Source organism: Actinoallomurus soli (assembly GCF_024055715.1).
GTDB lineage: Bacteria > Actinomycetota > Actinomycetes > Streptosporangiales > Streptosporangiaceae > Actinoallomurus > Actinoallomurus soli.
This window is the reverse complement of sequence record NZ_JAMXMV010000003.1, coordinates 1-55,937: the sequence shown is the minus strand read 5'-3', so window position 1 is coordinate 55,937 and position 55,937 is coordinate 1. Positions and strand designations below refer to the sequence as shown.

Genomic DNA, 55,937 nt, shown 5'->3' with positions numbered 1-55,937 from the left:
GTCGCCGAACCCGGGCACCTCGTACGCTCCGCCCGCCCCGGTCGACTACGGGCATTCACCCGGCGACATCCCGGTGCCGCCGAACGCCTTGAGCAATGCGCCGAACCCCCGGGCCAAGGCCGTCCTGGACTACGCGCTCAAACAACTCGGCGATCCTTACGTCTACGGCGCGGCGGGCCCGAACGCCTTCGACTGCTCGGGCCTGACCTCCCAGGCCTACCACGCCGCCGGGATCGACATCCCCCGGACCGCCGACCGCCAGTGGGCGGCCGGTCCCCGCATCCCCGACGGCCAGGAGCAGCCCGGCGACCTCGTCTACTTCCACATGGGCAGCACCGGCCCCGGTCACGTGGGCATCGTGCTCGACCCGGCGAAGGGCACCATGATCGTGGCGCCGCACACCGGGGACCACGTCAAGATCGAGAGCTACAAGAACTATCCGGGCGGATACGTCGGCTTCACCCGCCCGGGCGTGCGCTGACGCCGCCTCTGTAGGAGACGGAACAGCGCGACCCCGGCGATCAGTAAGAGCAGGCCGCCGGCCAGCAGGGGCCACGGGTCCAGCAGCCCCTCGGTGCAGGCGCTCCCGCCGTCGGCCGAGACGGTGCAGTGGGTGCCGGGGCCCTGCCGGTTGAGGTACGTGAGCAGGAACAGCGGCAGGCTCGCACTGGAGACCAGGCCGGGCAGGCCCCGCTGGGTGTCCCGGCGCGTGGCCAGCGCGACGGTGCCCACCATGGTGACGGGCAGGATGAAGATCCCTATCGACAGGATGCTCAGGAGGCCGAGGAGGTAGCAGGCCCCGATCAGGAGCCAGCCGGCGAACATCAGCCGGTCGCGCGTGTTGCCGGTCATGTCTTCTTCTTTCGTCGGAAGATGTCGAGCACGGAGGCGACCTTCCCGGCGCGGTCGAACAGGGACAGGGCGGGCTCGCGTTCCCCTTCGAGGTTGGCGAGCATTTCCAGCCCCAGGTACAGGGCCACGACCGCGTGGGCGAGTTCCTCAGGCGGGAGCAGTCGCGCGGCCGGGGAGCCTGCGAGCGCGTCCCGGATGCTGTCGGCGGCGAACGCGCGCCAGGGGCGGATGCGGGCGGCGACCTCGGGGCCGAGCCCGGGGGTGAACTGCGCGGCGGCGATCATCTCGACGAGCACGGTCACGTGCCCGTGGTCCAGGTCCTCGTCGAACACCGCCCTGGCGGCCCGGACCAGGTCAGCGAGGTTCTCGGACTCCTCCACCATCGCCTGATAACGCTCGTGGCGGGCCCGGCTGACGGCGTCCAGCGCGGCCAGGTGCAGCTTGGCCACGGAACCGAAGTGGTAAAAGATCAGCGCCTGGTTGCAGCCCGCACGCTGGGCGATCTCCCGCGCACTGGCCCCGGCGAAACCCCGCTCCCGCAGCGCCGCGACGGCCCCTTCCACCAGCGCCGCGCGCGTCTCTGCCGAGCTGGGACTCCCGGACGGCCCGACAGACCGCCTTCCACCGGCTCTGGCCATGCCACTCCCCAACCCATTGAGCGCTCGATTTGAGCAACTGCTCAAAAGGTACGGACTGCCGGATCTAGTGGCAAGAGGCCGGGCCCCGCGACAACGGTTCCGACGGCTCTCCGGGCACGCTCCTGGCCACCACCGCCACGTTCGTCGTCGCCGGTGGCCATCGCCTATGCACCACGGGCGATGCCTTCGCCGAGCATCCGGTACGACCTCGCGCGGCCCCGCGAGGAGATAACGGGCACTCTCCGCAACGCGGCACGCGGGGGTGCCTGTCGTCTTCCAGCGCCGTCTACTCAGGGGAGAATTTGTCTCCTCTGAGCAGACGGCACGAGAAACGACGCCCCACCTGGCGGGCGGACCGTTCTGCCCGACCGGTGCCGGCCGTACCGTTCCCTCGCGCGGCGCAGTCACAGATCGACCAGCACATGATTCGCCGGAAACGCCCTACCTAGGTCGAGCGGCTAAGGCGGCGCTCCGCTCCCGAAGGGCTCGGTCGGCGCTCGTCGCCCGGCGGCTGGAGCGCCGCTCCGTGCCCGGAGAGGCTCACCGGGCACTTCGCGCTTGGAGGGCCCCAGGCGGCGCTTCGCGTCCGGAGAAGCTCAGCTGGGCGCACCGCGTCCAGAGCGGGTCAGGCGGTGCTCCACGTCCGGCCGGTGAGCTTCTCGAACAGCTCGATGTAGCGGGCTCGGGTCGCGGCGACGATGTCGTCCGGGATCGGCGGGCCGGGCGGGGTGCGGTCCCAGTCGGTGATCGTCGCCGACCAGTCGCGGACGAACTGCTTGTCCAGGGAGTGCTGAGGGCGGCCCGGCTCCCACTCGTCCGCCGGCCAGAACCGGGAGGAGTCGGACGTCAGCACCTCGTCGGCCAGCACCAGCGTGCCGTCCGGCGCGCGGCCGAACTCCAGCTTCGTGTCGGCGATGATGATGCCGCGCTCGGCGGCCACGTCGGCCCCGCGCCGGTAGATCTCCAGGGTCGCGTCGCGGAGCCGCTCGGCGGTCTCCGCGCCGATCTCCCGGGCGACCTCGTCGTACGTGATGAACTCGTCGTGCCCGGACGTCGCCTTCGTGGTGGGCGTGAACACCGGCTCCGGTAGCCGCGACGCCTCGACGAGCCCCGACGGGAGCGGCACTCCGGACACCGTCCCCTGCTTCTGGTACTCCTTCAGGCCCAGGCCGACCAGGTAGCCGCGGGCGATGAACTCGACCGGCAGCATCTCCAGCCGGCGGCAGCGGATCGCCCGCCCGGCCCACTCCTCCGGGACGTCGTCGGCGGAGATCACGTGGTTGGGCATGACGTCCGCGAGCCGCTCGAACCACCACAGCGACAGCTGCGTCAGGATCTTCCCCTTGTCGGGGATGGGCGTCGGGAGCACGACGTCGTACACGCTCACCCGGTCGGTAGCGACGAGGATCAGGTCGTCGCCGTCCGCGTACACGTCGCGGACCTTGCCCGAATGCACCAGCTCCATGTGCTCTCACAATCTCACCCGCGGCCCCGCTCGGGCCGACTCACCCGCTAATCAGAACGTATCGGTTCAGCAGGCGATCGGCCCGGGCGGGGAGGCGGCGACGCCCGTCTCCTGTCGGGTGGGCCGCCGGACGCGGCGGCGCCCGGCCGCCGCACCGGACGCGCCGATGCTCGGCTGCTGCGCTGGATGGCGCCGATCGCGGGGACGACCGTCTCCCGCGCTGGGGCATGCCGTCGCGGCGACGTCCGGTTTCTCCGGCGGGTCAGGCCGCGTGGCCGCCGTCGATCGCGAGTGCGGCGCCGGTGACGTAGCCGGCCTCGTCGCCGGCGAGGTAGGCGACCATGCCGGCGATCTCATCGGGGCTGCCGAAACGGCCGACGGCGGTGAGCGCCCGCTGGCCCTCGGCGAACGGGCCGTCCGAGGGGTTCATGTCGGTGTCGACCGCGCCACAGTGCAGCGCGTTCACCGTGATGCCGCGCCCGCCGAGGTCGCGGGCCAGGCCCTTGGTGAGGCCGACCAGCGCCGACTTGCTCATGGCGTACACGCTCATCCCCGGCCCGGGCACGTGCGCGCTCAGGCCGCTGCCGATGCTGATGATCCGGCCGCCGTCGCCGAGGTGCCGGGCCGCCGCCTGTGAGGCGAGGAACACCCCCCGGACGTTCACGGCGAGCGCCTGGTCGACCTGGTCCAGCGAGAGGTCCTCCAGGGGGCCGATCACCCCGATTCCCGCGTTGTTCACCAGGACGTCGAGGCGGCCGAGCTCGGCCGCGACCCGGTCCACGGCCGCCACGACCGCCTGCGGGTCCGCGGCGTCCGCCTGCACGGCCATGCCGCGCCGGCCCGTGGCCTCGATCTTCGTCACGACCTGCTGGGCCTGCTCGCCGGAGTGGACATAGGTGATCGCGACGTCGGCGCCCTCCTGAGCGAGGCGGTAGGCGACCGCCGCGCCGATGCCGCGGCTGCCGCCGGTGACCAGCGCGACCTTGCCGGTGAGATGAGACATGATGATCCTCTTTCTGTTCCTGGTGAGTGGGGGAGCCGACGTCATGCCGTGACGCCGGTGGACACGGCCGTCCGCAGGGTTGCGCCGATCGCGGCGGTGTCCCAGTAGAAGGGCCGGATCTCCGCGATGAGGAGATCGCGAACGGTGAACACCTGGAGCACCGTGGTCTCGATCGACCGGCCGGTGTCGCGTGCGGTCAGGCGGCCGTGGTTGGAGACGATCGCGGTGTCGCCGTCCGTCCACTGCCGCCGTTCGAGGAACTCGAGCGACCGCCAGGCCCGGCTCATCGCGGCCATGAAGCGCTCCATGCCGTCGTGGCCGCGCCACACGCCGCCGTAGGGCAGCGTCGGAGCCTGGTGCATCACGACCTCGGGGTGGAGATGCGCGGCCATGCCGCCGAAGTCGGCGACGCCCGGGCCGCCCGCGGAGATGTAGTCGGCCTCCGCCGCGAAGAACTCGTCGAGCACGGTGCGGACGTCGCCGGGAGCGCTCATCGGGATCCGGCCCCTTCCTTGTCGCGTCAGCGCTCGCGCACCCCCGTGGTGCACCGTTGTGCGCTGTCGCACCAAGAACCCCGGTCGGCCGGGATCGGTTGCGCCGTCGACCCGCGGAGGCGCGCCCGAAGCCCGGTGTAGGGGCGCTGACCGGTGGCGATACGTCGGGAAGACCCTGGTCCGGTGGCTCCTTCCCCGAGCGTTCTGCTCAACTCCGGTCCGGAACGTCCACCTGCGCGTAAGACCGCGCGTCAGCCGTCGGTTCGGAGGCGGTGGTCCAGGGCGGTGTGGCGGCGTCCGGCGCCCGCCGTGCGGACGGCGGCGGCCAGGGCCCGGGGGGACCCGGCCAGCACGACGAGCTTCTTGGCGCGGGTGACGGCGGTGTACAGCAGGTTCCGCTGCAGCATCATCCAGGAACCGGTCGTGAGCGGGATGACCACGGCCGGATACTCGCTGCCCTGCGAGCGGTGGATCGTCACGGCGTACGCGTGGGCGAGCTCGTCCAGCTCGCCGAAGTCGTAGTCGACGCTCTCGTCCTCGTCGGTCAGCACGGTCAGCGTCTGCTCCTCCAGGGACAGGCCGGTCACCACGCCCACGGTGCCGTTGAACACCCCGGCGTCGCCCTTGTCGTAGTTGTTCCGCAGCTGGGTGACCTTGTCGCCGACGCGGAACACCCGCCCGCCGTACCTCCGCTCGGGGCGTCCGTCGTGGTGCGGCGTGAGGGCCTCCTGAAGCAGGATGTTGAGGTTGCCCGCGCCGGCCGGGCCGCGGTGCATCGGCGCGAGGACCTGCACATCACGGCGCGGGTCGAGCCCGAACCTGCGCGGGATCCGCTGCGCCACGATGTCCACGGTGAGCTCCGCGGTCGCCTCGGCCTCCTCGCACGGGAACAGGAAGAAGTCCGGGAAGCCGCGCGTCTGCGGGTGCTGTCCCGCGTTGATCCGGTGCGCGTTCACCACGATCCCGGACTGCTGCGCCTGCCGGAAGATCTTGGTGAGGCGTACGCGGGGGATCGCGTCGGCGGCGAGGAGATCGCGCAGCACCTCTCCGGCGCCCACGGACGGGAGCTGGTCGACGTCCCCGACGAGCAGGAGGTGCGCCCCGCGCGGGATCGCCTTGACCAGCTTGTTCGCGAGGATCACGTCGATCATGGAGGACTCGTCGACGACGACCAGGTCGGCGTCGAGCGGGTTGTCGCGGTCGAACTTCGGGTCCCCGCCGGGCTGCAACTGCAGCAGCCGGTGCACGGTCGCCGCCTCGTGACCGGTCAGCTCGGCCAGCCGCTTGGCCGCCCGCCCCGTGGGCGCGACCAGCACGACCTTCGCCCGCTTGGCCCGTGCCAGCTCGACGACGGACCGTACGGTGAAGCTCTTCCCGCAGCCGGGGCCACCGGTGAGCACGGCGACCTTCTCGGTCAGCGCCAGGCGTACGGCGTCCTCCTGCTCGGGCGCTAGGGGGGTCCCGGTCCGCTGCCGCAGCCAGCCGAGCGCCTTGTCCCAGTCGACGTCGTGGAACCCGGGCAGCCGGTCCGTGCCGGCGCGCAGCAGTTCGAGCAGCCCCGTGGCGAGGGAGCGTTCGGCGCGCTGGAAGGGCGGCAGGTAGACCGCCGGAATGTCACCGTTCTCGACCGTGACCCGCTCGCGGATGACCTCTTCGGCCGCGACCGCCTCCTCCAGGCACGGGCGGACCAGCTCGCGCGGCACCTCCAGGATCTTGGTCGCCTCGGTGACGAGGTTGGGTTCGGGTAGGTAACAGTGCCCGTTGTCGGCCGCCTGGGACAGCGTGTACGCCAGGCCCGCCTTGATCCGCTCCGGGCTGTCGTGCGGGATGCCGACCGCCTGCGCGATCGTGTCGGCGGTCTTGAACCCGATGCCCCACACGTCCGCGGCCAGGCGGTACGGCTCCTTCCGTACGACCGAGATCGACTCGTCCCCGTACTGCTTGTAGATCCGTACGGCCAGGGACGTCGACACGCCGTGCCCCTGCAGGAAGACCATCACCTCCTTGATGGCCTTCTGCTCCTCCCACGCGGCGGCGATGCGTCCCGACCGCTTCGGCCCCAGGCCGTACACCTCGACCAGGCGCTCGGGCTCCTCCTCGATCACCCGCAGGATGTCGGTGCCGAAGTGCTCGACCATCCGGTCCGCCATCACCGGCCCGATCCCCTTGATCAGGCCGGACCCGAGGTACTTGCGGATGCCCTGCACGGTCGCGGGCAGCACGGTCGTGTACGAGACCGCCTCGAACTGCCGGCCGTACTTCGGATGCGAGGTCCACCGCCCCGTCAGCCGCAGGCTCTCCCCGACCTGCGCGCCCAGCAGCGGTCCCACGACCGTGAGCAGGTCCGCGCCGGTACGGGGTGTTTCACCCCCGTGGCTACGCCCCGCCGCCCCCGATGGGGCGACCCGCGCGACGGTGTACCCGGTCTCCTCGCTGGCGAAGGTGATCCGCTCGAGCACGGCCTCCAGCACCCGGGTCCCCGGAGGCGCCGCCTGTGCGTCCGTCACCCGGTCATACTGCCCCAGATCAACGACAGATCAGGCGGTCTCCCCACACGATCAATGAGGATCGAACTACGCTGAGTTTCGCAACCAGGTGGGAGAGGACGCACAGTGTCGCTATCGTTCACGGAGAGTCACGGTCATTGGACCGTTGACGCTCTCCGCCGACTGCCGGAGGACGAGCTCCACCGGTACGAAATAGACGATGGTGTCCTGATCGTGAGCCCCCGCCCAGCATCCCCCCATCAGGTGGCGTCCCTGCAGCTCGCCATGGCCCTGCACGGTCCCGCAAGAGCCACCGGTCTGGCGGTGGTTCAGGAGGTCGAGGTCGTCACGCATCGGCGGGACGACTGGCTGAAGGTGCCGGACCTGGTCGTGGTGAGCCTCGACGCCCTGCAGTCCGAGCCGCAGGAGTACGAGGCGGCCGACGTGATGCTGGCTGTGGAGATCAGTGGGAACAGGCAGAGCCGCAACCGCGACTTCGGCGAAAAGCTCGAGGCCTATGCCGAGGCGGGCATTCCGCACTACTGGATCGCCGAGCTCTCCCCCAGCCCGAGGCTGACCGTCTTCGAGTTGGCCGACGCCGGAGCGTATCGAGAGGTCGTCGTGTCGGAGGGGCCGGTGAAGCTGACGCAGCCGTTCGCCGTGGAGGTGGACCCGGCCCGGTTCCGGGACTAGTAGGGGCGCCGGCCGCGAGCCCGGCCGGCTCGGGGCGGGGGCTGCTCGACTCTCGAGCCGGAGCGCATAGGCTCGGCGTGTGAACCGTGCTCCTCGATGGCTGTTGCCGACCGTTCTGGCCGCGCTGGTTTTCGCCGTCGTGCTGGGCACGCTGCTCCATTGAGGCGGCCGCGCCGGGGCGGGTTCCCCGGTGGATCGACGCGGGCCGGGGGCGTGCCGTCACGTACGCTCGCCGCCTTCCTCGCCGTGGGCGGGCCGCTCGTGTGGGCCGCGCCCGCGCGGGCCGACGCGCGGGCGGTCGCCGAGGGCGCCGAGCAGCTGTGCACGATCGACGATCCGCGCATCGACGAGTCCAGCGGGCTGGCCGCGAGCCGCCGCCATCCGGGCATCGTCTACACCTTCAACGACTCGGGCGGCACGCCGCGGCTGTTCGCGCTCGGCACGGACGACTGCCGGGTCCGGGCGGCGATCACGCTCGGCGGGGCGCGCAACCGTGACTGGGAGGCGATGGCGATCGGCGGGGACGGCGCCCTGTACGTCGGCGACATCGGCGACAACCTCAAGGACCAGCCGTACTCCACCGTCTACCGCATCCCGGAGCCGAGGACGATCCGCACGCAGACGGTGCGGGCCACCGCGTACCGGATCAAGTTCGAGGACGGGCCGCACAACGCCGAGACCCTGCTGATCGACCCGCGGACGAACCGGCTCTACGTCGCGAGCAAGGAGTTCGGCGGGTCGCTGTACGAGGGGCCGAAGAGGCTCAGCGCGAGCGGCTACAACGTCATGCACCACGTCGGTGACGCCCCGTTGTACGCGACCGACGGGGCGTACGCCCCCGACGGGCGGACATTCGTCATCCGCGGCTACTGGGACGCCGAGATCTACACCGCCCCCGGCAAGGAGCTGACCGGGGTGAAGGTCCCGGACCAGAAGCTCGGCGAGGGGATCACCTACACCGCCGACGGCAGGTCGCTGCTGTTCAGTTCCGAGGGTGTACGGCAGCCGCTGTGGCGGGAACCGGTGCCCAAGGAGGCGCTGCCGAAGCCGACGCCGAGGCCGAAGGGGCGTGCGACGTCCACGAGCGGGTCCGGCGGCGGAATGAAGACGGGCCACCGGACGCTGGGACTGGTGGTCGTCGGGGCGCTCGCCCTGGCCGGTGTTGTGGTGTTCGCTCGCAGACGAGCGTCATGACGAATGGGACGGTGACGTGTCACGATCTCTACTCGTGGACCTCGAGCTGATCGGCCTTCGGGCCCCCGTGCGGCGGTCGCGTCCTGTCGCCCCCGGCCCGTTCGCGCTGTTGTCCCTGCTGGTCGCCCTGTTGCCGATCTCGAACCCCGCCGTGTGGACGGGCGCCATCGTCGCCTGCAACGCGATGCCGTGGCTGCTGGGCCTGCGGGCGCGCCGTACCGGCGTCTGGCGGCTGTCCGCCGCGGGCCTCGAACGCCTCGCGGCCGACGGCTCGGTGGCCGAGGCGTACGAACGTGACCGGATCGAGGAGTTCACGGTCACGGCGGACGACGGGGTCCTGACGGTCTTCCACAAGTTCGGCTCGACCACGGCCGGCACCCTCACGGACATGGGCTTCGACCCGCTGACGTTCTACATGACGGCCCGCAGGCTCGGCATCACCACGCACGTCATCGACGGCGACCGTTCGGTGTTCGACGAGGGCGACCTGCCGTCGGAGGAGGACGCGCCGCGCGCGCTCGGCCGCCGCGCCGAGCAGCGCCTGCGCGACCAGGAGGCGACGCTGCTGGCCGTCGCGCACGAGCCGCACCCGGCCGTCCAGACCACGCCCGCCACGCTCGGCAACACGGTCACGGGCCGGCGCCGGGCGGTGGCGCTCGGGTTCCTCCTCGCGCTGCTGGCCCTGACGATGATCGCCCGGATCGCCCTCGAAGGCACGCCGGGCCTCGGCGACCGGGTCATGGGCGGCCTGTGGGCGGTCGTCGGCGCGGTCGCGGTGCTGGGAGCCCGCCGTCGGCGGCTGACGAGTGCCCCGCTGTCCTGGTCGATCACGCCGACGGAGCTGCGCGTCCGGCACGCCACGGTCGCCGAGTGGCGGGTCCGCGCCGACCACGTCGCCGCCGTCGTCGTCGGCCCGGGCACGGCCGTCGACCCCGTGTCGGGCACGCTGACCGGACGCCACACCGTCGCGACCGTGTTCGGGCACCGGCTGCAGGTCCTGGCGCGGCTCCCCGCCGAGGGCCTGGACGCCTTCCAGCTCACGCACGCGCTCAGCGAGCGCGGCTACCAGGTCGTCACGCCCGACCAGGGCGTGCGCAGGCCGTCGCAGTACGGCCTCGCCGGGCTGCCGGACATCTTCGCGCGCGTGCCCGGCGGCCGCCTCGTCGTCGACGAGGACGGGATCGGCTGGGCCGACGGCGCGGGCGACGTGATCCTGCGGATGCCGCGCGACCGCATCGGCGGCATGGAGCTCCTCACCGTCGACGGCCACGCCTGGCTGCGCATGTACGACGACGACGGCGACGAGTTCCTCGCCGCGCCGCTGTCGATGCTGCGGATCTCCCGTACGGACCTGCGCGAGGCGGCGCGGCGGATGCGGCTGCCGATCACCGACGCGGAGTACGACGCGTACGTCAACGCGGCGTTCCACGGCTCCATGACCCGCATCGAGGCCGCCCTCGAACCGGAGCTCACCGCCATGGCGGACGAGACGGGAACGCTGCCGCCTCCCGTCCAGCTCGACGTGCCCCGGCGCACCCGCGTGCTCGCGTACGCGGTCACCGCGACGCTCTGCGAGCTCGTCGCGGTCCTCGGGTCGATCTGGCTGCGCGGCGACCTCGGCGGATTCTGGACCGCGCTGTCGTGGTCCGCGCCGACCGGGCTGGTCCTCGGGCTCGCGGGCACGTGGCTGTACGACCGCAACCGTCCGCAACTCCGCGTCTCCGCCTCGGGCATCTCCTCGGTGACGCGCCTCGGACGGACCGAATGGAGCGTGACACGACAAGCGCTCGGCGGTGTCGGCATCGACGAGTCCGAGGCGCCGCGCCTGGTCGTGTGGAGCCCGGTGGGCCGGGTCCTGCGGCGGGTGTCCTTCCCACCGGACCTGGCCGAGCTGCGGCGCGCCTGCGAGCGCCACGGCCTGCCCTGGGGCCCGCCCGACGCCGGCCACGCCGCCGCCCCACCGCCCGAGCTGTAACCCGTCCTCACCCGACCTTCGAGAGCTCCCCGGCGCTCGACCCGGCCGCACCGAGACGGTCGAGCTGTGGCGCCTCTCGCAGGGGAAGATCGACGACTCCACGGACGGTTTCGTCCCCCGATGAAAGACTCAACGCATGACCGTTCAGCCTGTCCGCCTGTTCGACGACCCGATCCTCCGCAAACCGGCGACGCCCGTCGTCGACTTCGACGCGGAGCTGCGTACGCTGGTCGCCGACCTGACGGAGACGATGCACGAGAACAACGGGGCCGGACTCGCGGCTCCGCAGATCGGCGTGAGCCTGCGCGTCTTCACGTTCCACGAGAGCCTCGCCGAGGGCCAGCTCGGCCACCTGGTCAATCCGGTCCTGGAGTTCCCCGATGAGGAGGAGCAGGACGGTCCGGAAGGCTGCCTGTCGATCCCCGGGATCCATTTCGATACGAAACGCCGGATGAACGTGGTCGCCAAGGGCTACACGGTTCACGGCGATCCCGTGCAGATCGTCGGCTCGGGCATGCTCGCCCGCTGCGTCCAGCACGAGACCGACCACCTGGACGGCGTGTTGTTCCTCGACCGCGCCGACCCCGAGCGACGTGCACGGATGCTGCAGGCGCTTCGTTCGTCCGGATGGTTCGACGAGGACCAGCCGCCCGTCATCAAGATCGATCCTCACGGCTGAAACGCGGCGGCCGGGTTCGGGGGCCAGTCGGCCGGTGGCCTGACATAGGTCCCCTTGCCGGGAACCGTTCCCAGATACCCGACCCGTTCCAGGTGCGACAGTGCCCGATGGACGGCCCGCCGGTCGGTCCGCAGGATCGGGGCCAACAGCAGCCGCCCGTCGCGATCGGCCCCGCACACCACGGTCTGCCGCAGCCCGGGACTCAGCACCGCCGCGCGGTGTGAGGCGCTGCCGTGGTGGGCGGCGCGGTTACGAGTGGAACGCGAGCGGCGCGGGTGGAACAAGCCCGAGATGGCGCGCCGGCTGCTCAAGGCCACCGGCCGGCCGTATCCGCCCGTGACCTCCCTCGTCCGGCAGATCCTCGGCTGGGAGAAGGGCGAGCACTTCCCCCGCGACTGGACCGCGGCCTACGCCACGGCGTTCGACACGACCGAAGAGGAGCTGTTCCGGCCTCCGCCGGATTTGGGTCTGGCCGGGTGGGGCGACGGCGGCGCAGGCTCGGAGGGGAGGGAGGTGGATGCCACGAAGCGCCGCGACGCACTCCGCCTCGGCCTGGCCGCGTCGGTGGTGCCCGCCGCGATGGCGGCGGTGCTGGGGGAGGCCGCGGGTGAGGCGATGGAGTTCACCCGGTTCGCCGGGGCATCCGCGGTCGGTGCCGGGACGTTCGAGCACCTCCAGGCGGCCGGGGCCGCCATCGACCGGTCCTACACGAGCGAGCCGCCCGCCGAGGTCTTCGCGGTCGCCCGCGCGTACCGGGCCCGCGTACACGAGCTGATCCGGGGCCCGCACACGCTCAAGGAGGGTCGTGAGCTGTACGTCTGGGCGGCCTGGCTGTCCGAGCTGCTCGCCTGGCTCGCCCACGACCTGGGCCATCCCCTGACCGCCGAGGCGTACGCGATCGATTCGTTCGAGCACGCCGACCAGGCCGGCCACGACGAACTGTGCGCCTGGGCCGCCGACGCCCTCGCCTCCATCGCCACCTACACCGACCGCCCCGACCACGCCGTCGCCGCCGCCCGAAAGGGCATCACCCGAGCCCCCGACACCCACCCCATCGAGTGAACGCCAGTGATCTACGGGACTGACGTGCGCCCCCACCTCCCCTCGGGCGGGGTCGGTTGAGGTGGACGGCACAGGTGTGGCGTCGAGGCCATTCCCTCGTCAGAGGCGCTCGACGACGTGGTCGATGCAGGCGGTGAGGGCCTCGACGTCGTCGGGGTCGATCGCCGGGTACATCGCGATGCGCAGCTGGTTGCGGCCCAGGCTGCGGTACGGCTCGGTGTCGACGATGCCGTTGGCGCGCAGGATCTTGGCGACCTCGGCGGCGTCGACGCCCTCGAAGTCGATCGTGCCGACGACGTTCGAGCGGTGGGCGGGGTCGGCGACGAACGGCGTGGTGTAGGAGGTCTTCTCCGCCCAGGTGTAGAGGCGCCGCGCGGAGTCGGCGCTGCGGCCGGTCGACCAGTCCAGGCCGCCGTGCTCCAGGAACCACTCGATCTGCTCGGCCATGAGCAGCAGGGTCGCCACCGCCGGCGTGTTGTACGTCTGGTCCTTGCGGGAGTTGGTCACCGCGACCGTCAGGTCGTAGAAGTCCGGGATGTACCGGCCGGACGCGGCGATCTCCTCGATCCGGGCGAGCGCGGCGGGGGACATCAGCGCCAGCCAGAGCCCGCCGTCGGAGGCGAAGCCCTTCTGCGGCGCGAAGTAGTAGACGTCCGTCTGGGTCACGTCGACGGGCAGGCCGGCGGCGCCGCTGGTCGCGTCGACGAGCACGAGGCCCGAGTCCGACGGCCGCTCGATCGGCATGGCGACGCCGGTGGAGGTCTCGTTGTGGGTGAGGGCGTACACGTCGACCGTGTCGTCCGCCACCGGGGACGGGCGCGACCCCGGCTCGCTCTGGAGCACCGACGGGTCGGACAGCCAGGGCGCCTTCTTCGTGACCTTGGCGAACTTGGAGGAGAACTCTCCGAAGGTGAGGTGCTGGGACCGCTCCCGTACGAGCCCGAACGCGGCGGCGTCCCAGAACGCCGTGGTGCCGCCGTTGCTCAGCACGACCTCGTAGCCGTCGGGCAGCGAGAACAGCCGCGCCAGCCCTTCGCGGACCCGCCCCACGAGGGACTTGACCGGCCGCTGCCGGTGCGAGGTGCCGAGGTAGGTCGAACCGGACTCGGCCAGGGCGGCGAGCTGCTCGAGGCGGACCTTCGACGGCCCGGAGCCGAAGCGGCCGTCGGCGGGCTTGAGGCTGTCGGGAATCACGATGTCGGTCACGTGCAGCAAGCCTAATTCAGCCCCGGCGATCCGCAGCGGACCTTTCCAGAGGTTGAGACGCCGGAACCGGCCGCTCGGGCCCGTTTCAGCGGCGGCGGAGGGCGCGGACGGCGAGGCCGAGGAGGCAGAGGACGCAGGCGGCCGAGACGGTCGCCGGGTAGAGCCACGGGCGGCCCGCTCGGTGGGCGTCCAGGGCCGCGCCGCCGGAGTCGTACGCGAGCAGGGCCAGGGCGCCGGCCATCACCCAGGCGATGATCCGCCAGGAGACCGCGTCGCGCCGCCGGGCGCGTTCGCGCCGCTCGCGTTCATAGCGCAGCAGTTCGGCGTCGCGCTCATCGGGTTCCTCATCGCGGGGACCGGTGTACACGGCCTGATCCTCCTCGGCGCCAGAACGGCCCGTGGTGCCGGGAGCATCACGGGCCGTACGGAGCGGGACTCCTTCAGCGCTTGTCCAGCACCTCCGCGGCGCCCTCGACGTCGGTGACCGGGCGGGACGCCGGGCCGACGTAGTGGGCGCTCGGACGGACCAGACGTCCGGTGCGCTTCTGCTCCAGGATGTGCGCGGCCCAGCCCGCGGTACGGGCGCAGGTGAACATGGCCGGCATCATGTGCGGCGGAACCTCGGCGAAGTCGAGGATCACCGCGGCCCAGAACTCCACGTTCGTCTCGATCGCGCGGTCGGGACGGCGCTCGCGCAGCTCGGCGAGGGCGGCGTCCTCCAGCGCCTTGGCCGCCTCGAACCGCGGGGCGTTCAGCTCCTTGGCGGTACGGCGCAGCACGCGGGCGCGCGGGTCCTCGGCGCGGTAGACGCGGTGGCCGAAGCCCATGAGGCGCTCGTGGTTGTCCAGGATGTCGGTCACGACCTTGCGGGCGTCACCGAGCTGCTCGACCTTCTCGATCATCGGCAGGACGCGTGCCGGGGCACCGCCGTGCAGCGGGCCGGACATCGCGCCGATGGCGCCGGAGATCGAGGCCGCCACGTCGGCGCCGGTGGAGGCGATGACGCGGGCGGTGAAGGTGGAGGCGTTCATGCCGTGCTCGGCCGCGGAGACCCAGTACGCGTCGATGGCCTTCACGTGCTTCGGGTCGGGCTCACCACGCCAGCGGATCATGAACCGCTCGGTGATCGTCTTACCCTCGTTCACGCGGTTCTGGGAGACCATCGGCAGGCCGAGGCCGCGGGCGCTCTGCGCCACGAACGACAGCGCGGTCACGGACGTACGGGCCAGGTCCTCGCGGGCCTGCTCGTCGCTGATGTCCAGCAGCGGGCGCATGCCGTACGCCGGAGCGATGATCGGCAGCGCGCTCTGGACGTCGACGCGGACGTCACCGGAGTGCACCGGCAGCACATGCGGCTCGGCCGGGGTCAGTCCGGGGGTGAAGCTGTTGTCGACCAGCAGCCCCCATGCGTCACCGAAGGAGACGCGGCCAACGAGATCTTCGATGTCCACTCCCCGGTACCGGAGAGCGCCGCCCTCCTTGTCCGGTTCAGCGATCTCAGTCTCGAAGGCGACCACGCCTTCGAGGCCGGGTTTGAAGTCGGACATGTTCTGTCCTGCCTTTCGTCCCCTTGATGTACAGACGCCAACTCGTAATTGAACCGCTTCATCCTCCGTGAGCCGTACCCGGGGGGGTGTGAGATGCGCAATTCTTTCCGTTTGAGCAACTCTCGCGGGAACCTTGTCTCGTCGTCCATGGTCTCTCGCGAGAGGATGTCCTGTCGTGGAGCATCTTGATGTCGCCGCCCTCCGAGAGTCGTACTCCGGTGTGGGCCTACATGCCCGCGACCTCGCGGCCGACCCGCTGACCCAGTTCGGAACCTGGTTCACCGACGCCGTCGGGGCGGGTCTGCCCGAGCCCAACGCGATGATCCTGTCCACCGTCGACGCCGACGGGAGGCCGAGCACGCGGACGGTCCTGCTGAAGGGGTACGGCCCGGAAGGGTTTCGTTTCTTCACGAACCACCGGTCCCGCAAGGCGCAGGCGATCGCCGCGGATCCCCGTGTCGCCCTGCTGTTCCCGTGGCACCCGCTGCGCCGCCAGGTGATCGTCGAGGGCGTCGCGGAGCGCCTGTCGCGGGAGGAGTCGGAGGAGTACTTCCAGACCCGCCCGCACGGTTCGCAGCTCGGGGCCTGGGCGAGCGAGTACCAGTCCGCGGTCGTCGCCCACCGCGACGAGGTGGACAGCCGGTTCGCCGAACTGGCCGCGCGCTGGCCGGACGAGGTGCCCATGCCGGACTTCTGGGGCGGCTACCGGGTCCTCCCGGCGACCGTGGAGTTCTGGCAGGGGCGGACGAACCGCCTACATGACCGACTCCGCTATCGTCGCGCCCACCCGAACGAAACGGGCGAATGGGTCATCGAGAGACTTAGGCCGTGAGTCCGAACCCCGATCCCCCCTCTTCTGAGCTCGACTCCGTGACCGAGGACGCCTCTTCGCCGGCGCCGCAATCCGCCCCGGCCCCGGGCCTTCGCGGGCTGGCGCGGCGCGCGGCGATCGACACGCGTCCCCTGAGCGACCCGTCGTTCCGGCGGCTGTGGCTCGGGCAGGCCGTCTCGTTCACCGGCTTCCAGCTGACCTCGGTGGCGATCTCCGTTCAGGTGTACGCCCTGACGAAGTCCTCGCTGTGGGTGGGACTCCTCGGTCCGGCCAACCTCGTACCGCTGATCGTCTTCGGACTCTGGGGCGGGGCGGTCGCCGACGCCATGGACCGCCGGCGGCTGCTCGTCCTTGCGTCGCTCGTCACGTGGGCGGCCACGCTGGGCCTGCTGATCCAGGCGATGCTCCACGCCGGGAACGTTCCACTGATCATCGGGCTGGTCGTCGTCCAGTCGGTCGGATTCGCGATCACCTCGCCGACCCGTGGCGCCGTGATCCCGCGTCTGCTGCCGGTCACGCTCGTCCCGGCGGCCAACACCCTCAACTTCACCGCGTCCCAGACCGCGACCTTCATCGGCCCCGTGCTGGCCGGTGTCGTGATCGGGAACAACCGGTACGCGCTGGCGTACGGCATCGACGCCGTGCTCTTCACGGTCGGGCTGTACGCCGCGATCCGCCTGCCGGCCATGCCGCCCCTCGGCGACAGGTCCGACCGTCCGGGACTGCGCTCGGTCTTCGAGGGCCTGCGGTTCCTCGGCACCCGGCCGGTGCTGATGATGTCGTTCGTCGTCGACATCATCGCGATGGGCGTGGCCATGCCACGGGCGCTGTTCCCGGAGGTCGCCGACACCCGCTTCAGCGGTGAGCAGGCCGTCGGCTGGCTGGTCGCGGCCATCGCCGTGGGCGCCGTCGTCGGCGGCCTGCTGTCCGGCTGGATCGGCCGCATCCGGCGCCAGGGCGTCGCCCTGATCGCCGTCATCGCGGCCTGGGGACTCGCCGTGGCGGCGGCCGGGCTCGCGCACTCGCTGTGGCTCGCCCTGCTGTTCCTCGCCCTCGGCGGCGCGGCCGACCTCGTGTCGTCGGTGTTCCGGCAGACGATCCTGCAGACATACGCCCCGGACGAGATGCGCGGCCGCCTGCAGGGGGTGTTCACGGTCGTGGTCGCGGGCGGCCCCCGGCTGGGCGACCTGCGCGCCGGGGCCGTGGGCGCCGCGGTCGGCGCGACCGCGTCCTGGGTCGGTGGCGGCATCGCCTGCGCGATCCTCGTCGTCCTGGTCGGGCTGGCCGTTCCGTCCTTCCTCCGCTACACCACCGACGGATAGTCGGAAGACCGCTGCCCGGAGAGGATTCGCCGAGACCCGACTCGCCGGGATGGAGAGGACTCGCCGCGGCGGGGCGTTGCCCGGGAGCGATCGGCCCACTACCGTTCGCACCGCCTAAGTGATCTTCCGACCCGCCCGGAACCGAGGTCTCTTCATGCAGCGACGCATGCGAGCGGCGTTGACGCTCGCCCTGATCGGCCTGCCCGCGGCGCTCGGCGCGGCTCCCGCCCGTGCCGCCGTCCGTACACCCGGAGTCGCCGACCTCGACGGTGACGGGTACGGCGACCTGGTGATCGGGGCCCCGGCCGCGAGCGGTGGCGGCCGGGTGACGGTCGTGTACGGCTCACGGAACGGCGTCGACCTCGGACGTCACCGGGTCCTCGCGCCGCTCCGGTCCGGAGGGGCGTTCGGGACGGCCGTCGCGACCGCGGACTTCGACGGCGACGGCCGTACGGACCTGGCCGTGGGCGCGCCGGGCCGCGGCACGATCGAGATCTTCGGCGGGAGCACGTCGGGCCTGAGCCGCCGGGCCGTCCTGACGCCGGGAGGCGGGGCCGGCCGGGCCCTGGCGGTCGGCGACGTCGACCACGATGGGCGTCCCGACCTCCTGGTGGCGGGCGACTCCGCGCTCCTGGTCATCGACTTCGTCACCGGCGTCCCGACGGTCGTCGCCACCGTCAAGGGCCGGACCGCCCGCCGGGTCGCGATCGCGGCCGGGGACGTGAACGGCGACGGGTACGCCGATGCGGCTTGGAACGCCGACGGCGTCCTCCGCATCCTCCATGGATCGAGGACCGGCCTGCGGGCGGTGTCCGGAACGGCGAGCGTCGGGTCCACCGGCGGCCTGGCCATCGCCGACGTCGACGGAGATCGCCGCGGCGACGTGGTCGCGGGCGACCCCGGCGGCGCCCACGGCGGGCTCGTGAAGATCTACCCGGACGGTGACCTGCGGCATCCCCGGGCCTACGGGCAGGACTCCAAGGGCGTGCCCGGCAAGGGGGAGAAGGGGGACGAGTTCGGCGCGGCGGTCGTCGCGCGCGACCGGGACGGCGACGGGCGCGCCGAGGTGGTCGTCGGCGCCCCCGGCGAGGCCATCGGGAAGCGCCGGAACGCCGGGGCCGTGACCGTCCTGCACGGCGACGCCCACTGGAACCTCGGCGCGGGCTCCTCGTCGTTCAGCCAGGACACCGAGGGCGTGCCGGGCGTCGCGGAGACCGGCGACCGGTACGGCGCCGCGCTGTCCCTGGCCGACCTCGACGGCGACACGCGGCTCGACCTCGCCGTCGGCACCCCCGGCGAGAACGACGGAGACGGCGGTGTATCGATCTACCCCGGGCAGGGGATCGCGGGCATGACGGTGTTCGGCGGGAGATCCGCCGGACTGTCCGCCGCCACGGCCGCCTTCGGCGCCTCCCTGTCGGGCTGATCCCGCCCTGCCGGGGCGCCTGGGCCGTCGCCCCTGCCGGGCTGACGGGGCTGCCGGGCCGACGGGGCTGCCGGGCCGACGGGGCTGCCGGCCCTGCCGGGCTGACTCCGCCCCGGGGGGATCAGTGCAGGACCTGCGCGGCGACCTTCAGGTCCGAGACCAGGCCCGCGAACGCCGCGTCGCGGTCGTCGGCGCGCAGGACGGCCGACGGGTGGACGGTCGCGACGTAGAAGCCGTTCTGCGTGGCCGACTCGTCGTCCAGCGGCGGGCGCGGGATCAACTGCCCGCGCTGCTTCGTCACCCGGAACGAGGGGCCCAGCAGCGCCTTGCCGGCCGTCGCGCCGAGAACGACGATCACCTCCGGGTCGATGATCCGCAACTCGGAGGTCAGCCACGGCTTGCACGCCGTGATGTGGGTGGCGTCGGGCGTCTGGTGGATGCGGCGCTTCCCGGGCCCGGACTGGCTGTATCTGAAATGTTTCACCGAGTTGGTGACATATGCATCGCCCCGCTCGATGCCCGCCTCGGCCAGCGCCTTGTCCAGCAGCCGGCCGGCCGGGCCCACGAACGGCGCGCCCTGCCGGTCCTCCTGGTCGCCGGGCTGCTCGCCGACCAGCACGACCCGCGCGGCCGCGGTGCCCGATCCGAGCACCGCCTGGGTGGCGTTCTCGTACAGGTCACAGCCCCGGCAGTCCTGGACGGCGCGTCGCAGCCCGTCGAGGTCCGCCCCTGCCGGGACGTACTGCTCGGCTCCCTCGAAACGTGTCATGGCGCGCTCAATCTACCCATGGCGCGAGGCCCGAATCCGTCGGGGAAGACCAGGTCCGCGCGGAACGTTCATAACAAAAGAGTAGGAGGATCGCCCCCCGCCGTCCTCGGTTCCCCAACCGTCGCTGATCCGCCGTAGCATGGGGCGAGACTGGAGGAAGCCTTGACCGCACACGGCTTGATCGACACCACGGAGATGTACCTCCGGACGATCTTCGAGCTCGAAGAGGAGGGCATCGTCCCTCTTCGCGCGCGTATCGCCGAGCGGTTGTCGCAGAGCGGTCCGACGGTCAGCCAGACGGTCGCGCGGATGGAGCGCGACGGCCTGTTGAAGGTCGAGGGCGACCGCCACCTGGAGCTCACCGACACCGGCCGTTCGCTGGCCGTCCGGGTCATGCGCAAGCACCGCCTCGCCGAATGCCTCCTGGTGAACGTCATCGGCCTGCCCTGGGAGGACGTCCACGTCGAGGCGTGCCGCTGGGAGCACGTGATGTCGGAGGAGGTCGAGCGGCGCCTGGTCGCCCTGCTCGACGGCCCGTCGACGTGCCCGCACGGCAACCCGATCCCCGGCCTGGCCGAGCTCGGCGCCGACATCGACATCGAGGCGTGGGCGGAACCGCGGACCGCGGAGCCGCTGGCACTGATGACCGAGGTCGCCACCGCGACGGGGGTGCCCGTGGTCGTCCAGCGGATCAGCGAGCAGGTGCAGGGCGATCGCGCGCTGATGCTCAGGCTCAAGGAGATCGGGATTCAACCGGGACGAGAGGTGACGCTTGCGGCCGCCGATGAGGGTATTCGAGTGACGTGTGACGACACCGCCGACAGCCGCTCCACCGAGATTCCGCGCCGTGTCGCCTCTCACGTCTTCGTCTCGAAGCGCTGAGTTGCCGGTTCGACGTATCCCGGCGCGGCATTCGTCGTTCAATAGTCCGGGGGGACCACATCCGGGGGGCCGAGTGATCGATCGCAAGGTGACAGGCCCATGAAGCGCAGGGGTGATCCGCCCATCGACGCTCTCCTGCCGCCGAAGACCGTCCTGGACGCCGTCGAGATGGCGGTCATCGTCTGTGACCGTTTCGGCAACGTCCTGTACACCAACGCCTTCACCGAGACGCTGCTCGGATTCGGCGGCCCGGAGTACATCGGCCGGTCGTGGCTGTCGCTCGGCGTCGCCGAGGAGGACCACGAGCAGGCCAAGGACCTGGCGCGGCGGGTGCTGCGCGGCGCGGTGTGGGAGGGGACCTTCTGCAACGTCCGGGCCGACGGCAGCACCATCTACACCCGCGCGTACGCCGTGCCCCTGCGCCACCCCTCGGGCGGCATCGAGGGCCTCGTCATCTTCGGCCGGGAGGCGCTGCGCAGCAACCAGCGCGACCAGGAGCGCTACGGCCTGCTGGAGCGGGTCGGCGAGCGGCTGGCCGCCTCGCTGGAGCTGCCGCAGACGCTGCGGCGTGTCGCCGACACGCTCGTCCCGCAGTTCGCGGACCACTGCTTCATCGACCTGTTCAGCGGGGACACGCTCGTACGCCGGGTGTCGCGGCACGCCGCCGACTGGATCCCGCCGGCGGGCACCTGGGCGGATGTCGGCGAGACGGTGGAGTACCCGCCCGGCCACTTCAACGCCAAGGCCATGACCCGGCGGGACGCGGTGCTGGTCGAGGACGTCATCGCCGACTACATGAAGGCGCCCACCCCGGCGAGCAAGCGGCTCGCCGAGGAGATCGGCATAACGTCGATCATCTCCGCTCCGCTGCTCGCGCGCGGCGAGCTGCTGGGCGTGATGAGCCTGGCGCTGTCCGGTGTCACCGTACGGCCCGATCCGCACTATGACGGGTTCGACCGCGACCTCATCGGCGCCATCGCGAGCCGGGTCGCGCTCGCGATCGACAACGCGATGCTGTTCGAGGAGGAGCGGGAGACCGCCCTGGCGTTCCAGAAGCACCTCCTGCCGGGCGACCGGCCGCCGAGCCCCGACGGGCTGGAGATCGCCTGGCGCTATGAGCCGGCCCGCCCCCTGGAGTCGCACGGGCAGGGCATCCAGACGCAGGTCGGCGGCGACTGGTACGACGTGATCCCGCTGTCGGCGGGCCGGGTCGGCCTGGTCATCGGCGACGTCGAGGGCCGCGGCGCCCGCGCCGCCGCCGTCATGGGGCAGCTGCGGGCGGCGCTGCGCGCGTTCGCGCAGGACGACAAGCCGCCGGCCGACATCCTCGCCAAGCTGGACGAATGGGTGCGCACCATGAGCACCCCGGTCCGCTCGGGCGCGACCGAGGCCGAGAGCGAGGGATCGCAGACCCCGCTGGTCTCCGTCACCTACTTCGTGTACGACGCGTGGTCCCGGACCCTGTCCTTCGCGAACGCCGGCCACCAGCCGCCGCTGCTCGTCCTCGACGGCGAGGTGGGGGAGCTGGAGGCCACCGGCCGGGGCGCCATGCTCGGCGTCCGCCAGCCGGGCGTGGGCGGTGAGATCCGGTACGAGGAGGAGACCCGTGAGCTCCCGCCCGGCAGCACGCTTGTCCTCTACACCGACGGCCTGATCGAGCGCCGGCCGAAGGAGGACGGCGAGTACCACAGCCGCGAGGAGGCGCGCGAGCTGCTGTACGAGGCCGTCCGCAAGGCCGCGCGCGGCGGCGTCGAGGCGGTCGCCAACGCGGCGTACGAGGCGGTGCCCGGCGACATCGACGACGACGTGGCCATCGTGGTGGTGCGCACCGCGCCGACCCGGCTGAGCTTCGAGGAGCGCACGTTCCCCGCCGAGCCGATCATGGTCTCCGAGGCGCGCCGGCTGGCCGCCGAGACGTTCGCCGACTGGGGGATGCTGGACGAGCAGTCCGAGCTCGCCTGCCTGCTGGTCTCCGAGGTCGTCACGAACGTCGTGCTGCACGCCGCCAACACCCCGGCCCCGCGGCGCGAGTTCGTGCTGGAGGGCGCGCTGGGCCTCGACGGCCCCGGCGGGCTAGACGACGCCTGGGACCTGCCCGACCTGACCCGCCGCGAGCCGGCGACGAAGGACTTCACCCTCCGGCTGCGGCGCGGGCAGAGGGCCGTCTGGGTCGAGGTGATGGACAAGGACATGCGGCTGCCCCGCATCAGGAGCGCGGGGGAGACCGACGAGGGCGGCCGCGGCCTCTACCTCGTCGACCAGCTCGCCGCCCGCTGGGGCTCCCGGCCCACCAACGACGGCAAGGCCGTCTGGTTCGAGATCCCCCTGAAGTCCTGACCCGCCTCGGGGCCGGAGGCCGCTCCGGTCGGCCGCCGGCCCCTGGCTCCTAGGGGCGGCCGAACGGGAGGTCGGCCGGCGGCTTCGGCGCGGTGTCCGTCCAACCCGCCGAGCGGATGACCGAGTAGTTGATGATGAAGCCCGGCCTCATCTCCGCGTACGGGCCGCCGGGCGTGGTCAGCTCCTCCTGCCGGCCCAGCAGCGCGCCCGTCCGCTCATCGAAGATGGCCACGGAGCGGGAGCGGTAGGTCCCCCGCACGGCCTTCGGCGCGCCGTACTCGCCGGTGACCGTCACGGGGCTGTAGTCGGTGGCCAGCGCGACGCCCGGGCGGCCGAGCGCGTCGGTGTCGTGGCCGATCGAGTGGATGCCCGGCTGGTCGGCCAGCGCCCGCATCAGGCCCGCCCGGACCTTCGAGGGGAGCGGAGCCCGCAAGAGCCGCGACACCCTCGCGAGCGCGGCCGTGGGCGGCACCCGCAAGGACTTCAGGCGACGCGCCATCTCCGGAGTGACCCCTACGCCCGGCCGGACGCCCACCATCGCTCTGCTCATCGCCTTCTGGCTCAGGAACCTCTTGGCGAGCTCGTCCGGGTCGGCCGGCAGGTTCTGCAGGTCCCGCACCGTCAGGCCGCCCGGGAGCGGCCCGGCGAAGCGGCTGTCCTCGTCGTCCAGGTGCCACTTCGTCACCCGGTCGGTGCGGTAGGTCCAGTAGTGGTCGGACGACCAGACGCGGATGTCCGACGGCGACCCGGCCTTGCGCCACAGCGCCGTGTCCCGCGCGGTCGTCGGCCGGGCCGGGAGCTCACGGCTGTAGAACGCGTTCCCGGCGCCGGACTTCGTCCCCCACCAGTCGAACCCCTCGGTGAGCGCACCGGTGATCGCGTAGGTTCCGGTCTTCGCGCGGATGACATAGGACTGGCCGAGCACGTCGTCGGAGTGCCAGTAGTTCCCGATCGGCTGCTGTGCGGCCTTCTCCACCGCCGCCAGGAACGCGCTCCTGCCGTCCAGCGTCACCGTACGGCCCGGCGCGGGCGTGTTCCCCCCGACGGACGTGTCCCCCCCGGCGAGGGTGATCGCGACGGTCGCGGCCGTGCCCGCCGCGACGACGCCGCCCAGTCCCCACCACAGCCGGGAGGGCGTACGGCGCGGCGGCCTGGCCAGGAGTGCCTTCGCCCGGGCGATCTCCCGGGCGGTGGGCGGAGCGGGCTCGGGGTAGGCGTCCCGGACCATCCGCACCTCATCCATGTTGTTCCTCCAGAGTGAGCATCGGATCGGTCCCGCCCAGCGCCTTGCGCAGCTTGGTTCGGGCACGGTTCAGCCGGGAGCCGACCGTGCCATAGGAGATCCCCAGGGCCGCCGCGACCTCGTCGTGGCTGAGATCGGCCAGGGCGACGAGCAGCAGCACGTCGCGCTGCCCGCGCGGCAGCGCCGCGATCGCCCCGGCGAGCTCGCCCCGCAGGCCCTCGGCGCTGACCCGCGCGTCGGTCCGGTCGGTGTGCTCCTCGGCGTCGCGGCCGGGGCCGAGGCGGGCGAGCGCACGCAACGCGCGGGTCTCGGTCCGCTGGTGCCTGCCGACCACCTTGGTGGCGATGCCGAACAGCCAGGTGCGCACGCTCCCCCGAGCCGGGTCGTAGCGCCGGCGATGCCGGAACGCCTCCAGGAACGTCTGCGCCGCGACGTCGGCGGCGGCGTCCGGACCGAGCCGCTTCGCCGCGTACCGGTGGATCTCGGCGAAGTGGGCGTCGAAGACCTCGTCGAAACGCTCGGCCGGGTCGGGCGGGGGGTCCCCTGTCATCTGGTGCCTTTCAATGGCGCGGATGGCGGTCACTGGGTATCACCCGCGACCGGCGCCCGCTTTCCCGACGACGAGACCTAGGGTGGAGGGGTGCTGGCGTGGGAGGTCCGCGAGCCCGGGCCGATCGGTACCGGGCCGCTGCGGGCGGTCGACCGGCCGGTGCCCGAGCCGGGGCCCGGAGAGGTGCTGCTGCGCGTACGCGCCTGCGGCGTGTGCCGGACCGACCTGCACGTCGCCGAGGGTGACCTGCCGCCGCACCTGCCCGGGGTGACCCCCGGGCACGAGATCGTCGGTGAGGTCGTCACGCCGGGGGCCCGGTTCGCCGCGGGGGACCGGGCCGGCGTCGCGTGGCTGCGCGGGACCTGCGGCATGTGCGCCTACTGCCGGCGCGGCGACGAGAACCTCTGCCCCCACTCGACCTACACCGGCTGGGACGCGCACGGCGGATACGCCGAGTTCGCGATCGCCCCCGAGGCGTACCTCTATCCGCTGCCCGGCGACCGGCCCGACGCGGAGCTCGCGCCGCTGCTGTGCGCGGGGATCATCGGGTACCGCGCGCTGCGCAGCGCCGCGCTCCCGCCGGCCGGCCGGCTCGGCATCTGGGGGTTCGGCGGGTCGGCGCACCTGGCCGCGCAGGTCGCCATCGCCCAGGGCGCCGTGGTCCACGTGTTCACGCGGGCGGCGGCGGCCCGGACGCTCGCCCTGGAACTCGGCGCGGCGTCGGCGCAGGACTCGTTCGACCCGGCTCCGGAGCCCCTCGACTCGGCGATCATCTTCGCGCCCGCCGGGGAGCTCGTCCCGGCCGCCCTCGAACGCCTCGACCGGGGCGGCACCCTCGCGATCGCCGGCATCCACCTCTCCGACGTCCCGGCGCTGAACTACCAGGCCCACCTGTTCCAGGAACGCCGGCTCCGCAGCGTCACCGCGAACACCCGAGCGGACGGCGAGGAGTTCCTCCGGCTCGCCGACCGGCTCGGACTGAAGGTCACCGTGACGCCCTATCCGTTGGCCGAGGCGGACCGCGCCCTGGCGGACCTGGCCGGCGACCGGGTCAACGGCGCGGCGGTGCTGCTCCCGCCCGACCCCCGTTAAGCGGGCTCGGCCGCGACGTACGCCCACGACTGGGTGAACCACAGCTCCCGGCCGATCAGGCGGGGGCGGGCGCCGGTCTTCGGCCCGCCGTCGAGCTCGGCGGTCAGCTCCGCGCGGAGGTCGTCACCGCCGTCCGACTCGGCGAGCCACGGCTCGACCGGCCGTTCGATCGTGAAGACGTCGAGACGGCGCGTCTCCCCGCCGGCCTCGCGGACCAGCTCCACGAGCTCGTCGAACGTGCGCGTCGTCGTGCGGTCGGGGTCGCGGACGCGTTCGACGCGGCCGCTGTCGCCGGCCCGGGTCCGTACGACGTCGGCGACGACGAGCCGTCCAGTGCAGACGCCGAGGAGCCGCCGGATCACGGCGACGGGGTCGGCGTCCGGCGTCGGGGTCAGGCGGGCGGTGATGAGCGTGAACGGCCCCTCGGGCACGGACACGGCGTCCGCGCTGGTCATCTCGCGCACCCACGGGCCGAGGAGGCCGGAGGTGCCGCAGCCGACGTCGAGACAGGTGTCGTCCGGGCGGGGCTCGGCGAAGTCCACGAGTCTGCGCAGATGACAGGCGGTCTCGCTGGCGTGCGCGCTGACTTGCGGCATCGATCGTCTCCCGGCAGAAGAGTGCTTCGTACGCGATATGACGCCTCAGCGGCACCGTCGGTTCAGTGTCGGCGCTATTTCCCGGCCCGCTGCCCCCACACCATGAGTACCACGATCACGAAGATGACCATGAGCCCGATCAGGCGGTCACGGGACATGCCGAGCCCGACCCGCTTCGCGACGCGGCTGACGATGAACGCCAGCAGGATCGCCAACAGTATGAGCGTTACGACCCCACTCACGCTTTTCTCCTCCGGTCCGACCCGCGCCCAGCGTAACCCGGCGGAAGCCTCTGCTGCATGACGCCGGCCATCAGGGGGTAGGGTGCGAGGACAACTACCGAGGGTGACATGGCGACTACCGACAGGGGGCACTCAATGCAGCGTCATCCGTACCTGCTCGCGCTATCGGCGGCGGCCGTCCTCGCCGCGGCGGGCGCGGCATGCGGCGCCGGGGGCGCGCAGCCGTCGGGGGTGACGGCCTCGCCGACGGTCTCTCCGACGGCCTCGCCGGCCCCGGGGAGACTGTCCGAGCAGGACCGCACCTGGCTGGCCGACATCCACCAGGCGAACCTCGCGGAGGTCGAGGCCGGCGGGCTGGCCCAGAAGAAGGGCGCCACGAAGGCCGTGCGCGACGCGGGCCGGAAGCTGGCGACGGACCACACCCACCTCGATCGGAAGGTCGTCGCCACCGCCCGGCGGCTCGGCGTCTCCCTGCCGTCGACGCCCGCGCCCGCCGACACGAACGCGGCGGACCGGATGCGCAACGAATCGGGCAAGACCTTCGACCAGGACTTCCTCAGCACGATGATCAGCGGGCACGAGGGCGCGATCGCGAAGACCAAGAAGCAGATCTCCCAGGGGTCCTCGCCCGAGGTCGTCGCCCTCGCCAAGCAGACGCTTCCCCATCTGCAGGACCACCTCGCCATGCTGCGGAAGGCCCAGTCGTCCGGCTGACCCGGTCGCGGCCGCCGGACTGACGCCGATCGCGGTCGTCCAGCCGACCCGGGCGCGATCGTACGGCCGACCTGCGCGTGGTCGTCCGGCCACGCGGTCACCGGTTCGCCTCGGCGGGAGTGGACTCGGAGGCGAGCAGGTCGTCGAGCGCGGTGAGGAGCCGGTCGATCGGGATGCACAGGGCCTCGTCGGCCGACCCGCCGCCCGCGCCGGACCGGCGGGCGCGCAGCCGTTCCCGCAGCCGCTCGTCCGCCTCCCGCAGGGCGTCGTCCCCGGCCGGCGGCGGCCAGGGCGTCTCGAAGTGACGGCACCGGAACGCCCGTACGCTGTCGGCGCAGTGGTCGAGCACGTCGCAGTACAGCGCGACGAGCTCCCGGTCGGGGTCGGGCATCCCGGCCTCGAAGGCGTCCACGAGCGTGCGCTGCAGGCTCGCCGTCCGCTTGGCGACGACCTCCAGCGGCAGGAGGGCGGGTGCCGGGTCCGGGTCCTCCGCCCGCCGTCGGCGGGGATTCAGCCACAGACTCTCCCTGCCCCGCTCGATCGCCGCCCAGGCGTCCTCGGCGTGCGCGACGGTCCGCTCGGCCTTGCGGAGCCACTCGCCGGCCGTGTCCGCCTGCCAGGTCTCCCGGAGCGCGGCGGCCGCGCCGTTCAGCAGCTCGGCGAGCTCGTCGGCGAAGGACTCGATGGTCCGGCGGGCGCCGCGCAGGTGGACCGGCGGCACGATGAGGGCGTTCACGCCAACGCCGACGAGCGTGCCCAGCCCGGTCTCCAGCAGCCGGGAGACGAGCTGATGCGCGGACGGAGCGCCCGAGGTGAGCACCAGGATCGCGGTCGTGGCCGCGTAGATGCCCTGGTCGCCGAACCCGCGCCAGTACGCCAGCGGCATGATCACCACGAGCACGATCGCCAGCGTCAGGGTCCGGTCGCCGACCAGCAGGTAGGCGCCCGTGGCGGCGAGCAGGCCGACGACGACGGCGACGAGCTGCTGCACGCCCTTGACGATCGAGCGGTAGACGGTCGCGTTCACCATCACGAGCGCGACCCAGGGGGCGAGGCAGGCCAGCGGCGCGTCGAGCCACAGGGCGGCGATCACCCAGGCGAGCAGCGCGGCCCCGGCCGCCTTGAGGGACTGCACGACGACGTCCCGCTCCCGTCCGGGGTGACGCGCGGCGCTCTCGGCGGAGCGCAGCAGTCTTCGGGGCTGGGGACGCGGCCATGGGGCGGGGGGAGTTCGACGCATCTTCCGCCTCGTGCCCGGATCAGGCGGGTGTTTAACCTGTGACCTGCGGTGCCGCGGCGGTCATCGGTGCCTGGCGGGCAGGGCGAGGAGCAGGATCAGGCCGACGAGGACCAGAACCAGCCCGAAGACGCTCCGGTCGCGAACGCGTGGTCCCACCCCCGTGGCACCGCACGGAAGACCACGACGCCGATCAGGGCGACGCCCACCGACCCGCCGACCTGCTGGGCGGTGGACAGCACTCCCGAGGCGGTCCCGACGTGCTCTTCGCGCACGCCGAGCGTGAACGGGCGGTCCCGGAACAGCCGCAGGTCGACCAGCGGCTCGCGCACCCGGCCTTCGACGACGGCGAAGGCGGCGAGCGCGAGCGGCGCGGCGGCCAGGCAGAGCCAGGTCCACAGCGGCCAGCCGAGCTGCCGGCCTTCGATCAGGGGCAGCACAAGGAGCACCAGCGCGCCGCTGAGCAGGGCCACGCCGGGCCGGTCGACCCGGCCGGCCGTGGCCGCGCGCGACTCCGGGATCAGCAGCCGCGCGGCCAGGAGGACCGCCGCTCCGAGGGGCAGGTTCACCAGGAAGACGGCGCGCCAGGGCAGCGCCTGCAGCATCACCCCGCCGACCACCTGCCCGGCCACGGAGGCCAGGCCCAGCACCGCGCCCATGACCGCGAACGGCCGGTCCCGCCGGTCCGGCGGGAACAGCACCTGCACCAGCGAGAACGCCTGCGGCAGCGCCAGCGCGGAGCCGACACCCTGGACGAGCCGGGCGGCCACCAGGAGACCGGCGTCCGGGGCGAGGCCGCTCGCGACCGACGCGACGGTGAAGACGGCGACGCCCGCGCAGAACACCCGCCGCCGGCCGTACCGGTCGCCGAGCCGCCCGCCGGTGACGAGCGTGACGGCGTACGTGAGCTGGAAGCCGGCGAGCACCAGCTGACCGACGGCCGGGGAGGCGTGCAGGGCGCGCTGGATCGCCGGCACCGCGACCAGGACCTTGAACAGGTCGCTGATCGTGAGGAAGACGCCCGCGTACGCCGCGATCAGCGCGGGCCACGGCCGGATCCGCGATCGGCCGGGGGCTTGTGTGAGGACTGTCATGCCCCCACGATGAGGGAGTCGTTAAACGGGTACCAGATGTGCTTCATCCTGGTATAAGAACTACTGCCCATCGCGCCGCCCATTAAGGAGGGCCCATGCCCAGCCGTGATGAGCTCGCCGCGTTCCTCCGGTTCCGCCGCGAGCGACTGACGCCCGAGGACGTCGGCCTGCCCGCCGGAGGGCGGCGCCGCACGCCCGGGTTGCGCCGCGAGGAGGTCGCCACCCTCGCCGGCGTCAGCACGACCTGGTACACCTGGCTCGAGCAGGCGCGCGACGTCACGCCCAGCCGCCAGGTGCTCGACGCGCTCGCCCGCACGCTGCAGATGTCCCCGGCCGAGCACGACTACCTGTTCACCCTGGCCGGCCGGCCGCCCACGCCGACGGCCGAGAAGGCCGACGTTCACCCGACGATGCGGGCGTTCGTCGACTCACTCGACCCGCACCCGGCCTACATCGCCAACGAGACCTGGGACGTCCTCGCCTACAACCGCGCGCAGGCCGCACTGATCACCGAGTACGACGACCTGCCGCCGGAGCAGCGCAACGTGATCTGGCTGATGTTCAACGCCCCCGAGATGCGGACCCGCATCGTCGACTGGGCGGCCGACGCGCGCGCGATGGTGGCCAAGTTCCGTGCGACCGCCGCCGAGCAGGCCGGCAACCCGCGGTTGCGGGCGCTCACCGACGACCTCGTGGAGAACAGCCCGGAGTTCCGCGAGCTGTGGGGCGGCCACGACGTCCGCGGCCACGCCCCGGCCCGCAAGCGCATCGCCCATCCGACCGCCGGCCTGATCGAGCTGGACTACGTCAAGCTCGAATGCGTCGGCCGCCCCGGCCAGCTCCTCACCGCCCACCTCCCCGCCGACGCCGCCTCCGCCGCCAAACTGAAAAGCCTCGTCCAGGGCTCCTGACCGCGTACGGCGCGATGGCGGCCGCTCGGCGCCTTCGCGGCGGGCCCGCTCAGGATCCGGCCACCCGTACGACGTACTTGCCGGTGCCACGTCCCTCGGCCAGCCGCTGGTGGATCTCCGGGACCTCGGCGAGCGAGCCGACCTCGGTGACGGGGACCGTCAGCCGGCCGTCCGCGATCAGGTCGAGGAGACGGCGCAGGGCCCTCGCCACGCGTTCCGGCGCGGTGACCGCCAGGGAGCTGATGCTGAACCCGGCGACGGCGATGTTGCCGGCGCGCAGCCGCTGCAGGTCGGGCAGCGGGGCGGCCTGACCGCCGCCCGCGTTGCCGAACAGCACGATGCGCCCGCCGGGCGCGGTGACGGCCAGGTCGGTCTCCAGCAGCGCGGTGCCCTGGGGGTCCAGGACGACGTCCACCGCGCCGCCGGACGCGCGGATCGCCTCCGCCACGTCGCCGTCCCGGGAGACCACGACGTCGTAGCCGCTCTCCTTCGCCGCGGCGACCTTGTCGGCGCGGCCGACGGTGCCGATCAGGCGCCCGCCGCCCAGCGCGGGCACCAGCCGAGCCACCGCCCCGCCCACACCACCGCTCGCGGAGTGCACCAGCACGGTCTCGCCGGGGCTGAACCGGGCGGCGTCGGTGAGCAGGAGCAGGGCGGTCGTGAGCATCAGCGGAGTCGCCGCCGCGACGGCCGACGGCACCGCGTCCGGGATCGGGACGGTGAGCGCCGCCGGCGCGAGGGCGACCTCGGCCAGGCCGCCGGCCCCGGGCGTGAACGCCGCGACCCGCTGTCCAACGACCAGGCCCGACACGTCCTCGCCCACCTCGCGCACCGTCCCGGCGACCTCCTTGCCCGGCGTGTGCGGCCACGCGGAGACGTAGCCGGCGTCGCCGCGCCGGGCCATCACGTCGAGGAAGTTGATCCCGGCGTGGGTCACGTCGATCGTCACCTCGCCGGGGCCGGGACGCGGCGCCTCGACCTCCCGAACCTCGGTACGGTCCGGTCCCTCCGATGGCGCGGTCATCACCAGAGCACGCATGACGTCTCCTCTTCGACTTTCGACGTTCGTCGTACGACGAAAGTCGTATCACGGTTGTACGATGATTGTCGAAAGAGAGGTCATCGCCATGCCCCGATCGCAGCGTCGCGTGCTCATCCACCCCGACATCGCCGAGATCGACCTGCTGGACGTCCTGCACGCCTTGTCGGATCCCACGCGCATGACGATCGTCCGGACGCTGCGCGCCGATCCCGAGCGGGCCTGCGGGACGTTCCCCGTGGACGTCGCGCCGTCGACGCTCACCCACCACTTCCGCGTGCTCCGCGAGGCCGGCGTGATCCGTCAGCGCGAGGACGGCAACCGGCGCTGGACCACCCTGCGCATCGACGACCTCGACGCCCGGTTTCCCGGCGTGCTCGACGCCCTCGTCACCGCGTACGAGCGGCAACTCGAAGCGCCGGCGCCTCAGCCGCAGTGATCCCCGTCGCAGACGTCCGGCTCGGCGACGGACGCCGCCTGCGCCGCCGTCTCGTTGAGCAGCCGCCGGGGACCGGGACCCTGCTCGCCGAGCCGGTCGTACGGGTTCGACAGGCGGCACCGGCTCAGCGACAGGCAGCCGCAGCCGACACAGTCGGTCAGGTCGTCGCGCAGCCGCTGCAACTGCTCGATGCGGGCGTCGAGCTCACTCCGCCAGGAGGCGGAGAGCGCGGCCCAGTCCTTCCGGGTCGGCGTCCGCTCGTCCGGGAGCCGAGACAGGGCGTCGCGGATCTGGTTCAGCGGGATGCCGACGCGCTGGGAGACCCGGATGAACGCCACGCGCCGCAGCACGTCGCGCGTGTAACGGCGCTGGTTGCCCGCGGTGCGGCGACTGCGAATCAGGCCCTTGGCCTCGTAGAAGCGCAGCGCGGAGACCGCGACCCCGCTCCGCGTCGCGACCTGGCCGACGGTGAGTTCGCAGGCGTCCCAGCGAGGCTGTCCCATGCGCGCCACTCTAGAACCTCGACATTGGTTCAGGTCCAGGTCGCTGCGGCCGGACGACGCGGAGCGCCGAGGATCCTGGTGCCCGGGACGACGAGAGGTCTCGGCGGGAAGCGGGGGGATTCGTCCGCGCCCCACCATTTCGGTGGCAGGCTCATGCCGAGAGTGGGGCCGGTCATATGGACGGGGGAGCGGAGCGGGGTAACCTGGTACTGACCGAATAGCATTCGGTTCTTGTTGGGACGGAACCCGGGAAGATACTTGGAGGCGTCGTGGCCGAGGCGTACATCGTCGGAGCGGTCCGTACCCCCGTCGGCACCAAGAAGGGCGCCCTCGCGGCCGTGCACCCGGCCGACCTGGGCGCGCACGTTCTCAAGGAGCTCGTCGAGCGCACGGGCGTCGACCCCGAGGCGGTCGATGATGTGATCATGGGCTGCGTCATGCAGGTCGGCCCGCAGTCGCTCGACATCGCCCGTACCGCCTGGCTGTCCGCGGGCCTGCCCGAGCGGGTCCCCGGCGTCACCATCGACCGGCAGTGCGGGTCGTCGCAGCAGGCGATCCACTTCGCCGCCCAGGCCGTCCTGTCCGGCACCCAGGACCTCGTCGTGGCCTCCGGCGTCGAGAACATGGGCATGGTCCCCATGGGCTCCAGCGTGGTCATGGCGCTGGAGAAGGGCATGCCCTTCCCGTACGGCGAGGGCTGGTCCGCGCGGTACGGCGACCAGGAGATCTCCCAGTTCCGCGGCGCGCAGCTGATGTGCGAGAAGTGGGGTTTCAAGCGGGGCGACCTGGAGGCGTTCGCGCTGGAGAGCCACCGGCGCGCCGTCAACGCCATCGAGAACGGCTACTTCGACCGGGAGACCGCGCCGATCGCCGGCGTGACCAAGGACGAGGGCGCCCGCGCGGACACGTCGCTGGAGAAGATGGCGGGCCTGCAGCCGCTGCGTGAGGGCTGGGAGCTCACCGCCGCGGTCGCCTCCCAGATCTCGGTCGGCGCCGGCGCGCTGCTGATCGCCTCGGAGGAGGCCGTCCGCGAGCACGGCCTGACGCCGCGCGCCCGCATCCACACGCTCGTCGTCGAGGGCTCCGACCCGGTGTACATGCTGACCGGGCCGATCCCCGCCACCGAGAAGGCCCTGGGGCGGGGCGGGCTGTCGATCGACGACATCGACGTGTTCGAGGTCAACGAGGCGTTCGCGCCGGTTCCGCTGGCGTGGGCGCGCGAGACGGGCGCCTCGCTGGAGAAGACCAACCCGAACGGCGGCGCCATCGCGCTCGGCCACCCGCTGGGCGCCACGGGCAGCATCCTGATGACCAAGCTCCTGCACGAGCTGGAGCGCACGGGCGGCCGCTACGGCCTGCAGACGATGTGCGAGGGCGGCGGCCAGGCCAACGCCACCATCATCGAGCGGCTCTGACCGAGGACCACCGGACGGGGCGGGGCGCCGACGCGCCCCGCCCCGTCACGTCTGAAGAGACGCGCCCCGCACTCGATGCGTAAAGAAGCGCACAACCTGGGCGTGTACGGGTCATCCGATCGGCGTGCCGTGCCCCACGATGGCACGCGTCATGGTCCTCACTGAAGAAGAACACCGGCCGCTGTACTCCGTCGGCCAGGTCGCCGCGATGCTGGAGACGCGCCGGCGCTTCCTGCACCGCCTCGACCGGTACGGCGTGGTCCGCCCCCGGCGCACGCCGGGCGGTCACCGGCGCTACTCGGCGTACGAGGTCGGCCGGATCCGCCGGGTCATCGAACTGGCCGATGAGGGTGTCACGCTGGCCGGCATCCGCCACATCATGAGCCTCGAGAAGCGCGTACGGGAGCTGGAGGCCCAGCTCGACGCCGCCTGGGACCGTGTCCTCCACCTGGAGAAGCGCCCGATGATCCCGCGGATGCGCCGCGAGCGGATCCCCCCGATCTGAACGGCCCGCCCGGCGCGGACGCGGCGGGAACGCGGACGTCCCCGCCTCAGGACCGCGTGCGGTCGTAGTGCCGCCGGGCCTTGTGCCGGTTGCCGCAGCGCCGCATCGAGCACCACTGGCGGTTCCGGGCGGGGGAGCGGTCGACGAAGCGCACCCCGCAGTCGGGGGCGGCGCAGACGCGCAGCAGGTCGTCGCCGGTCAGGAGGCCGACCGCGTCGACGGCGAGACGGGCGAGGGCGGCGGCCGTGGACTCCTCGCGCGGCGCCGCGACGGGACGCCCGGCATCGTCCAGGGCCAGTGTGGGGACCGGCGGCGCGGCCGCGATCGCCGCGTTGACGACGTCGACCGCCTCCCGCGTGGTCCGGGGGAGCGTCTCGCGGGAGTCCGGGACCGATCCCCGGTCGGCCGCGCTCACATCCGGGAACGCGAGGAGGTCGATCGCCTCGCGCAGCCGTCGTACGGCCCGCAGGCCGGCGTCGGCCGGATCGCCGGGCAGGCCCGCCTCCCGCAGCCATGCCGCCAGGTCGGCGGGCGTGCGCAGGGTCTCACGGCCGCCCAGCTTGCGGTCGCGGATCGTGTTGACCAGGTCGACGCTCGGCCGGCCGCCGTACCAGAGCCAGTCCCCCATAACCCCATCATAGGGTTAGACTGCCCATAACCGCGTAAGGGGGTTAGAGATGGCGATCGCGGCGGTCAACGGCATCCGCATGCACTACCGGCAGGCGGGCGACGGGCCCCTGCTGGTCCTCCTGCACGGCTGGCCGCAGACGGGGCACTGCTGGCGGCACCTCGTGGGGCCGCTCGCCGAGGCGTACACGGTGGTGGTCCCCGACCTGCGCGGGTACGGCCGCAGCGACCTGCCGAGGGACGGGCACGACAAGCGCACCCGCGCGGAGGACCTGCACCGGTTGATCCGCGTGCTCGGCCACGAGTCGGCGACCGTCATCGGCCACGACCGGGGCGCCCGGGTGGCGCACCGCTGGGCGCTCGACCACCCCGGCGACATCGAGCGGCTCGTCCTCATGGACATCATCCCGACGCGCGAGATGTGGCGCCGGATGGACGCCGGCCTGGCCCGCCGCACCTGGCACTGGCTGTTCCACCTCCAGCCCGACCTGCCCGAACTCCTCGCCGGGGCGAACCCCGGCGCGTACGTCCGGTACCTCATCGACGCCTGGGCGCACGTGCCGCTCCCCGAGGAGGACATCGCGGAGTACGTCCGGGCGTTCTCCCGGCCGGGCGCGCTGCGGGCCGGCTTCGACGACTACCGCGCCGCGGACGAGGACGCCGCGCACGACGAGGCCGACGCGGGCCGGAGGCTCCCGATGCCGCTGCTGGCGCTGTGGGGCGAGCACAGCTTCCTGCAGACGATCGACACCCTGGCGGTCTGGCGGGACTACGCCGAGGACGTCACCGGCACGGTGATCGAGGACTGCGGCCACTTCCTCGCCGAGGAGCGCCCCGAGGCCGTCCTGGCCGAGCTCCGCGGCTTCCTGCCGCGCCTGAAGGCCGCCTACGGCGCTTGAGAAGCCGCCCCCGGCAGAGCGCCGCCGGAACGGGCGGCGCGACCGCCGGGGGCGCTCGTACGCATCAGCGGGGCGCGGAGTCCGTCCAGCCCATCTCGAGGAAGAGCTGCTCCGCGTAGACGGTGCCCGGCTTCATCCCCGCCGTCTCGGGCCCCCGGCCGCGCGCCACCAGCACCGTCTGGGTGCCCAGCACGCGGTACGTTCCGGGCTGCAGCAGAAGCTGGGTGTCGAACGTGCCCGTCGCATCCGAGGAGCGCGCGGTGAGCGCGATCGCGGCGCGTCCCCGCAGGTCCGTCACCGATCCGGCGTTGCGGATGCCCGGCGTGTCCGCGAGGACGCGGAAGACGGCCGCGTCGAGCTTCGGCGAGCCGGGCTGGGCGAGGAAGTCACCGGCCTGGGTGAGGACGTTGCCCGGACCGCCCTTGCCCGAGGTGGTGAGCAGCCGCTGCCGCAGCGCCGCAGGGTCGTCGGCGAGCGCCTCCCGCTGAGCCTGGGTGAGCTCCTGCTGCGGGCAGCCCCGCGGGTGGCCGGCGCACTGTTTCCGTGCGCGGGCGACCAGCTTCTCGTAGCCCCTCTTCTCGGCGGGCGTCATCCGGACGAGATCCCACGGCTCCGCGGCGGCGGTCTGCCGGATGTACTGGCCGTTCGAGAGAACCCGCCACGCCTTCGGCGATCCCGCCCGCCGCCAGGCCGCACGGTCGGCCGCCGTCTGGGGGATCGCGCCGGCGAACCGGCTGCGGAAGACGTCGTCGTCCTCGGCACTGCGGGCGGTCCACTGGTCGATCTCGTGCCGGGCGCCGTCGATCACGTAGTCGCCCTTCGCGACGTGGTACGCCTGGCCGCTGATCACGTGAGTGTGCCAGTACCGCCCGACCGGCTCGCTCGCCGCCTTCTCCGCGGCCGCGAGGAGCACCTGCCGGGCGCTCATCGGCCGCGCGGGCGTCGTCCGAACGGGCGCGGGCGGCGGGCCGCTCGTGGTGACGGCGAACACGGCGGCCGTGGCCGCCGCCGCCAGCCCCAGCCCGGCGACGCCCAGTCCGGGCACCCGCCACCGCGACCGGCGCGGCGGCGCGGCGTACAGCCGGCGCCGGCCCTCGGCGACGACCTCGGCGGAGGGCGGAGCCTCCTGGAGGAGGCTGCGGATCATGCGCTCGTCATCCATCGTTGTCCTCCCCGAGTGCGGAGCGCACCTTCTGGCGGGCCCGGCTCAGCCGGGAGCCGACCGTTCCGTACGAGATGCCGAGCGCCTGGGCGATCTCCTCGTGGGAGAACTCCGCGACGGCGCTGAGCAGCAGCACGTCGCGCTGACCGCGCGGCAGCGCGGCCAGCGCCGCGGCGAGGCGCGGCTGGAGGCCCTCCGCCCGCACCCAGTTGATCACCCGGTTCTCGTGGCTGTCGGTGATCTCCTCCCGGCCGACCCTGGCCAGGGCGCGGTACCGTCGCGTCTCCTGCCGCCGGTGCTGGGCGACGAGCCGCGTCGCGATGCCGAACAGCCAGGGCCGTACGGGACCCCGCTCCGGGTCGTAGCCCCCGTGCTTGCGCAGGGCGATGACGAACGTGTCGGCGGCGACGTCGTCGGCCACGTCACGGCCCAGCCGGCTCGCGACGTAGTTGTAGATCGCGGGGAAGTGCTCGTCGTAGAGCGCCGCGAACGCGTCGGGGGAGCGTACGGCGGGCTCGGCGACCCGTGCGCCCTTCATGGGCGATCGTCCATCGTGGGCACCTTCCGGTGAGCGAGATCTGTCACCGGTACTCCGACGAAGCCCCGGACGCCTTTCCCCGCAGCATGATCGATCCCCGGCGGCCGCCGCGCGGTACGGGCGGCGGCCGCCGGGGATCCCTCCGGGTGCTCTCAGGCGACGGTGTGGTGGACGTTCTCGCGCCGGCTGGGGCCGGGTTCGGGCTCGGCGATCCACGGGCCGGGGATGGACGGGTCGAGCACGCCCTCCTCCATCCAGGTGTAGCGGCCGTCCATGACCTTGCGGGCCAGCTTGGCGTCGAGGGCGTCGGTGTTGTGCCAGAGCCGGTCGAACAGCTCGCCGATCCGCACCCGCGCCTGCGCGCAGAACGCCTCCGCCAGCTCGTACGCCTCGGGCCGGTCGTCGGCCTTCGCGCGCACGCAGACGGCGCTGATCGCGAACAGCTCGGCGCCGATGTCGACCATGCGGCCGAGGAAGCCCTGCCGGCGTTCGAGGCCGCCCTGCCAGCGCCCGGCGGCGTAGAACACCGAGCGGGCGAGCTTGCGCGAGGCGCGCTCGGCGTAGCGCAGGTGCCGGGCCAGCGGGCCGAACTCGGCGTACGACCCCGGCCGCTGCCCCGCTCCGGCGAGGAGGGTCGGGAACCAGGTCGAGTAGAAGCCGCCCGCCCGGCCGACGGCCTTGGCCTTGGCCTTCAGGTCGGCGTCCGGGTCGATGATGTCGCCCGCCACCGACAGGTGCGTGTCCACGGCCTCACGGGCGATGAGGAGCCGCATGATCTCCGAGGAGCCCTCGAAGATGCGGTTGATCCGCAGGTCGCGCAGGAGCTGCTCGGCCGGGACGCCGCGCTCGCCGCGCGCGGCGAGGGACTCGGCGGTCTCGTACCCGCGCCCGCCGCGGATCTGCACGAGCTCGTCGGCCACGCGGCAGGCCATCTCCGAGGCGTACAGCTTGGCCAGCGCGGCCTCGATGCGGATGTCGTTGCGCTCGTCGTCGGCGAGCGCGCTGGACAGGTCGACCATGGCCTCCAGCGCGTACGCCGTCGCGGCGATGAAGGAGATCTTGGCGGCGACGGCCTCGTGCTCACCGACGGGGCGGCCCCACTGGACGCGTTCCCTCGACCACTCGCGGGCGATCATGGTGCTCCACTTGGCCGCGCCGGCGCACATGGCGGGCAGGGAGAGGCGCCCGGTGTTCAGGGTGGTCAGCGCGATCTTCAGGCCCTGGCCCTCCTCGCCGACACGGTTGGCGGCGGGAACGCGGACCTGGTGGAAGCGGGTGACGCCGTTCTCGATGCCGCGCAGGCCCATGAACGCGTTGCGGTTCTCGACGGTGACGCCCTCGCTCCGCGCCTCGACGACGAACGCCGTGATGCCGCCGCGGTGACCCTCCGACTTCGGGACGCGGGCCATGACGACGAGCAGGTCGGCCACGACGCCGTTGGTGGTCCACAGCTTGACGCCGTCGATGACGTACTCGTCGCCGTCCGGCACGGCCGTGGTGCGCAGCCGGGCAGGGTCGGAGCCCACGTCGGGCTCGGTGAGCAGGAACGCGCTGATCTCGTTGACGCAGCGGGGCAGGAACTCCCGCTTCTGCCGGTCGGTGCCGAACAGCTTGATCGGCTGCGGCACGCCGATGGACTGGTGGGCCGACAGCAGCGCGCCGAGCGCGGAGTGGGTCGACCCGGCGAGCATGAGCGCCTTGTTGTAGCAGACCTGGCTGAGTCCGAGGCCGCCGTACTCCTCGGGGATCTTCATGCCGAAGGCGCCGAGGGCCTTCAGCCCCTTGATCACGTCGTCCGGGATGCGGGCCTCGCGCTCGATCGCACGTGGATCCACCTTCGTCTCACAGAACTCCCGTAGCCGCGCCAGGAACTCCTCTCCCTTGCCGCGGTCCTCCTCATCCGCCCGTGGATGGGGGTGGATGAGGTCGAGCCGGAAGTCGCCGAGGAAGAGCTGCTTGCCGAAGCTGGGCAGACGCCATGCCTGCTCGCGGGCCTCTTCGGCGACGCGGCGGGCGGTGCGTTCGTCCACATTTGTCATTGAATTCGCGCGGAGGGTATCCCGGTTTTCAGGGTGAATCCGCGCTCCCCCCTTTCCAGAAGTGGTAGTAATTGGTTTGTGATTAGGGACGTGTCGTGTGAGTCGTTAGACCTTCGGGTTCCGCCCATGTTGAAACGGCAGATCGAGGAGTGCGTCGAGAGGGTGGGTGCCTCGATCAACGCTGCGGCCCGCTTGCTGGCCGAGAGCTCACGAGCCGAATGGGGGCGGAGACCGTGAGGCGGTCCTTTAAGTTCCTGTTGCGCCCCACTGCCAGGCAGGCCGGGTCGCTCGCGGCTTGCTTGGAGGACCATCGGCAGCTTTACAATGCGGCGCTGGAACATCGCCGAACCGCCTACCGCAAGGCTGCGATCACGATCCGGTATGGTGACCAGTCGGCCGATCTCAAACACATCCGTGCCGACGACCCGGAGGGGCAGGGCCGGTGGTCGTTCTCCTCCCAGCAAGCCACCCTGCGCCGGTTGGACAAGGCATTCGCCGCGTTCTTCGCTCGCGTCAAGGCCGGCTGTACACCAGGGTTTCCGCGCTTCAAGGGGCCGGGCTGGTTCCACACTGTGGAGTGGCCGAAGGACGGTGACGGATGCCGGTGGAACTCCCAACCTGAACACCACTCGGCGACGTTCGTCCGTTTGCAGGGCATCGGGCATGTGCGAGTGCACCAGCACCGCCCGGTGCGCGGCCAGGTGAAGACGATTAGTGTGAGGCGGGAAGGTTTCCGCTGGTACGTCGTCCTGTCTTGCGATGACGTACCTGCCCAGCCACTGCCTACGAGGGGTGCGGTGGTCGGTCTGGACATGGGCGTTGCATCGCTCGTGACGACCAGCGACGGAGAACAGCTTTCCAACCCACGCCATCTGAAAACCTCCGCCACTAAGATCGCTGCGGCGCAGCAGGCTCTCGCCCGTAAGAAGCGCGGGTCTAAACGCCGCCGCAAGGCAGTGGCCCGTGTCGCCGCTCTGCATGCCAAGGTCCGGCGGCAGCGCGTGGACGGCGCGCACAAGGCTGCGCTTACGTTGGTCCGCGCGTATGACGTGATCGTGCATGAGGATTTGCGGATCGCGAACATGACCCGCTCGGCGTCCGGCACCCTCGAAGCGCCTGGTCGGAACGTCGCCCAAAAGTCCGGCTTGAACAAGTCGATCCTGGACGCGGGCTGGGGTGTGTTCTTGACGGTCCTCGCGCACAAGGCTGAAAGCGCCGGTCGCGAGCTGATCGCAGTGAACCCTGCCAAGACCTCCCGTACCTGCTCGCGTTGTGGGCACTGCGCAGCGGGGAACCGCGTCACCCAAACCGCATTCCGGTGCATGTCGTGTGGGTATACCGCGCACGCAGATGTGAATGCGGCAATCAACATCTTGAGGGCAGGGCTTGCCCTTCGCGACGCTGTTGAAGCGGCTTAGCGAGAAGCCGCCCCCCTCGGGGAGCGGAGGAGTCACGAGGGTCACCTCCGTAGGAAGTTACTCCCTGGTTCTACCCGCCAGTAGGTCCGGTATGCGGAGGCGTGCCGACAGGCTCCCGAAGTGGGGCGAGACGCGGTAGCTCGACCCGTACGACCGTGCCCGCCCCCGGCGCCGAGCGCAGCGCGGCACGCCCGCCGTGCGCCGCCGCGATCGCCGCCACGATCGCCAGGCCCAGCCCGCTGCCGTCGCTGCCCCGCGCGTGGTGGAACCGGTCGAACGCGCGCTCGGCCTCCTCCGGCGCCATCCCCGGCCCCTCGTCGGCGACCTCCAGGACGACCGTGGCGTCCGTCGCCATCAGCCGTACGGTCGCCGGCGTACGCGGTGGCGTGTGCGCGCGCACGTTGGCCAGCAGGTTCGCCAGGACCTGCCGGATCCGGGCCTCGTCGGCCACGGTGACCAGGGAGTCCGGCGCGTCCAGCGTGATCGGCCGGTCCGGCTCGACGACCGTGGCGTCCGCCACCGCGTCTCGCGCCAGGACGGCCAGGTCGGCCGGCGCCGGGGACAGCGCCGACCCCTTGTCCAGGCGCGCCAGCTCCAGCAGCTCGTCGACGAGGCGCCCCATCCGCGCGGCCTCCCCGGAGATCCGCCGCATCGCCTCCTCGGCGCTGACCGCGCCCTGCTCGTACAGGTCGGAGTAGCCGCGGATGGTCGTCAGCGGAGTGCGCAGCTCGTGCGACGCCTCGGCGGCGAACTCCCGTACCTTCGCCTCCGACCGCAGCCGCGCGAGGAACGCCTGCTCGATCCGGCCCAGCATGACGTTGACCGCGCCCGCCAGCCGGCCCACCTCCGACGACGTCGACTCCTCCATGCGGGCGCTCAGGTCGCCGCCGCTCGCGATCGCGTGCGCCGTGGCAGCCATCCGCGACAACGGCGCGAGCCCTCGCCGGACCAGCCGGCGGCCGAGCAGCGCCACCAGGCCGAGCAGGACCACCCCCGTCGCCGACTCGACGACGAGGAGACCCATGACGGCCGCGTGGACCTCGGTGAGCGGATCGACGATCACGGTGAGGTTCCCGCGCGCGTTCACGCGGGCGACCGCGCGCATCCCGCCGAACCGGAACGGCCTGCCCCGCTGCCCCTCGGCGAACAGCCGGCCGGGGCCGACCCTGGCCGCCCGATCGAGCGCGCGCCCCGGGTCGGGCCCGCCCACGGCCGCGCGGACCCGGCCGTCCCGCGTCACCGTGAGGACGACGTAGCGGCCGGGGGCCACGGTGTCGGCCGCGTGGGCGAGCGCGGGCCGCCGGCGGACGTCCTCCAGCTGGTTGTCGGCCCGGTGCAGCAGGTACCCGCGGAGCATGACCGCGCTGACCAGACCCATCAGCGTCAGCCCCACCGCCGTCACGGCGAGCAGCCCGGCGACGAGCCGGGCGTTGAGCGACCTCATCCCCGCGACCTCATCCCGGCGGGCTCATCCCGGCGGCATCCTCGCGGCCTCATCTCGGCGGCCGCAGCGCGTAGCCGACGCCGCGCTGGGTGTGGATCAGGTCCGAGCCGAGCTTGCGGCGCAGGTAGCTCACGTAGGTCTCGACCACCGGGGAGCCCGCGGAGTGGTCCCAGCCCCAGACGTTCTCCAGCAACTGCGCGCGACTGAGCACCCGGCCCGGGTTGCGCATGAAGTAGGTCAGCAGCCGGAACTCGGTCGGCGACAACTCGATCTCGGCGCCCGCCCGGCGCACCGTCCAGTGCGCGACGTCGACCTCCAGATCGGCGACGCGCAGCACCTCGTCGTCGTCATCGGAGGAGGACGCGCGCTGGGGCCGGGCGCGGCGCAGCACCGCCCGTACGCGGGCGACGAGCGCGTCCACCGCGAACGGCTTCGTCACGTAGTCGTCGCCGCCGAGGGCCAGCCCCGTCACCGTGTCCGAGGAGGTGTCCCGCGCGGTGAGGAAGATGACCGGCGTCTCGTCGCCGTTCCCGCGCAGGCGGCGGCATACTTCGAAGCCGTCCAGGTCGGGCAGCATGACGTCGAGCACGATCAGCGCGGGCCGGTCCTCGCGCACCCGGCGCAGCGCCTCGTCTCCCGTAGCCGCCGTCACGACGGTGAATCCGTGGAAGCGCAGGGCGACTTCCACGAGATCGCGAATGTTCGGCTCGTCGTCGACGACGAGCACTCGGGGATCGTCCATCGGCTCCATCATCGCCCCGTCCCGCCCCGAAACGTCCCGAACCGACCCGGCCAGGCGACGGTTCAGAGCCGTCATCCGTCAGGGGCGCGTCCAGGGCCGTCCCCGGCCAGGAGTGCGGCACGGAGCCACTTTCGGTCAGGGTGCGGCTCGGGGCCGTCCCCGGCCAGGGCGGGGCTCGGAGGCGTCCCTGGCCAGGGGGCGGCTCAGCTGTGCGAGGGGCCTGGCGAGGCGGTCGCGCGGGCCGGGACCTTCTTGGGGACGATCACCCGCTTCGCCGTACGGGCACCGCTCGCGTCCCTGCCGAGGACGACGACGAAGTCGCCCGTCGCCAGGTTCGCCACGGTGGACTTGGCGCCGCCCTTCCGGACCTTCGTGTTGCCGTCGGTCTTCCACTGCCAGGTGACGCCGTCGGCGCTGCGGACGCTGAGCGTCCCGCCGCTCGTCGCGGTCAGGGTGCCCCGCTGCCAGTCGACCTGGGCGAACCCCTTCTTCGTACGGACGGTGGCCTCTCCGTGGATGCCGCGAGCGGCGCGGGCGGCACGTACGCGCTTCCCCGGATGCCGCTCGGCCGCCTTGGCGGGGGCGGTGGTGCTCGGCGACGAACTGGCCACCGCCGGGACCGCCAGGTAGACGCCCGTGCCGACGACCCCCACGGCCAGCGCGGACACACCGCCCAGGATCTTCTTGTTCATTTCGGCCTCCTTCCAGGTTGCCGTCGACCAGTCAACGGCAAGATCTTGAAGAACCTGGGGGAGGATTCTGGGAGATTCGTGGGAGTCGGCCAGGAAGGCCAAGGGATTCGACGAATCGCTTGACCGAAGACGCGAGCCGGGGTTCGCTGTCCGTGATGAAAGAGACACGGAGGCCGACCCTCATCGTCTCGGTACAGCGCGCGCTGCACCTCATGGAGGCGGTGGCGTCGCACCCCGGCGGCGCGCCGGCCAAACAGCTCGCCCGCCAGGCCGGACTGCCGCTCGCCACGACGTACCACCTGCTGCGCACCCTCGTCTTCGAGGGATATCTGGTGCGCACGGCCGAGGGGGCCTACCTCCTCGGCGACCAGGTGGACTCCCTCCAGAACGACCGCCGCGCCCAGGACCGGCTCGCCCGCGTCCGGGAGGCGTTGCGGTCGCTCCGCGACGAGCTCGGCGTGGCGGCGTACTTCAGCCTGTACGAGGACGGCGAGATCCGCGTCGTCGACATCGCGGACGGTCCCCGGACGCCCCGGGTCGACCTGTCGGCGGGCCTGAGCCAGACCGCGCACGCCACCGCGATCGGCAAGTGCGTCCTGGCCCAGCTGCCCGCTCGGGCCCGCCGCGACCACCTGTCCCGGCACCCGCTGATCGGCCTGACCCCCCACACCATCACCCGCGAGGGTGAGCTCGAACGCCGGCTCGACTCCTCGCTCGCGCTCGATCGGGAGGAGTACGCCCTGGGCACCGGGTGCGCCGCCGTCCCCGTGACCGACGCGTCGGGGGAGGCGATCGGGGCGGTGGCGGTCTCCTGCAGCCCGGCCAAGCTGGCGAGGATCGAGGTGTCCGCGCCGCGCATCCGGGATGCCGCCGCACGGATCAATCTGGCACTCACCATCTGAAAACCGGCGTCTTGCGGCTATTGCCCCTTATCGCGAAGCTTTGTGCAATGAGGGCGAGGCCCCCGCAGACTCCCGCCCCGGGTCCTGGTCCGACCTCGATGTGCTCATGGCCACGGCTGTCGAAGGGTCCGGCCTTCCGGCCACCACGGCCCGGGGCGGGGCACCTCCTCCGCCGATCGACAGTGCTCGGATGAGCACCGGCTGTGGATAGACTCTTCACCCACCCGGGCCACGTCGTCGACATTCAGCGAGTGATCGCATGCCATCTGCGCAGAAGAATTCCATCGCACGTTCCCTGCTCGGCCTGCTCGGCAGCGGCCGGCCGACGCCGGAGACCTTCGACGGTGATCAGCCGGCGGCCGGCGAGGGCCAGCTGGAGAACCACCTCGGCGGCGATGAGGCGAAGAACTACCGCCAGTACGAGTACGACATGGTGGCCCCGCACGTCGGCCGGTCGCTCCTGGAGGTCGGCTCCGGCCTGGGCCACTTCTCCGAGCAGTTCGCGGGCCGCCTCGACTACCTGGTCGTCAGCGACAACGACCCCTACTGCGTCGAGCAGCTGAACAAGCGCTACCAGGGCAACGACGACGTCGAGGTCCTCGACCTCGCGCTGCCCGCCGAGATCAAGATCCGGCGCAAGGTCGACACCGTCGTCATGATGAACGTCCTGGAGCACATCAAGGACGACGTCCAGGCACTGAAGGACCTCGCCGCCGTGGTCGAGCCCGGCGGGCGCATCGTCATCTGGGTGCCCGGCTACATGCAGCTGTACGGTGACTTCGACCGCAAGGTGGGTCACGTCACCCGTTACACGCCGAAGACGCTGGCCGCGACCGTCAAGGGCGCGGGGCTCGGCATCGACGTGCTCAAGCCGATCAACTTCCTCGGCGGCATCGCCTGGTGGGCCGCGGTCCGCCGCGGCGGCGCCGGCTACCCCGACCCGAAGCTCGTCAAGATCTACGACCGGACCGTCGTGCCGACGACCCGCCTCATCGAGCGCGTCATCCGCCCGCCCTTCGGCCAGACCGTCTTCTGCGTCGCCCGCGTCCCGAAGTAGTCCCCGCAGCGCTCTGCGCCGAGGATTCCGGTCGTCCCGACCACCGGAATCCTCGGCGTAAGTCTTTCAGCGGTCCCAGGGCTCCCACTCGCCGGTCGGAACGTCCAGCCCGAACGGCTCCGGAAGATGGATCGTCTCCCCGAACTTCCAGGTGGTCAGCACCTCGTACGTCCCCGCGTGCACGTCCGGACGGGCGTACAGCGTGGTGCGGGGCGCCCGGGGGTCGCGGTCGACGAGTAGGTAGTACGGGATGCCCGTCGAGGCGTACCCGCCCCACTTCGTTGCCCTTCGGCCGAGGCGGCCGGGCTCCCTGTCGTTGGCGGCGTTCGACGGGGAGGTGACCTCGACGGCCAACTCGACCTGTGGAGGCAGGAGGTAGCGCGGGCCGGTCTGCCGCGCTTCGCGCGCGACGTCTGCGTCGATCACGAGGAGGTCGGGCACGTACCCGTCGCCGAGCCGGACGAGGTTCAGATCGGTCGTCTGCACGCAGCGCCATGTGAAACCGGGCCGCGTGGCGCGGATCTCCGCGAAACGGTCGTTGATGTCGCTGACGATCAGGTTGTGCGCCAACATCGGTCCGGGTGACACGACGATTTCCCCTCCGATGACCTCGACCCTCGTGCCGTCGTCGGGGAGGTGGAGGAAATCGGCCAGCTCGCCGTGGACCCACAGGTCGTACGGGGTGTCCGGGAGCGTGTAGTAATGGGCCACCGCGCTCACGTTGCGTGACTCCTCCCTCACGATCAGCTCCGGTCATCGTAGGGAACCTGCTCACTATCCGTATGCAGAACCGTACATTCCCTGACGGGCTCTGTCGGCGTCCGACCGTGCGGCAGCGCGTTCCGCCGGACCTGCCGGACGGCCTGACCGCCTCGACCGCCTGCTCGGGCCACGGTCGGCCAACAGCGTTGATCTCTCGCGGGCAACCGGAAGAGGATGAGTCACCACGCCACCCGGTGGACGGCCGGAGCCGCGGAGGAGGTCGAGCAGTCAGTGTCCGAAGTTCATGCCCACCATCAGCGGCCGGACTTTCCGCAGGCGGGCGACGAGGTGTTGTGCCGGCAGGTGACCGGGGAGTGGGAACATCGCGTCGCGTTAGGACCGGCGTTCGATGCGGATCCCTTCCGGCATGTGCATTGGCTGCCCGAGTGGATGGTGGAAACCGTTCTTGTCGCGGATTACCGGGCCGGCCTGACGAGCCGCAGTATCGCCTTCAGCCTGAGGCATGTACGTCCGCTCGATGAACCGGCCGGCGGCCGAGGTCCTGACTCTGGCGAGTCCTCGACGTAGCGGGCGAGCGCGGCGAACTCCGCGTCCGGGTGGGTGCTGACACCACGAAACGCGATGGGTCACCCCACGGGGGGGGGAACGCGATCACCAATCGCGTGTGTCGAAGTCGCCGTCGTCCGCAGCCGATCTGCCGGAAGCTCCCGGCCGGTGACCGGGGAGTTCCCATGTCAGCCGGTGAGGCGGAGGCGGTGGGCGGCGGCTGCGGCGGCGCCGCGGGTGGGGACGTTCAGTTTGGCGAGGATGTTGGACACGTGGACGCTGGCGGTCTTCGCCGAGATGAACAGCTCCTCGGCGATCTCCCGGTTGCTGCGGCCCTGCGCGAGGAGGCGCAGAACCTCCTGTTCGCGGGGCGTGAGGCCGAGCGGCGCCTGACCGGCCGGTCCGCCGTCCAGGCGGAGCCGGGCGCGCCGGGCGACGAGGTCGATGTCCGCGCGCAGCGGCCTCGCCTTCAGGCGGTCGGCGAGAGTGGCCGCGCGGCCCAGGAGGGCCGACGCCTCGTCGCGGTCGCCCTCGGCGACGGCGGCCTCGGCGGCCCGCAGCAGGGCCTCCGCCAGCGGGTACGGCCGGCCGAGCGCGTCCCAGGCCGCGACGGCGGCCGTCCAGGCGGCGCGGTCCGGACGGCCGGCGGCGCGGGCGGACTCGGCCTCGAACGTCGTGCGCTCGGCCGCCGTGACCGGCCCGTGTACGGGCGTCGCCGCGGCGATCTCACGCAGCCGGGCGGCGAGCGCGTCGGCGGGGTGCAGGGCGCAGGCGCGGATGCCCGCCAGCAGGATCGGCCAGATCAGCCGCGGATCGCCGCCCAGCTCATGGTCGGTGACGGCGCGTTCGGCGGCGGCGACCGCGCCGGGGCCGTCGCCCTCGGCGAGGCGCCACTCGATCAGCAGGGCGGCCAGCGGAAGGATTTGCTGCGGATACGGGTCGCCGACCGCGCGCAGGGCGGTCAGTTCCCTGACGATCGGGGCGGCGACCTCGCCCTCCCCGCGGGCGACGGCGATGGTGGCGCGGTTCAGCAGCAGTTGCCCGCGCAGCCCCGGAACGGGGGAGAGCTCGTCGGCCCGCTCCAGCGTCTCGAGCGCGTCGTCCCACCGGCCGAGTGACAGCTGCGCCTCGGCCAGGTTGCCGGCGGCGAAGACCCCGTGCATACGGGCCCGGCCGAGGGACTCGGCCAGCGTAAGGACCTTCTGCGCCGCCGCGGCGGCCTCCTCGGAGCGCCCTTGGGCCTCGAGGGCGTCGGAGACGTTGACCAGTGAGCGGAGCCGCCCGTCGTCGTCCTGGGCGCGTTCGGCCCGGGCGGTCGCCTCCTTCAGCGTCTCCAGGGCATCGGCGAACCGGCCCTGATGGGCTTCGGCGATGGCCAGGTTGTTCAGGGCCTCGGCCGCGGCACAGTCGTCGTCGAACCGCTCGGCGAGCCGGAGCGTCTCCTCGATGATCGGCCGGGCCTCGTCGTCCCGGCCGAGCACCATGAGGGTGCGGCCCAGGCGGGCGAGGACCAGGGTCCGTGCCGGTGAGGGCTCGGGGACCAGGCGCTCGGCGTGCCAGAGGTCGTCCAGTTCACCGGCGTGTCCCCGGTCGCGCTTCAGCCGCGACCGTCGCCCCAGGATGGAGGCGACCTGCTCGGGGTCGTGTTCCTCGTCGACCTCGGCGAGGGCGGCGCGGACGAAGGCGAGGCCGCGGTCCGGCTCGCCGCCGGCGTCGGCCGCCTGGGCGGCCTTCCGGAGCACGCGGACGTGGTCCACGCCCGTACGCTCCGCCGCGTCCGGCACGCGCTCCCACAGCTCCAGGACGCGTTCGAGCATCTGAAGCTGCTCGGCGTAGGCGAACGCGGCCTCGGACTCGCGGGCCGCCTGCCAGGCCGCCCGCAGGGCGCGTTCGGGATCGTGCGCGTTCGCCCAGTGCATGGCGATCTCGACGGTCGGCCGGTCGCCGACGCTCAGCGCCGGGTCCGCCTCCAGCGCCTCCGCGAACCGCTGGTGGGCGCGCGCGTGCTCACCGGGCAGCAACTGATCGTGCAGGGCCTCCCAGATGAGGGCGTGCCGGAAGGCGTACGCGCGCTCGTCGGCGACCAGGACGTTGCGGTCGACGGCCGGCCGCAGCAGCGACGACAGCGCCGGGTCGTCCAGGCCCGTGACCGCGGCGAGCAGGGCGTGCCCGAACCGTACGCCCGCCGTGGAGGCGAGCCGGAGCACGTCCTGCGTCTCCTCGGGCAGCCGGTCGACGCCGACGAGGAGGAGGTCCCGTACGGACTCGGACATGCCGCAGTCGGGGGAGTCGGCGGTCGCCTCGACGAGCAGGGGGATACCGGCGCTGCGCTCGTACACCGCGTCGACGACCTTGGGCTCGGGCTCGTGGCCGAGGATGCCGGCGAGCTGCCCAGCGGTCTCCTTACGGGTCAGGCGGGGCAGGTCCAGCCGGACCACGCCCTCGATGCGCTCCAGCTCGGCGATCACCGGGCGCATGGGGTGGGACCGGTGCAGTTCGTCCGAGCGGAAGGTGATGACGAGGAGCACGGCGGTGTGCCGGAGGTTGCGCAGCAGGAAGGTGAGCAGGTCGCGCGTCGACCGGTCGGCCCAGTGGGCGTCCTCGACGATGAGGACCAGCGGACGGCGGTCGGCCAGCCGTTCCAGCAGGACGAGCATCTGCTCGAACAGCCGGACCCGCGCGCTGTCCGGGTCCGGGTCGGCGGCGGGCTCACCGAACTCCGGGAGCAGACGGGCCAGGTCACGGGCCCCGTCGCGCGGCATCAGGGCGGCGATCTCCGCCGCGCCCGCCTCCCGTACGAGCTGGCGGAGCGCGGCGGTGAACGGGGCGTACGGGAAGCCGACGGTGCTGAGCTGCAGGCACGCGCCGGTGAGGACGAGCGCCTCCCGGCACGCCCGCTCGGCGAACTCCCCGACGAGACGGGTCTTGCCGCCGCCGGCCTCGCCGCCGATGAGCACGGCTCCGGGGGTTCCGGCCTCGGCCCGCCGGAGGGCGTCGGTCAGGACCGCGAGCTCCGAGTGCCGCCCTACGAAGGCGGGGCTCACCTCATGCGCGCGCACGCCGTCCAGAATGCCACGCATGTCCGGCCTTTAGGACGCCCAGGCGGCGCGCGGCCGCGGCGTCCGGAGCGACAGCCGCCGGGCGCGGGGAAGACGCCGGACCCGGCGCTCCCGCGCCGCCTCCCGGTGCCGGTCCCGCGCACGCTCGACGGTGAGCGCGTACATGATCTCGGGGTGCATGGTGTCCTCCTGCGTGAATCGCTGACACCACTAAGGCTCGTTCTAAGGCGGGACCCGGCACATCGGGTGAACGCCCTATCCGGCGCACACCCTCCTTCTGAGCCGGCCTAAGGGACTCAGAGGCTCAGACGATGCCCAGCCGGTGCGCGGCCGCGGCGGCCTCGCCACGGCTCGCGACCTGCAGTTTCGCCAGGATGTTGGACACGTGGACGCTCGCCGTCTTGGCGGAGATGAACAGCCGGCCGGCGATCTCGCGGTTGCCGCAGCCCTCCGCGACGAGCCGGAGGACCTCCAGCTCCCGGGGGGTGAGGCCGAGCACGGGGCCGTCGGTCCGGCCGCCCAGCGCGATCCGGGACCGCCGGGCGTGCGCCTCGATCCGCTCCCGCAGCGGCCGGGCGCCGAGATCCTCGGCGATCTCGGCCGCCTTCCGGAGCCGCGCGGCGGTGTCCTCCCGGGTGCCGCCGTCGTGCGGGTCGCTCGCCTCGGCGGTCCGCAGCAGCGCGTACGCCAGGGGGTACGGCTCCTTGAGGGTCTCGAAGGCGGTGGCGACGGCCGCCCACGCCGCCCGGTCGAGGACGCCCTCGGCGCGGGCCGCCTCCGCTTCGAACCGCAGTGCGTACGCCCGCTGAACGCAGCCTCCGTCGGGCGTCTTCTCGGCGGACGCCCGGATCCGGGTCAGCAGGCCCGCCGCGCGCTCGCCGCCGGCCTCCGCGCACGCCCGCGCGGCCGCGCACATCAGCGGCAGGCCGTACCGCGCGCTGACGGCCGGCTGCAGCTCCACGAGGACGAACTCGACGGCGTCGAGGGCGCCGTCGAGGTCGCCCTGGGCGACCCGCAGGTCGATCCGGAGGCGTGCGGAGGGGAACAGCTCCTGCGTGCGGGAGAACGTCGGCGCGAGCACCGCGTCCTGCGTGGCGGCGGCGCGGGACGCCGTGTCGAGGTCGCCGCGCGCCACCGCGATGACGCCGATGATGTAGTGCAGCGAGGCACGGGTGAGCGGCGGCGGGGACAGCTCCAGCGCGTGCTCGACGACCTCCAGGGCCTCGTCCCACCGGCCGAGCGACAGCAGCGGCTCGGCCAGGTTGATGCTCAGGAACGCGCCGGAGGTGCGGGCCAGGCCGTGCTTGCCGGCGAGCGCCACGCCCCGCCGCGCCACCTCGACGGCGCGCTCGTGCTCGCCCATCCCCTCCAGGACGTGCGACTCGTTCGTGGCGATGCGCAGCATGGCCGAGTCGTCCACCCCGCCCCGCGTGTACAGCGCCTCGGCCTTGGCCAGCTCGGCCAGGTGGCGGTCGCCGTCGGAGTCGGAGAAGTCGATGCCGGCGATCGTCGTCAGCGCGTGCGCCTCGACCGTCGCGTCACCGACCGTGCGGGCGGTTTCCAGGGCCGCGACGGCGAGCGCGCGGGCCTCCACGGCGCCGGTCGGCAACAGGTAGAGCTGCTGGGCGAGGGTGGACAGGACCCGCGCCCGCGCGACGCTGGGCGGGTCGGCGGGCACGAGCCGTGCCGCCTCCCGCAGGTCGTCCAGCGTCTTCGGATGGCCGAGGCGGATCTTGAGCCGGCCGCGGTGCTCCAGGACCCCGGCCGCGCGGATCGGGTCGTCGATCTCCTTCAGGGCCGCTTTGGCGAAGGCCACGCCGCGCTCGGTCTCCCCGGCCAGGTCCGAGGCGTCGATGGCCCGTTCCAGGACCGTGACGTGGTCGACGCCCAGGCGTTCGGCGGCGTCCGGCACCTTCTCCCACAGTTCGAGGACGCGGTCGAGCATGCGCAGGCACTCGGTGTACGCGGTCGCCTCCTTGGCGACCTGCGCCGCCTTCCACGCGCTGACCAGCGCCCAGGTGGCGTCGTGCGCGGAGTACCAGTGGTGGGCGAGCTCGGCGGCCGCGCGGCCCATCGGCACCAGCGAGGGATCGCCCTCCAGCGCCTCGGCGAACCGGGTGTGCGTGCGCGTGTGCTCGCCGGGCAGCAGGTCGCCGTGGACGGCCTCGCGCATCAGTGCGTGCCGGAAGCCGTACGCCTCGCCGTCGACCACCAGGACGTTCGCGGCGACGGCGGGCCGCAGCACCCGGGACAGCGCGCCGTCGTCCAGGCCGGTGACCGCGGCGAGCAGCGCGTGTTCGACCCGGTCGCCGCCGGCGCTGGCGACCCGCAGGACCTCCTGGGTCTCCTCCGGCAGCTTGCGCACGCTGCCGAGGATCAGGTCCCGCAGCGACTCGGGGAGTTCGCCGTTGATCTGGCCGTCGCAGCTCAGGAGGGCCTCGACGAACAGCGGGTTGCCCTCGCTCCGCCCGTACACGGCGTCGAGGCTCGGCTGGTCGAGGTCCCGGCCGAGGATGCCGCGGGCCTGCTCGGCCACGGCGCGGCGGGGCAGGCGGTCCAGGTCGAGCCGCCGGACCCAGTCGACCCGGCCGAGCTCGGCGAGCAGCGGGCGGAGCGGATGGTCGCGGTGCAGCTCGTCGGAGCGGTACGTCGCGATCACCAGCAGGCCGGCGGGAAGATTGCGGATCAGGTAGCTGAGCAGGTCGCGTGTGGAACGTTCCGCCCAGTGCACGTCCTCGATGACCAGGACCGCCGGCTCCCTCTCGGTGAGCCGTTCGAACAGCAGCAGGACGTGGTCGAACAGCCGGATGCGCGCCTCCGCCGTCCCCGTCTCGGTGTCGGGCCGTCCGAACTCCGGGAGCAGCCGGGCCAGTCCCGCGGGCGTTCCGCCCGGCAGCAGCGCGGCGACGCCGTCAACGCCGATCTCCCGGACCAGGCGGCGCAGCATCGCGCTGAACGGGGCGAAGGGCAGGCCCTCGGCGCTGATCTGGAGGCAGCCGCCGCAGAGGGTCCGTACTTCGGGGTTCGCGTCCAGGAACTCCTTGATCAACCGGCTCTTGCCCACGCCGGCCTCGCCGCCGACGAGCAGGGCGCCGGGCGCCTCCCGCAGAGCCCGGTTCAGGAAGGCGAGCTCATCCCCTCTCCCGGCGAGGACGGCGCTGACCCCCTGCTGACTCTGCACGCCCCAAGAATGCCATCGAAGGGGGACAGAACAGACTCGATTTTTCCCGTGGCGTAGCCGAGATCGTCGCGGTCGGCCCGCGGACGCCGGGAGAGCGCCGGGCTCAGCCGAGGTCGCGCGGCGATTCGTCACCCGCCCACCCGCGTGCTCCGCCCAGATCCGGCGCGCGCCCGGGCGGCGGTGGCGGGTCGAAGATCGTGCGTACGGGGCTGCCGTCGAGGACGCCGCGCCGCCGGAAGTGGTCGACGGTCCTCATCTCGGCCGGGGACAGCACCGGCGCGACCGGTGCGCCCGCGGCGGTCAGCCGGGCGACGGCCGTGGCGCGCGGCAGTCCGGCGACCGCGCCGGCGAGATCGCGGTCGAGCTCCTCGGCGCGGCTCAGCCGTTCGGCGAACGACAGGCCGGCGTGCCGGTCGAGTTCGAGGGCCCGGCAGGTCGCCGCCCACAGCCGGTCCTCGGACACGACGCCGAGACTCACCCCGGCGCCGTCCCGCGCCGGATAGACGCCGTACCCCGGCACGGGCCCCCGCGCACGCACCACACCCACCGCGGGCCCCACGGGACGTGCCGCCGTACCCGGAACGGGCCCCTCGGGACGCGCCGCACCCGGCGCGGGCTCCCAGGGCCGTGCCGCAGTGTCCGGTACGGGCTCCCCGGGACGTGCCGTATCCGGTGTGGGGGAGACCGGGACGGTGCTCATCCAGTTGGCCAGCACGTCGGCCATCCCGAGGTCGATCCGCTCGCCGCGCCCCTTGTGGCAGGCGGCCGTGATCGCGAACGCGGCCATCGTCGCCGCGGCCATGTCCGCGACCGGGAACTCATGGCCGCCGTCCTCCGGCGGCGCGACCCCCGCGTACGCGCGGTAGTTGACGTCGTGTCCGGGCAGCGAGGCGAGCGGGCCGCTCGCGCCGTACCCGGAGATCGAGCAGTAGACGATCCGTGGGTTGACCGCCCGTACGGCGTCGTGGCCCACGCCGAGCCGGTCGGCGACGCCGGGCCGGTAACCCTCGATGAGGACGTCCGCGCCGGCCGCCAGCTCCAGGCAGCGCGCCGCGCCGGCCGGCAGGTCGATGACGACGCTGCGCTTGTTCCGGTTCAGCAGCTCGAAGTGGCTCGGGAAGGCCCGCATGGGCTCGCCGCCCGGCGGCTCGACCTTCAGCACGTCCGCGCCGAGCTGGGCCAGCAGCTGCGTGGCGTACGGCCCCGGCCGCCACCGCGTCAGATCGAGCACCCGCAACCCGTCGAGCAGACCCATGCACCGGTTATACCAAGCACTTGCTCGGCGTGTCGGCCCTGATGGCGAACCACGTCGAATCCCGCTGCGCCGGAGGGTGTTTCGCGTAGATTGTCGATCTTGCTCCGGCCCCCACCTCTAGACCGGAAGGTTCAGATGAGACGCTCTCTCGCCGTGGTCGGTACCGCCACGGCCCTCACGGCCGTCTTCACCTCCTCGGCCACCGCCGCGACCGGCTGGCGGATCACGGGCACCCACAGCGGGGCCGCCCTCCGCGCCGTCGCGGCCGTCAGCGCGAAGAACGTCTGGGCCGTCGGCAGCGAGACCGTCTCCGGCAAGAACCGTGCGCTCGTACGGCACTGGAACGGCAAGACCTGGAAGACGGTCGCGGTCCCGGCCGCCCTCAAGGGGATCTCCCTCGACCACGTCGCCGCCTCGTCGAGCACGAACGTCTGGGTCACCGGCACGGACGGTCACGAGAAGGCCTACTCGCTCCGGTGGGACGGCGGCAAGTGGCGCACCGGCCCCACCCACACCACCTTCGAGCCGGAAGGCGACGCGATCGCGGCCATCGGTAAGAAGGACGTCTGGCTGCTGGGCATGGGCGCGGACGACCTGGGAGCGGGTCACGCGCGGCACTTCGACGGGAAGCACTGGAAGGCCGTCTCCGTGCCGGGTTGGGTGTCCGACGTCAGCGCGGTGTCGAGCCGGGACATCTGGGCGATCGGCCTCGTGAGCGGGAAGAACGGCTACGAGGCGGCCGTGACGCACTGGAACGGCAAGACCTGGCGCCGGGTGTCCACCGGCACCGAGGACGTCATGTACGACAGCGTCCGGGCCCTGGGCGCGAAGAACGTCTGGGTGTCCGGATCGGAGGGCGGGAAGGTCCTGCACTGGAACGGCGAGAAGTGGGCGTCCACGTCGCCCGGCCACGGGATCCTCCGCGTCGGCTCCCTCGTCTCCGACGGGGCGAAGGGCCTGTGGGGCGTCGCGGACGGGACGCGGCTCCTGCGTTACCGTGCGGGGCACTGGAGCCTGTCGGCCCTCCCGCAGCGCGCCGGCCACACCACGCGGATCGAGGCGCTGGCCCAGGTCGACGGGACGACCTCCGTGTGGGGCGTCGGCGTCCTGACCGTCTCCAAGGGTGACGAGGACGTCGAGACGGCCGACGTGATCGTCAAGTACGGCCACTGATCAGGCCGAGGTCCGGGGGCGTCCGCCGTACCGGCGGA

54 protein-coding genes (1 of these 54 running past the window's edge) are annotated in these 55,937 nt (G+C 72.5%); 23 read left to right on the top strand and 31 right to left on the bottom strand.

Annotated features, from left to right (window positions below; translation table 11 throughout):
- Positions 1–481, top strand: partial view of a C40 family peptidase gene (locus tag NDW01_RS09435; protein ID WP_252818876.1) — the final stretch only. It extends 545 nt beyond the left edge of the window; the window shows 481 of its 1,026 coding nt (coding positions 546–1,026); its start codon lies off the left edge, out of view; the stop codon is at positions 479–481.
- Here NDW01_RS09435 and NDW01_RS09430 read toward each other — a convergent pair.
- From NDW01_RS09430 to recD2, 6 genes are all read right to left on the bottom strand, one after another.
- On the bottom strand, positions 436–852 hold the full coding sequence (locus tag NDW01_RS09430; RefSeq protein WP_252818874.1) for a hypothetical protein: 417 nt from the start codon (positions 850–852) through the stop codon (positions 436–438). The two genes, NDW01_RS09435 and NDW01_RS09430, sit on opposite strands and share 46 nt — an antisense overlap.
- Complete coding sequence (locus NDW01_RS09425; RefSeq protein ID WP_252818872.1) at positions 849–1,415, bottom strand: TetR/AcrR family transcriptional regulator; 567 nt, start codon at positions 1,413–1,415, stop codon at positions 849–851. The genes NDW01_RS09430 and NDW01_RS09425 overlap by 4 nt, the downstream gene beginning before the upstream one ends.
- Positions 1,416–2,115: 700 nt before the next feature.
- Positions 2,116–2,955, bottom strand: a complete 840-nt coding sequence (locus tag NDW01_RS09420; protein ID WP_252818870.1) for a phosphoribosylaminoimidazolesuccinocarboxamide synthase — start codon at positions 2,953–2,955, stop codon at positions 2,116–2,118.
- Between the two features lie 262 nt (positions 2,956–3,217).
- On the bottom strand, positions 3,218–3,958 hold the full coding sequence (locus tag NDW01_RS09415) for an SDR family NAD(P)-dependent oxidoreductase (protein ID WP_252818868.1): 741 nt from the start codon (positions 3,956–3,958) through the stop codon (positions 3,218–3,220).
- 41 nt (positions 3,959–3,999) lie between these two features.
- Positions 4,000–4,452, bottom strand: a complete 453-nt coding sequence (locus NDW01_RS09410; protein ID WP_252818867.1) for a nuclear transport factor 2 family protein — start codon at positions 4,450–4,452, stop codon at positions 4,000–4,002.
- Positions 4,453–4,703: 251 nt separating this feature from the next.
- Positions 4,704–6,959, bottom strand: coding sequence for an SF1B family DNA helicase RecD2 (gene recD2, locus NDW01_RS09405; RefSeq protein ID WP_252818865.1), 2,256 nt, complete (start codon positions 6,957–6,959; stop codon positions 4,704–4,706).
- A gap of 105 nt (positions 6,960–7,064) precedes the next feature.
- Here recD2 and NDW01_RS09400 point away from each other — a divergent pair, with 105 nt between their 5' ends.
- From NDW01_RS09400 to def, 4 genes are all read left to right on the top strand, one after another.
- Positions 7,065–7,631, top strand: a complete 567-nt coding sequence (locus NDW01_RS09400) for a Uma2 family endonuclease (protein WP_252818863.1) — start codon at positions 7,065–7,067, stop codon at positions 7,629–7,631.
- Positions 7,632–7,790: 159 nt separating this feature from the next.
- Complete coding sequence (locus NDW01_RS09395; protein WP_252818861.1) at positions 7,791–8,825, top strand: hypothetical protein; 1,035 nt, start codon at positions 7,791–7,793, stop codon at positions 8,823–8,825.
- Positions 8,826–8,859: 34 nt separating this feature from the next.
- Positions 8,860–10,800, top strand: coding sequence for a hypothetical protein (locus tag NDW01_RS09390; protein WP_252818859.1), 1,941 nt, complete (start codon positions 8,860–8,862; stop codon positions 10,798–10,800).
- 136 nt (positions 10,801–10,936) lie between these two features.
- Entirely contained in the window at positions 10,937–11,479 is a 543-nt protein-coding gene (gene def / locus NDW01_RS09385; protein WP_252818857.1) for a peptide deformylase, read from the top strand.
- Here the strand turns inward: def and NDW01_RS09380 are convergent.
- The gene (locus tag NDW01_RS09380; RefSeq protein ID WP_252818855.1) at positions 11,470–11,688 is read right to left on the bottom strand and encodes a GntR family transcriptional regulator; all 219 of its coding nucleotides are present in this window, start codon (positions 11,686–11,688) and stop codon (positions 11,470–11,472) included. The two genes, def and NDW01_RS09380, sit on opposite strands and share 10 nt — an antisense overlap.
- Positions 11,689–11,734: 46 nt before the next feature.
- On the opposite strand from NDW01_RS09380, the gene NDW01_RS09375 reads away from it, so the two are divergent.
- On the top strand, positions 11,735–12,541 hold the full coding sequence (locus tag NDW01_RS09375) for a hypothetical protein (RefSeq protein WP_252818853.1): 807 nt from the start codon (positions 11,735–11,737) through the stop codon (positions 12,539–12,541).
- Between the two features lie 99 nt (positions 12,542–12,640).
- Here the strand turns inward: NDW01_RS09375 and serC are convergent, their stop codons facing one another.
- From serC to NDW01_RS09360, 3 genes are all read right to left on the bottom strand, one after another.
- Positions 12,641–13,747, bottom strand: coding sequence for a phosphoserine transaminase (gene serC, locus NDW01_RS09370; protein WP_252818851.1), 1,107 nt, complete (start codon positions 13,745–13,747; stop codon positions 12,641–12,643).
- 85 nt (positions 13,748–13,832) lie between these two features.
- Positions 13,833–14,114 (bottom strand): hypothetical protein, encoded by a 282-nt coding sequence (locus NDW01_RS09365; RefSeq protein ID WP_252818849.1) that lies wholly within the window; start codon positions 14,112–14,114, stop codon positions 13,833–13,835.
- Positions 14,115–14,187: 73 nt separating this feature from the next.
- Positions 14,188–15,294 carry a citrate synthase 2 gene (locus NDW01_RS09360; RefSeq protein ID WP_252818847.1) on the bottom strand — a complete coding sequence of 369 codons (1,107 nt, stop codon included), beginning with the start codon at positions 15,292–15,294 and terminating at the stop codon, positions 14,188–14,190.
- 175 nt (positions 15,295–15,469) lie between these two features.
- Between NDW01_RS09360 and pdxH the strand changes: the two genes are divergently transcribed.
- The 3 genes from pdxH (at position 15,470) to NDW01_RS09345 (ending at position 18,874) form a co-directional block, all read left to right on the top strand.
- On the top strand, positions 15,470–16,126 hold the full coding sequence (pdxH, locus tag NDW01_RS09355; RefSeq protein WP_252818845.1) for a pyridoxamine 5'-phosphate oxidase: 657 nt from the start codon (positions 15,470–15,472) through the stop codon (positions 16,124–16,126).
- Positions 16,123–17,448: an MFS transporter gene (locus tag NDW01_RS09350; protein ID WP_252818843.1), complete on the top strand. Its 1,326-nt coding sequence runs from the start codon at positions 16,123–16,125 to the stop codon at positions 17,446–17,448. The genes pdxH and NDW01_RS09350 overlap by 4 nt, the downstream gene beginning before the upstream one ends.
- 154 nt (positions 17,449–17,602) lie before the next feature.
- On the top strand, positions 17,603–18,874 hold the full coding sequence (locus NDW01_RS09345) for an FG-GAP repeat domain-containing protein (protein ID WP_252818841.1): 1,272 nt from the start codon (positions 17,603–17,605) through the stop codon (positions 18,872–18,874).
- Between the two features lie 121 nt (positions 18,875–18,995).
- Here the strand turns inward: NDW01_RS09345 and NDW01_RS09340 are convergent, their stop codons facing one another.
- Positions 18,996–19,643 (bottom strand): UdgX family uracil-DNA binding protein, encoded by a 648-nt coding sequence (locus tag NDW01_RS09340; protein WP_252818839.1) that lies wholly within the window; start codon positions 19,641–19,643, stop codon positions 18,996–18,998.
- A 162-nt stretch (positions 19,644–19,805) separates the two neighbouring features.
- Here NDW01_RS09340 and NDW01_RS09335 point away from each other — a divergent pair, with 162 nt between their 5' ends.
- Positions 19,806–20,525, top strand: a complete 720-nt coding sequence (locus tag NDW01_RS09335; protein ID WP_256511206.1) for a metal-dependent transcriptional regulator — start codon at positions 19,806–19,808, stop codon at positions 20,523–20,525.
- 99 nt (positions 20,526–20,624) lie between these two features.
- A complete protein-coding gene (locus tag NDW01_RS09330; protein WP_252818837.1) occupies positions 20,625–22,862 on the top strand; it encodes a SpoIIE family protein phosphatase in 2,238 nt (745 codons plus the stop codon).
- A gap of 49 nt (positions 22,863–22,911) precedes the next feature.
- On the opposite strand, the gene NDW01_RS09325 is transcribed toward NDW01_RS09330, so the two are convergent.
- Together NDW01_RS09325 and NDW01_RS09320 are read right to left on the bottom strand one after the other, a co-directional pair.
- Positions 22,912–24,105, bottom strand: a complete 1,194-nt coding sequence (locus NDW01_RS09325) for a hypothetical protein (RefSeq protein ID WP_252818835.1) — start codon at positions 24,103–24,105, stop codon at positions 22,912–22,914.
- A complete protein-coding gene (locus NDW01_RS09320) occupies positions 24,098–24,655 on the bottom strand; it encodes an RNA polymerase sigma factor (RefSeq protein WP_252818833.1) in 558 nt (185 codons plus the stop codon). The genes NDW01_RS09325 and NDW01_RS09320 overlap by 8 nt, the downstream gene beginning before the upstream one ends.
- Positions 24,656–24,745: 90 nt before the next feature.
- On the opposite strand from NDW01_RS09320, the gene NDW01_RS09315 reads away from it, so the two are divergent.
- On the top strand, positions 24,746–25,747 hold the full coding sequence (locus NDW01_RS09315; RefSeq protein ID WP_252818831.1) for a zinc-binding alcohol dehydrogenase family protein: 1,002 nt from the start codon (positions 24,746–24,748) through the stop codon (positions 25,745–25,747).
- Here NDW01_RS09315 and NDW01_RS09310 read toward each other — a convergent pair.
- Both NDW01_RS09310 and NDW01_RS09305 read right to left on the bottom strand, forming a co-directional pair.
- The gene (locus NDW01_RS09310) at positions 25,744–26,343 is read right to left on the bottom strand and encodes a class I SAM-dependent methyltransferase (RefSeq protein ID WP_252818829.1); all 600 of its coding nucleotides are present in this window, start codon (positions 26,341–26,343) and stop codon (positions 25,744–25,746) included. The genes NDW01_RS09315 and NDW01_RS09310 overlap by 4 nt on opposite strands.
- Positions 26,344–26,417: 74 nt before the next feature.
- The gene (locus NDW01_RS09305) at positions 26,418–26,585 is read right to left on the bottom strand and encodes a hypothetical protein (protein ID WP_252818827.1); all 168 of its coding nucleotides are present in this window, start codon (positions 26,583–26,585) and stop codon (positions 26,418–26,420) included.
- Positions 26,586–26,720: 135 nt separating this feature from the next.
- Here NDW01_RS09305 and NDW01_RS09300 point away from each other — a divergent pair, with 135 nt between their 5' ends.
- Positions 26,721–27,299 carry a DUF4142 domain-containing protein gene (locus NDW01_RS09300; RefSeq protein WP_252818825.1) on the top strand — a complete coding sequence of 193 codons (579 nt, stop codon included), beginning with the start codon at positions 26,721–26,723 and terminating at the stop codon, positions 27,297–27,299.
- A 97-nt stretch (positions 27,300–27,396) separates the two neighbouring features.
- Here NDW01_RS09300 and NDW01_RS09295 read toward each other — a convergent pair whose 3' ends face one another.
- Positions 27,397–28,539, bottom strand: a complete 1,143-nt coding sequence (locus tag NDW01_RS09295; protein ID WP_252818823.1) for an FUSC family protein — start codon at positions 28,537–28,539, stop codon at positions 27,397–27,399.
- A gap of 95 nt (positions 28,540–28,634) precedes the next feature.
- Positions 28,635–29,630, bottom strand: coding sequence for an MFS transporter (locus NDW01_RS09290; RefSeq protein ID WP_252818822.1), 996 nt, complete (start codon positions 29,628–29,630; stop codon positions 28,635–28,637).
- A 95-nt stretch (positions 29,631–29,725) separates the two neighbouring features.
- On the opposite strand from NDW01_RS09290, the gene NDW01_RS09285 reads away from it, so the two are divergent.
- Positions 29,726–30,541 (top strand): helix-turn-helix transcriptional regulator, encoded by an 816-nt coding sequence (locus NDW01_RS09285; protein ID WP_252818820.1) that lies wholly within the window; start codon positions 29,726–29,728, stop codon positions 30,539–30,541.
- Positions 30,542–30,590: 49 nt separating this feature from the next.
- Here the strand turns inward: NDW01_RS09285 and NDW01_RS09280 are convergent, their stop codons facing one another.
- The gene (locus NDW01_RS09280) at positions 30,591–31,580 is read right to left on the bottom strand and encodes a quinone oxidoreductase family protein (protein WP_252818818.1); all 990 of its coding nucleotides are present in this window, start codon (positions 31,578–31,580) and stop codon (positions 30,591–30,593) included.
- Between the two features lie 61 nt (positions 31,581–31,641).
- On the opposite strand from NDW01_RS09280, the gene NDW01_RS09275 reads away from it, so the two are divergent.
- On the top strand, positions 31,642–32,019 hold the full coding sequence (locus tag NDW01_RS09275; RefSeq protein WP_252818816.1) for an ArsR/SmtB family transcription factor: 378 nt from the start codon (positions 31,642–31,644) through the stop codon (positions 32,017–32,019).
- Here NDW01_RS09275 and soxR read toward each other — a convergent pair.
- Entirely contained in the window at positions 32,007–32,522 is a 516-nt protein-coding gene (gene soxR / locus NDW01_RS09270; RefSeq protein WP_252818814.1) for a redox-sensitive transcriptional activator SoxR, read from the bottom strand. The genes NDW01_RS09275 and soxR overlap by 13 nt on opposite strands.
- 269 nt (positions 32,523–32,791) lie before the next feature.
- On the opposite strand from soxR, the gene NDW01_RS09265 reads away from it, so the two are divergent.
- Entirely contained in the window at positions 32,792–33,937 is a 1,146-nt protein-coding gene (locus tag NDW01_RS09265; protein ID WP_252778011.1) for an acetyl-CoA C-acetyltransferase, read from the top strand.
- A 151-nt stretch (positions 33,938–34,088) separates the two neighbouring features.
- Positions 34,089–34,442: a MerR family transcriptional regulator gene (locus tag NDW01_RS09260; RefSeq protein ID WP_252778010.1), complete on the top strand. Its 354-nt coding sequence runs from the start codon at positions 34,089–34,091 to the stop codon at positions 34,440–34,442.
- Between the two features lie 46 nt (positions 34,443–34,488).
- Here the strand turns inward: NDW01_RS09260 and NDW01_RS09255 are convergent, their stop codons facing one another.
- The gene (locus NDW01_RS09255) at positions 34,489–35,070 is read right to left on the bottom strand and encodes a CGNR zinc finger domain-containing protein (RefSeq protein WP_252818812.1); all 582 of its coding nucleotides are present in this window, start codon (positions 35,068–35,070) and stop codon (positions 34,489–34,491) included.
- A 49-nt stretch (positions 35,071–35,119) separates the two neighbouring features.
- Here NDW01_RS09255 and NDW01_RS09250 point away from each other — a divergent pair, with 49 nt between their 5' ends.
- Positions 35,120–35,968: an alpha/beta fold hydrolase gene (locus tag NDW01_RS09250; protein WP_252818809.1), complete on the top strand. Its 849-nt coding sequence runs from the start codon at positions 35,120–35,122 to the stop codon at positions 35,966–35,968.
- 64 nt (positions 35,969–36,032) lie between these two features.
- Here the strand turns inward: NDW01_RS09250 and NDW01_RS09245 are convergent, their stop codons facing one another.
- The 3 genes from NDW01_RS09245 to NDW01_RS09235 all read right to left on the bottom strand — a co-directional run bounded on the left by NDW01_RS09245 (position 36,033) and on the right by NDW01_RS09235 (position 39,707).
- Positions 36,033–37,130, bottom strand: coding sequence for a CU044_5270 family protein (locus NDW01_RS09245; RefSeq protein WP_252818807.1), 1,098 nt, complete (start codon positions 37,128–37,130; stop codon positions 36,033–36,035).
- A complete protein-coding gene (locus NDW01_RS09240) occupies positions 37,123–37,668 on the bottom strand; it encodes an RNA polymerase sigma factor (RefSeq protein WP_252778005.1) in 546 nt (181 codons plus the stop codon). Before NDW01_RS09240 ends, NDW01_RS09245 begins: the two co-directional genes overlap by 8 nt.
- Positions 37,669–37,820: 152 nt before the next feature.
- Complete coding sequence (locus NDW01_RS09235; protein ID WP_406567707.1) at positions 37,821–39,707, bottom strand: acyl-CoA dehydrogenase family protein; 1,887 nt, start codon at positions 39,705–39,707, stop codon at positions 37,821–37,823.
- A 218-nt stretch (positions 39,708–39,925) separates the two neighbouring features.
- Here NDW01_RS09235 and NDW01_RS09230 point away from each other — a divergent pair, with 218 nt between their 5' ends.
- The gene (locus tag NDW01_RS09230) at positions 39,926–41,125 is read left to right on the top strand and encodes an RNA-guided endonuclease InsQ/TnpB family protein (RefSeq protein ID WP_252818803.1); all 1,200 of its coding nucleotides are present in this window, start codon (positions 39,926–39,928) and stop codon (positions 41,123–41,125) included.
- Between the two features lie 70 nt (positions 41,126–41,195).
- Here NDW01_RS09230 and NDW01_RS09225 read toward each other — a convergent pair whose 3' ends face one another.
- The 3 genes from NDW01_RS09225 to NDW01_RS09215 all read right to left on the bottom strand — a co-directional run bounded on the left by NDW01_RS09225 (position 41,196) and on the right by NDW01_RS09215 (position 44,003).
- Positions 41,196–42,569: a sensor histidine kinase gene (locus NDW01_RS09225; protein WP_252818801.1), complete on the bottom strand. Its 1,374-nt coding sequence runs from the start codon at positions 42,567–42,569 to the stop codon at positions 41,196–41,198.
- 49 nt (positions 42,570–42,618) lie between these two features.
- Positions 42,619–43,311, bottom strand: coding sequence for a response regulator transcription factor (locus NDW01_RS09220; protein WP_252818800.1), 693 nt, complete (start codon positions 43,309–43,311; stop codon positions 42,619–42,621).
- A gap of 203 nt (positions 43,312–43,514) precedes the next feature.
- Positions 43,515–44,003: a DUF5666 domain-containing protein gene (locus NDW01_RS09215; protein ID WP_252818798.1), complete on the bottom strand. Its 489-nt coding sequence runs from the start codon at positions 44,001–44,003 to the stop codon at positions 43,515–43,517.
- Positions 44,004–44,158: 155 nt separating this feature from the next.
- Here NDW01_RS09215 and NDW01_RS09210 point away from each other — a divergent pair, with 155 nt between their 5' ends.
- Together NDW01_RS09210 and NDW01_RS09205 are read left to right on the top strand one after the other, a co-directional pair.
- Positions 44,159–44,905 carry an IclR family transcriptional regulator gene (locus NDW01_RS09210; protein WP_252818796.1) on the top strand — a complete coding sequence of 249 codons (747 nt, stop codon included), beginning with the start codon at positions 44,159–44,161 and terminating at the stop codon, positions 44,903–44,905.
- 259 nt (positions 44,906–45,164) lie between these two features.
- Positions 45,165–45,962: a class I SAM-dependent methyltransferase gene (locus NDW01_RS09205; protein ID WP_252777998.1), complete on the top strand. Its 798-nt coding sequence runs from the start codon at positions 45,165–45,167 to the stop codon at positions 45,960–45,962.
- Between the two features lie 66 nt (positions 45,963–46,028).
- Here NDW01_RS09205 and NDW01_RS09200 read toward each other — a convergent pair whose 3' ends face one another.
- On the bottom strand, positions 46,029–46,682 hold the full coding sequence (locus NDW01_RS09200) for a Uma2 family endonuclease (protein WP_252818794.1): 654 nt from the start codon (positions 46,680–46,682) through the stop codon (positions 46,029–46,031).
- Positions 46,683–46,955: 273 nt separating this feature from the next.
- Here NDW01_RS09200 and NDW01_RS09195 point away from each other — a divergent pair, with 273 nt between their 5' ends.
- Entirely contained in the window at positions 46,956–47,252 is a 297-nt protein-coding gene (locus NDW01_RS09195) for a hypothetical protein (protein WP_252818792.1), read from the top strand.
- A gap of 167 nt (positions 47,253–47,419) precedes the next feature.
- On the opposite strand, the gene NDW01_RS09185 is transcribed toward NDW01_RS09195, so the two are convergent.
- From NDW01_RS09185 to NDW01_RS09170, 4 genes are all read right to left on the bottom strand, one after another.
- Complete coding sequence (locus NDW01_RS09185; RefSeq protein WP_305883764.1) at positions 47,420–50,311, bottom strand: ATP-binding protein; 2,892 nt, start codon at positions 50,309–50,311, stop codon at positions 47,420–47,422.
- A 9-nt stretch (positions 50,312–50,320) separates the two neighbouring features.
- Complete coding sequence (locus NDW01_RS09180; protein ID WP_252777993.1) at positions 50,321–50,470, bottom strand: hypothetical protein; 150 nt, start codon at positions 50,468–50,470, stop codon at positions 50,321–50,323.
- A 124-nt stretch (positions 50,471–50,594) separates the two neighbouring features.
- Complete coding sequence (locus tag NDW01_RS43730) at positions 50,595–53,471, bottom strand: helix-turn-helix transcriptional regulator (protein ID WP_252818790.1); 2,877 nt, start codon at positions 53,469–53,471, stop codon at positions 50,595–50,597.
- A gap of 103 nt (positions 53,472–53,574) precedes the next feature.
- Complete coding sequence (locus tag NDW01_RS09170) at positions 53,575–54,726, bottom strand: CaiB/BaiF CoA transferase family protein (RefSeq protein WP_252818787.1); 1,152 nt, start codon at positions 54,724–54,726, stop codon at positions 53,575–53,577.
- Positions 54,727–54,861: 135 nt separating this feature from the next.
- Here NDW01_RS09170 and NDW01_RS09165 point away from each other — a divergent pair, with 135 nt between their 5' ends.
- Positions 54,862–55,899 carry a hypothetical protein gene (locus NDW01_RS09165; protein ID WP_252818785.1) on the top strand — a complete coding sequence of 346 codons (1,038 nt, stop codon included), beginning with the start codon at positions 54,862–54,864 and terminating at the stop codon, positions 55,897–55,899.
- Positions 55,900–55,937 lie beyond the last annotated feature (38 nt).

Coding starts and splice junctions, on each gene's coding strand:
- NDW01_RS09430 (WP_252818874.1), bottom strand. CDS start 852: ATGACCGGCAACACGCGCGACCGGCTGATGTTCGCCGGCTGGCTCCTG.
- NDW01_RS09420 (WP_252818870.1), bottom strand. CDS start 2,955: ATGGAGCTGGTGCATTCGGGCAAGGTCCGCGACGTGTACGCGGACGGC.
- NDW01_RS09415 (WP_252818868.1), bottom strand. CDS start 3,958: ATGTCTCATCTCACCGGCAAGGTCGCGCTGGTCACCGGCGGCAGCCGC.
- NDW01_RS09410 (WP_252818867.1), bottom strand. CDS start 4,452: ATGAGCGCTCCCGGCGACGTCCGCACCGTGCTCGACGAGTTCTTCGCG.
- def (WP_252818857.1), top strand. CDS start 10,937: ATGACCGTTCAGCCTGTCCGCCTGTTCGACGACCCGATCCTCCGCAAA.
- NDW01_RS09360 (WP_252818847.1), bottom strand. CDS start 15,294: ATGTCCGACTTCAAACCCGGCCTCGAAGGCGTGGTCGCCTTCGAGACT.
- NDW01_RS09345 (WP_252818841.1), top strand. CDS start 17,603: ATGCAGCGACGCATGCGAGCGGCGTTGACGCTCGCCCTGATCGGCCTG.
- NDW01_RS09340 (WP_252818839.1), bottom strand. CDS start 19,643: ATGACACGTTTCGAGGGAGCCGAGCAGTACGTCCCGGCAGGGGCGGAC.
- NDW01_RS09330 (WP_252818837.1), top strand. CDS start 20,625: ATGAAGCGCAGGGGTGATCCGCCCATCGACGCTCTCCTGCCGCCGAAG.
- NDW01_RS09325 (WP_252818835.1), bottom strand. CDS start 24,105: ATGGATGAGGTGCGGATGGTCCGGGACGCCTACCCCGAGCCCGCTCCG.
- NDW01_RS09320 (WP_252818833.1), bottom strand. CDS start 24,655: ATGACAGGGGACCCCCCGCCCGACCCGGCCGAGCGTTTCGACGAGGTC.
- NDW01_RS09310 (WP_252818829.1), bottom strand. CDS start 26,343: ATGCCGCAAGTCAGCGCGCACGCCAGCGAGACCGCCTGTCATCTGCGC.
- NDW01_RS09300 (WP_252818825.1), top strand. CDS start 26,721: ATGCAGCGTCATCCGTACCTGCTCGCGCTATCGGCGGCGGCCGTCCTC.
- NDW01_RS09295 (WP_252818823.1), bottom strand. CDS start 28,539: ATGCGTCGAACTCCCCCCGCCCCATGGCCGCGTCCCCAGCCCCGAAGA.
- NDW01_RS09290 (WP_252818822.1), bottom strand. CDS start 29,630: ATGACAGTCCTCACACAAGCCCCCGGCCGATCGCGGATCCGGCCGTGG.
- NDW01_RS09285 (WP_252818820.1), top strand. CDS start 29,726: ATGCCCAGCCGTGATGAGCTCGCCGCGTTCCTCCGGTTCCGCCGCGAG.
- NDW01_RS09280 (WP_252818818.1), bottom strand. CDS start 31,580: ATGCGTGCTCTGGTGATGACCGCGCCATCGGAGGGACCGGACCGTACC.
- NDW01_RS09275 (WP_252818816.1), top strand. CDS start 31,642: ATGATTGTCGAAAGAGAGGTCATCGCCATGCCCCGATCGCAGCGTCGC.
- soxR (WP_252818814.1), bottom strand. CDS start 32,522: ATGGGACAGCCTCGCTGGGACGCCTGCGAACTCACCGTCGGCCAGGTC.
- NDW01_RS09260 (WP_252778010.1), top strand. CDS start 34,089: ATGGTCCTCACTGAAGAAGAACACCGGCCGCTGTACTCCGTCGGCCAG.
- NDW01_RS09255 (WP_252818812.1), bottom strand. CDS start 35,070: ATGGGGGACTGGCTCTGGTACGGCGGCCGGCCGAGCGTCGACCTGGTC.
- NDW01_RS09250 (WP_252818809.1), top strand. CDS start 35,120: ATGGCGATCGCGGCGGTCAACGGCATCCGCATGCACTACCGGCAGGCG.
- NDW01_RS09245 (WP_252818807.1), bottom strand. CDS start 37,130: ATGGATGACGAGCGCATGATCCGCAGCCTCCTCCAGGAGGCTCCGCCC.
- NDW01_RS09240 (WP_252778005.1), bottom strand. CDS start 37,668: ATGAAGGGCGCACGGGTCGCCGAGCCCGCCGTACGCTCCCCCGACGCG.
- NDW01_RS09235 (WP_406567707.1), bottom strand. CDS start 39,707: ATGACAAATGTGGACGAACGCACCGCCCGCCGCGTCGCCGAAGAGGCC.
- NDW01_RS09230 (WP_252818803.1), top strand. CDS start 39,926: ATGGGGGCGGAGACCGTGAGGCGGTCCTTTAAGTTCCTGTTGCGCCCC.
- NDW01_RS09225 (WP_252818801.1), bottom strand. CDS start 42,569: ATGAGGTCGCTCAACGCCCGGCTCGTCGCCGGGCTGCTCGCCGTGACG.
- NDW01_RS09220 (WP_252818800.1), bottom strand. CDS start 43,311: ATGGACGATCCCCGAGTGCTCGTCGTCGACGACGAGCCGAACATTCGC.
- NDW01_RS09215 (WP_252818798.1), bottom strand. CDS start 44,003: ATGAACAAGAAGATCCTGGGCGGTGTGTCCGCGCTGGCCGTGGGGGTC.
- NDW01_RS09210 (WP_252818796.1), top strand. CDS start 44,159: ATGAAAGAGACACGGAGGCCGACCCTCATCGTCTCGGTACAGCGCGCG.
- NDW01_RS09205 (WP_252777998.1), top strand. CDS start 45,165: ATGCCATCTGCGCAGAAGAATTCCATCGCACGTTCCCTGCTCGGCCTG.
- NDW01_RS09185 (WP_305883764.1), bottom strand. CDS start 50,311: ATGCGTGGCATTCTGGACGGCGTGCGCGCGCATGAGGTGAGCCCCGCC.
- NDW01_RS09180 (WP_252777993.1), bottom strand. CDS start 50,470: ATGCACCCCGAGATCATGTACGCGCTCACCGTCGAGCGTGCGCGGGAC.
- NDW01_RS09170 (WP_252818787.1), bottom strand. CDS start 54,726: ATGGGTCTGCTCGACGGGTTGCGGGTGCTCGATCTGACGCGGTGGCGG.
- NDW01_RS09165 (WP_252818785.1), top strand. CDS start 54,862: ATGAGACGCTCTCTCGCCGTGGTCGGTACCGCCACGGCCCTCACGGCC.